This window comes from Pseudonocardia sp. DR1-2 (genome assembly GCF_023717215.1).
GTDB classification, from domain to species: Bacteria; Actinomycetota; Actinomycetes; order Mycobacteriales; family Pseudonocardiaceae; genus Pseudonocardia; species Pseudonocardia alni.
Window position 1 is genome coordinate 113830 of sequence record NZ_JAMQOF010000008.1, and the last position, 56079, is coordinate 169908.

The 56079-nt window shown below is 72.4% G+C and carries 58 protein-coding genes and 1 tRNA gene (2 of these 59 cut by a window edge); 36 read left to right on the plus strand and 23 right to left on the minus strand.

Features of this window, described 5'->3' with window-relative positions:
- The 14 genes from ND486_RS23000 to ND486_RS23065 all read left to right on the plus strand — a co-directional run.
- Positions 1 to 736, plus strand: partial view of a phosphotransferase family protein gene (locus ND486_RS23000; protein WP_251786562.1) — the 3' portion only. 284 nt of this gene lie to the left of the window's left edge; only the last 736 of its 1020 coding nucleotides appear in the window; its start codon lies beyond the left edge, outside the window; it ends in the stop codon at positions 734 to 736.
- On the plus strand, positions 733 to 1515 hold the full coding sequence (locus tag ND486_RS23005; RefSeq protein WP_251786563.1) for an SDR family oxidoreductase: 783 nt from the start codon (positions 733 to 735) through the stop codon (positions 1513 to 1515). Before ND486_RS23000 ends, ND486_RS23005 begins: the two co-directional genes overlap by 4 nt.
- Positions 1512 to 2750, plus strand: coding sequence for an acyl-CoA dehydrogenase family protein (locus tag ND486_RS23010; protein ID WP_073577329.1), 1239 nt, complete (start codon positions 1512 to 1514; stop codon positions 2748 to 2750). The genes ND486_RS23005 and ND486_RS23010 overlap by 4 nt, the downstream gene beginning before the upstream one ends.
- Positions 2747 to 3559, plus strand: coding sequence for an SDR family NAD(P)-dependent oxidoreductase (locus ND486_RS23015; protein ID WP_251786564.1), 813 nt, complete (start codon positions 2747 to 2749; stop codon positions 3557 to 3559). The genes ND486_RS23010 and ND486_RS23015 overlap by 4 nt, the downstream gene beginning before the upstream one ends.
- Positions 3556 to 3969: an OB-fold domain-containing protein gene (locus tag ND486_RS23020; RefSeq protein WP_208819036.1), complete on the plus strand. Its 414-nt coding sequence runs from the start codon at positions 3556 to 3558 to the stop codon at positions 3967 to 3969. The genes ND486_RS23015 and ND486_RS23020 overlap by 4 nt, the downstream gene beginning before the upstream one ends.
- Entirely contained in the window at positions 3966 to 5111 is a 1146-nt protein-coding gene (locus tag ND486_RS23025; protein WP_073577287.1) for a thiolase family protein, read from the plus strand. The genes ND486_RS23020 and ND486_RS23025 overlap by 4 nt, the downstream gene beginning before the upstream one ends.
- A 12-nt stretch (positions 5112 to 5123) precedes the next feature.
- Entirely contained in the window at positions 5124 to 6434 is a 1311-nt protein-coding gene (locus tag ND486_RS23030) for an acyl-CoA dehydrogenase family protein (RefSeq protein ID WP_251786565.1), read from the plus strand.
- The gene (locus ND486_RS23035; protein WP_251786566.1) at positions 6431 to 7573 is read left to right on the plus strand and encodes an acyl-CoA dehydrogenase family protein; all 1143 of its coding nucleotides are present in this window, start codon (positions 6431 to 6433) and stop codon (positions 7571 to 7573) included. The genes ND486_RS23030 and ND486_RS23035 overlap by 4 nt, the downstream gene beginning before the upstream one ends.
- 62 nt (positions 7574 to 7635) lie before the next feature.
- Entirely contained in the window at positions 7636 to 8277 is a 642-nt protein-coding gene (locus ND486_RS23040; protein WP_251786567.1) for a TetR/AcrR family transcriptional regulator, read from the plus strand.
- 111 nt (positions 8278 to 8388) lie between these two features.
- Positions 8389 to 8754 (plus strand): nuclear transport factor 2 family protein, encoded by a 366-nt coding sequence (locus ND486_RS23045; RefSeq protein ID WP_251786568.1) that lies wholly within the window; start codon positions 8389 to 8391, stop codon positions 8752 to 8754.
- Complete coding sequence (locus ND486_RS23050) at positions 8751 to 9128, plus strand: hypothetical protein (RefSeq protein WP_251786569.1); 378 nt, start codon at positions 8751 to 8753, stop codon at positions 9126 to 9128. The genes ND486_RS23045 and ND486_RS23050 overlap by 4 nt, the downstream gene beginning before the upstream one ends.
- 37 nt (positions 9129 to 9165) lie before the next feature.
- Positions 9166 to 9486, plus strand: coding sequence for an EthD domain-containing protein (locus tag ND486_RS23055; RefSeq protein ID WP_073577293.1), 321 nt, complete (start codon positions 9166 to 9168; stop codon positions 9484 to 9486).
- Position 9487: 1 nt separating this feature from the next.
- Entirely contained in the window at positions 9488 to 10978 is a 1491-nt protein-coding gene (locus tag ND486_RS23060; protein ID WP_251786570.1) for a class I adenylate-forming enzyme family protein, read from the plus strand.
- Positions 10979 to 11080: 102 nt separating this feature from the next.
- The gene (locus ND486_RS23065; protein ID WP_251786571.1) at positions 11081 to 11311 is read left to right on the plus strand and encodes a hypothetical protein; all 231 of its coding nucleotides are present in this window, start codon (positions 11081 to 11083) and stop codon (positions 11309 to 11311) included.
- Positions 11312 to 11597: 286 nt separating this feature from the next.
- On the opposite strand, the gene ND486_RS23070 is transcribed toward ND486_RS23065, so the two are convergent.
- A complete protein-coding gene (locus ND486_RS23070; RefSeq protein WP_251786572.1) occupies positions 11598 to 12188 on the minus strand; it encodes a hypothetical protein in 591 nt (196 codons plus the stop codon).
- A gap of 41 nt (positions 12189 to 12229) precedes the next feature.
- The gene (locus ND486_RS23075) at positions 12230 to 13672 is read right to left on the minus strand and encodes an alpha/beta hydrolase (protein WP_251786573.1); all 1443 of its coding nucleotides are present in this window, start codon (positions 13670 to 13672) and stop codon (positions 12230 to 12232) included.
- Between the two features lie 368 nt (positions 13673 to 14040).
- On the opposite strand from ND486_RS23075, the gene ND486_RS23080 reads away from it, so the two are divergent.
- A complete protein-coding gene (locus ND486_RS23080) occupies positions 14041 to 14670 on the plus strand; it encodes a TetR/AcrR family transcriptional regulator (protein WP_251786574.1) in 630 nt (209 codons plus the stop codon).
- Positions 14671 to 14737: 67 nt separating this feature from the next.
- Here the strand turns inward: ND486_RS23080 and ND486_RS23085 are convergent, their stop codons facing one another.
- The 3 genes from ND486_RS23085 to ND486_RS23095 all read right to left on the minus strand — a co-directional run bounded on the left by ND486_RS23085 (position 14738) and on the right by ND486_RS23095 (position 17400).
- Positions 14738 to 15664 (minus strand): NADP-dependent oxidoreductase, encoded by a 927-nt coding sequence (locus tag ND486_RS23085; RefSeq protein ID WP_251786575.1) that lies wholly within the window; start codon positions 15662 to 15664, stop codon positions 14738 to 14740.
- A 261-nt stretch (positions 15665 to 15925) separates the two neighbouring features.
- Positions 15926 to 16702, minus strand: a complete 777-nt coding sequence (locus ND486_RS23090; RefSeq protein ID WP_285899155.1) for a helix-turn-helix domain-containing protein — start codon at positions 16700 to 16702, stop codon at positions 15926 to 15928.
- An 86-nt stretch (positions 16703 to 16788) separates the two neighbouring features.
- Positions 16789 to 17400: a TetR/AcrR family transcriptional regulator gene (locus tag ND486_RS23095; RefSeq protein ID WP_251786577.1), complete on the minus strand. Its 612-nt coding sequence runs from the start codon at positions 17398 to 17400 to the stop codon at positions 16789 to 16791.
- Between the two features lie 144 nt (positions 17401 to 17544).
- Here ND486_RS23095 and ND486_RS23100 point away from each other — a divergent pair, with 144 nt between their 5' ends.
- The 3 genes from ND486_RS23100 to ND486_RS23110 are packed head-to-tail and all read left to right on the plus strand — an operon-like array spanning position 17545 to position 19654.
- Positions 17545 to 18153: an NAD(P)-binding domain-containing protein gene (locus tag ND486_RS23100; RefSeq protein ID WP_251786578.1), complete on the plus strand. Its 609-nt coding sequence runs from the start codon at positions 17545 to 17547 to the stop codon at positions 18151 to 18153.
- Positions 18150 to 19145 carry an alcohol dehydrogenase catalytic domain-containing protein gene (locus ND486_RS23105; protein WP_251786579.1) on the plus strand — a complete coding sequence of 332 codons (996 nt, stop codon included), beginning with the start codon at positions 18150 to 18152 and terminating at the stop codon, positions 19143 to 19145. The genes ND486_RS23100 and ND486_RS23105 overlap by 4 nt, the downstream gene beginning before the upstream one ends.
- Before the next feature lie 47 nt (positions 19146 to 19192).
- Positions 19193 to 19654, plus strand: a complete 462-nt coding sequence (locus tag ND486_RS23110; protein ID WP_251786580.1) for a nitroreductase/quinone reductase family protein — start codon at positions 19193 to 19195, stop codon at positions 19652 to 19654.
- A gap of 437 nt (positions 19655 to 20091) precedes the next feature.
- Here ND486_RS23110 and ND486_RS23115 read toward each other — a convergent pair whose 3' ends face one another.
- The gene (locus ND486_RS23115; protein WP_251786581.1) at positions 20092 to 20763 is read right to left on the minus strand and encodes a GntR family transcriptional regulator; all 672 of its coding nucleotides are present in this window, start codon (positions 20761 to 20763) and stop codon (positions 20092 to 20094) included.
- Between the two features lie 99 nt (positions 20764 to 20862).
- Here ND486_RS23115 and ND486_RS23120 point away from each other — a divergent pair, with 99 nt between their 5' ends.
- From ND486_RS23120 to ND486_RS23135, 4 genes are read left to right on the plus strand one after another with little or no spacing between them, the layout of a single operon-like run.
- Positions 20863 to 22050: a CaiB/BaiF CoA-transferase family protein gene (locus ND486_RS23120; RefSeq protein ID WP_251786582.1), complete on the plus strand. Its 1188-nt coding sequence runs from the start codon at positions 20863 to 20865 to the stop codon at positions 22048 to 22050.
- The gene (locus ND486_RS23125; RefSeq protein WP_251786583.1) at positions 22047 to 22868 is read left to right on the plus strand and encodes a CoA ester lyase; all 822 of its coding nucleotides are present in this window, start codon (positions 22047 to 22049) and stop codon (positions 22866 to 22868) included. Before ND486_RS23120 ends, ND486_RS23125 begins: the two co-directional genes overlap by 4 nt.
- 59 nt (positions 22869 to 22927) lie before the next feature.
- Positions 22928 to 24277 (plus strand): TRAP transporter large permease subunit, encoded by a 1350-nt coding sequence (locus tag ND486_RS23130; RefSeq protein ID WP_251786584.1) that lies wholly within the window; start codon positions 22928 to 22930, stop codon positions 24275 to 24277.
- Positions 24278 to 24311: 34 nt separating this feature from the next.
- The gene (locus ND486_RS23135) at positions 24312 to 24575 is read left to right on the plus strand and encodes a hypothetical protein (protein WP_251786585.1); all 264 of its coding nucleotides are present in this window, start codon (positions 24312 to 24314) and stop codon (positions 24573 to 24575) included.
- 515 nt (positions 24576 to 25090) lie between these two features.
- Here the strand turns inward: ND486_RS23135 and ND486_RS23140 are convergent.
- The 8 genes from ND486_RS23140 to ND486_RS29905 form a co-directional block, all read right to left on the minus strand.
- On the minus strand, positions 25091 to 26377 hold the full coding sequence (locus tag ND486_RS23140; protein WP_251786586.1) for a BTAD domain-containing putative transcriptional regulator: 1287 nt from the start codon (positions 26375 to 26377) through the stop codon (positions 25091 to 25093).
- Between the two features lie 23 nt (positions 26378 to 26400).
- Positions 26401 to 28512: a serine/threonine-protein kinase gene (locus tag ND486_RS23145; protein ID WP_251786587.1), complete on the minus strand. Its 2112-nt coding sequence runs from the start codon at positions 28510 to 28512 to the stop codon at positions 26401 to 26403.
- An 81-nt stretch (positions 28513 to 28593) separates the two neighbouring features.
- The gene (locus ND486_RS23150; protein WP_251786588.1) at positions 28594 to 29196 is read right to left on the minus strand and encodes a hypothetical protein; all 603 of its coding nucleotides are present in this window, start codon (positions 29194 to 29196) and stop codon (positions 28594 to 28596) included.
- Between the two features lie 693 nt (positions 29197 to 29889).
- Positions 29890 to 30450: a DUF3159 domain-containing protein gene (locus ND486_RS23155; RefSeq protein WP_251786589.1), complete on the minus strand. Its 561-nt coding sequence runs from the start codon at positions 30448 to 30450 to the stop codon at positions 29890 to 29892.
- A 23-nt stretch (positions 30451 to 30473) separates the two neighbouring features.
- The gene (locus ND486_RS30075) at positions 30474 to 31016 is read right to left on the minus strand and encodes a pyridoxamine 5'-phosphate oxidase family protein (protein WP_374231696.1); all 543 of its coding nucleotides are present in this window, start codon (positions 31014 to 31016) and stop codon (positions 30474 to 30476) included.
- 549 nt (positions 31017 to 31565) lie between these two features.
- A complete protein-coding gene (locus ND486_RS23160) occupies positions 31566 to 31940 on the minus strand; it encodes a YciI family protein (RefSeq protein ID WP_251786590.1) in 375 nt (124 codons plus the stop codon).
- A 263-nt stretch (positions 31941 to 32203) separates the two neighbouring features.
- Positions 32204 to 33001, minus strand: a complete 798-nt coding sequence (locus ND486_RS23165) for an alpha/beta fold hydrolase (RefSeq protein WP_251786591.1) — start codon at positions 32999 to 33001, stop codon at positions 32204 to 32206.
- 17 nt (positions 33002 to 33018) lie between these two features.
- The gene (locus ND486_RS29905) at positions 33019 to 34512 is read right to left on the minus strand and encodes a carboxylesterase family protein (protein ID WP_308215874.1); all 1494 of its coding nucleotides are present in this window, start codon (positions 34510 to 34512) and stop codon (positions 33019 to 33021) included.
- 297 nt (positions 34513 to 34809) lie between these two features.
- On the opposite strand from ND486_RS29905, the gene ND486_RS23175 reads away from it, so the two are divergent.
- Positions 34810 to 35460, plus strand: a complete 651-nt coding sequence (locus ND486_RS23175) for a TetR/AcrR family transcriptional regulator (protein ID WP_251786592.1) — start codon at positions 34810 to 34812, stop codon at positions 35458 to 35460.
- A 1426-nt stretch (positions 35461 to 36886) separates the two neighbouring features.
- Here ND486_RS23175 and ND486_RS23180 read toward each other — a convergent pair.
- Complete coding sequence (locus ND486_RS23180; RefSeq protein ID WP_251786593.1) at positions 36887 to 37867, minus strand: TetR/AcrR family transcriptional regulator; 981 nt, start codon at positions 37865 to 37867, stop codon at positions 36887 to 36889.
- A 243-nt stretch (positions 37868 to 38110) separates the two neighbouring features.
- Between ND486_RS23180 and ND486_RS23185 the strand changes: the two genes are divergently transcribed.
- Genes ND486_RS23185 through ND486_RS23195 form a run of 3 tightly spaced genes read left to right on the plus strand, consistent with a single transcriptional unit; the run spans position 38111 to position 41261 of the window.
- Positions 38111 to 38740 (plus strand): GPP34 family phosphoprotein, encoded by a 630-nt coding sequence (locus tag ND486_RS23185; RefSeq protein ID WP_251786594.1) that lies wholly within the window; start codon positions 38111 to 38113, stop codon positions 38738 to 38740.
- Positions 38741 to 38771: 31 nt separating this feature from the next.
- Positions 38772 to 40172, plus strand: coding sequence for an NAD(P)/FAD-dependent oxidoreductase (locus tag ND486_RS23190; RefSeq protein ID WP_251786595.1), 1401 nt, complete (start codon positions 38772 to 38774; stop codon positions 40170 to 40172).
- 45 nt (positions 40173 to 40217) lie between these two features.
- Positions 40218 to 41261, plus strand: a complete 1044-nt coding sequence (locus ND486_RS23195) for a hypothetical protein (protein WP_251786596.1) — start codon at positions 40218 to 40220, stop codon at positions 41259 to 41261.
- A gap of 245 nt (positions 41262 to 41506) precedes the next feature.
- Here ND486_RS23195 and ND486_RS23200 read toward each other — a convergent pair.
- The 3 genes from ND486_RS23200 to ND486_RS23210 form a co-directional block, all read right to left on the minus strand.
- A tRNA-Val gene (locus tag ND486_RS23200) sits at positions 41507 to 41578 on the minus strand.
- A gap of 13 nt (positions 41579 to 41591) precedes the next feature.
- Positions 41592 to 42104, minus strand: a complete 513-nt coding sequence (locus tag ND486_RS23205) for a peroxiredoxin (protein WP_308215877.1) — start codon at positions 42102 to 42104, stop codon at positions 41592 to 41594.
- A complete protein-coding gene (locus tag ND486_RS23210) occupies positions 42053 to 42484 on the minus strand; it encodes a DUF3052 domain-containing protein (RefSeq protein WP_020624178.1) in 432 nt (143 codons plus the stop codon). Before ND486_RS23210 ends, ND486_RS23205 begins: the two co-directional genes overlap by 52 nt.
- A 370-nt stretch (positions 42485 to 42854) precedes the next feature.
- Between ND486_RS23210 and aceE the strand changes: the two genes are divergently transcribed.
- Entirely contained in the window at positions 42855 to 45635 is a 2781-nt protein-coding gene (gene aceE, locus ND486_RS23215) for a pyruvate dehydrogenase (acetyl-transferring), homodimeric type (protein ID WP_251786597.1), read from the plus strand.
- Between the two features lie 225 nt (positions 45636 to 45860).
- Positions 45861 to 46064 (plus strand): cold-shock protein, encoded by a 204-nt coding sequence (locus tag ND486_RS23220; RefSeq protein ID WP_073577448.1) that lies wholly within the window; start codon positions 45861 to 45863, stop codon positions 46062 to 46064.
- A gap of 92 nt (positions 46065 to 46156) precedes the next feature.
- Here ND486_RS23220 and ND486_RS23225 read toward each other — a convergent pair whose 3' ends face one another.
- Positions 46157 to 46903 carry a pirin family protein gene (locus tag ND486_RS23225; protein WP_251786598.1) on the minus strand — a complete coding sequence of 249 codons (747 nt, stop codon included), beginning with the start codon at positions 46901 to 46903 and terminating at the stop codon, positions 46157 to 46159.
- Positions 46904 to 46912: 9 nt separating this feature from the next.
- Here ND486_RS23225 and ND486_RS23230 point away from each other — a divergent pair, with 9 nt between their 5' ends.
- From ND486_RS23230 to ND486_RS23250, 5 genes are all read left to right on the plus strand, one after another.
- Positions 46913 to 48295, plus strand: a complete 1383-nt coding sequence (locus ND486_RS23230) for a CdaR family transcriptional regulator (RefSeq protein ID WP_251786599.1) — start codon at positions 46913 to 46915, stop codon at positions 48293 to 48295.
- A gap of 141 nt (positions 48296 to 48436) precedes the next feature.
- Entirely contained in the window at positions 48437 to 49360 is a 924-nt protein-coding gene (locus ND486_RS23235) for an ACP S-malonyltransferase (protein WP_100878358.1), read from the plus strand.
- A 5-nt stretch (positions 49361 to 49365) separates the two neighbouring features.
- On the plus strand, positions 49366 to 50346 hold the full coding sequence (locus tag ND486_RS23240) for a beta-ketoacyl-ACP synthase III (RefSeq protein ID WP_251786600.1): 981 nt from the start codon (positions 49366 to 49368) through the stop codon (positions 50344 to 50346).
- Positions 50347 to 50400: 54 nt separating this feature from the next.
- On the plus strand, positions 50401 to 50643 hold the full coding sequence (locus ND486_RS23245; protein ID WP_020623056.1) for an acyl carrier protein: 243 nt from the start codon (positions 50401 to 50403) through the stop codon (positions 50641 to 50643).
- A 55-nt stretch (positions 50644 to 50698) separates the two neighbouring features.
- Entirely contained in the window at positions 50699 to 51946 is a 1248-nt protein-coding gene (locus ND486_RS23250; protein ID WP_251786601.1) for a beta-ketoacyl synthase, read from the plus strand.
- Between the two features lie 41 nt (positions 51947 to 51987).
- Here ND486_RS23250 and ND486_RS23255 read toward each other — a convergent pair whose 3' ends face one another.
- The 3 genes from ND486_RS23255 to ND486_RS23265 form a co-directional block, all read right to left on the minus strand.
- Complete coding sequence (locus tag ND486_RS23255) at positions 51988 to 52533, minus strand: hypothetical protein (RefSeq protein WP_062396637.1); 546 nt, start codon at positions 52531 to 52533, stop codon at positions 51988 to 51990.
- A gap of 44 nt (positions 52534 to 52577) precedes the next feature.
- Entirely contained in the window at positions 52578 to 53069 is a 492-nt protein-coding gene (locus ND486_RS23260; RefSeq protein WP_043277342.1) for a DUF3145 domain-containing protein, read from the minus strand.
- A 225-nt stretch (positions 53070 to 53294) separates the two neighbouring features.
- Complete coding sequence (locus ND486_RS23265; protein ID WP_251786602.1) at positions 53295 to 54371, minus strand: MBL fold metallo-hydrolase; 1077 nt, start codon at positions 54369 to 54371, stop codon at positions 53295 to 53297.
- Between the two features lie 230 nt (positions 54372 to 54601).
- On the opposite strand from ND486_RS23265, the gene ND486_RS23270 reads away from it, so the two are divergent.
- The 3 genes from ND486_RS23270 to ND486_RS23280 are packed head-to-tail and all read left to right on the plus strand — an operon-like array spanning position 54602 to position 55865.
- On the plus strand, positions 54602 to 54814 hold the full coding sequence (locus ND486_RS23270; protein ID WP_020623051.1) for a helix-turn-helix domain-containing protein: 213 nt from the start codon (positions 54602 to 54604) through the stop codon (positions 54812 to 54814).
- A gap of 17 nt (positions 54815 to 54831) precedes the next feature.
- A complete protein-coding gene (locus ND486_RS23275) occupies positions 54832 to 55581 on the plus strand; it encodes a methyltransferase domain-containing protein (RefSeq protein ID WP_251786603.1) in 750 nt (249 codons plus the stop codon).
- A gap of 47 nt (positions 55582 to 55628) precedes the next feature.
- The gene (locus ND486_RS23280; protein WP_062396644.1) at positions 55629 to 55865 is read left to right on the plus strand and encodes a hypothetical protein; all 237 of its coding nucleotides are present in this window, start codon (positions 55629 to 55631) and stop codon (positions 55863 to 55865) included.
- Here ND486_RS23280 and ND486_RS23285 read toward each other — a convergent pair.
- Positions 55831 to 56079: the 3' portion of an NUDIX domain-containing protein gene (locus ND486_RS23285; protein ID WP_251786604.1), read on the minus strand. The gene runs 261 nt beyond the window's last position; only the last 249 of its 510 coding nucleotides appear in the window; its start codon lies off the right edge, out of view; it ends in the stop codon at positions 55831 to 55833. The genes ND486_RS23280 and ND486_RS23285 overlap by 35 nt on opposite strands.

The following is a 56079-nucleotide window of genomic DNA, read 5'->3' on the forward strand; positions in this document are numbered from 1 at the left end:
ACCGGCCTGGTTCGCGATGGAGTTCGCGCAGGGTACGGCGTCCGAGCCCGTCCTCGAGCCGTCCGACACCGATCACGTGCTCGGCCGGCTGCGGATGCTCGCGGCCGCGCGTGTCCTCGGGGCGCTGCACGCCGTCCCGGTCGACGGGCTCGTCGCGGGGGTCGTCCGGGCCGGCGGCGTCCGGCCCGAGGTCGCCGGGCCGGCCGACGAGCTCGCCCGCTGGACGCGGACGATGCACGCGGTCCCGGCCGGGATCCGCCCGGGAGCGGCGGAGCTCCTCGACCGGCTCGCCGCGACCGTGCCCGAGCCCGCTCCCCCGGTGCTCGTGCACGGCGACTTCCGGCTCGGCAACCTGCTGTGCACCGGCACCACGCCCACCGCGCTGGTGGACTGGGAGATCTGGGGGCTGGGCGACCCGCGCGTCGACCTCGGCTGGTTCGGGGTGTTCACCGACGGCGCGCTGTTCCCGGGCGTCGGCGGTGTCGTCTCGGGCCTCCCGGACGAGGACGAGCTCGACGACGCCTACCGGGCCGCCCGCGGCGACGACGGCGGCACCGCCGCCGGCACGACCTGGTTCCGCGCGCTCGGGCGGCTGAAGATGGCCGCGATCATGGGGCACAACCTGCGCCGGCACCGCGAGGGCCGCCACCACGACCCGGTCCAGGAGCAGCTGCCGCCCACGATCCGCGCGCTCATCGGCTCGGCCGCCGCCCTGCTCGACCGGAGCCCGTCGTGACCGCCGAAGGCCGGGCCCCCGCCCCGGCGGAGCTGTTCGACCTGACCGGCCGGACCGCCGTCGTCACCGGTGCGTCCTCCGGGCTGGGCGCACGGTTCGCGCGCGTGCTCTCCGCGGCGGGCGCGACCGTCGTCGTCGCCGCGCGGCGGGCCGGGCGCCTGGCCGAGGTCGCCGACGGCGACGACCGCCTGCACCCGGTGGTCGCCGACGTCGCCGACGGGGCCGACCGGGAGAACCTGATCGAGGCGGCGCGGGCGCTCGGCTCGGGGACGGTCGACGTCCTGGTCAACAACGCCGGCGTCGAGGGCTCCGGCCCGCCGGCCGAGGAGACCGCCGCCGGTTTCGCCGGGGTGCTGGACACCAACCTCGTCGCCCCCTTCCACCTGTCCCAGCTCGCCGCCCGGCACCCGGGGCCGGACGGCCTGTCCATCGTGAACATCGGCTCGGTGCTCGGGCTCGTGTCGGCCGCGCCGCTCGGCGGTGCGAGCTACGCCGCCTCCAAGGCCGGGCTCCTCGGGCTCACCCGCGAGCTGGCCGGCCACTGGGGCGGCGACCGGGTCCGGGTCAACGCGCTGGCCCCGGGCTGGTTCGCGACCGAGATGAACACCGACCTGTTCGCCGACGAGCGGTCCGTCCGCTGGATCGGGAGGAACACGATGCTGCGACGTCCCGGACGTCTGCACGAGCTCGACACCGCCCTGCTGTTCCTGGCGACGCCGGCGAGCTCCTACCTGACCGGTCAGGTCCTGACCGTCGACGGGGGGTGGACCGCCCGATGACGCCGACCGCCCCGCCGAGCCGCGCCGAGCTCGAGGAGTTCCGCCGTACCGCCCGCGCCTGGGTCGCCGGGCACCTGCCCCCGCGCCGCGAGCGCCACGACCGCTCGGTGGCCGTGTTCCACGATCTGCCGCACGAGCAGGAACGGGCCCTGATCGCACGCGTCCAGGACTGGACGCGGACCCGGTACGACGCCGGGTACGGCGCTCTGACCTGGGCCGTCGAGGACGGCGGCGCCGGGCTCAGCGACCTGCACGAGGAGGTGTTCGCCGAGGTCGAGCGCGAGTTCGAGACCCCGGGCCAGCACGAGCTCACCTCGGTCAGCACCGCACTCGTCGCCCCGACCGTGCGCCTGTTCGGCACGCCGGCCCAGCGCGAGCTGCTGGTCACCCCGCTGCTGCGCGGCGACGAGCTGGCCTGCCAGCTGTTCTCCGAGCCCTCGGCGGGCTCCGACCTCGCCGGGCTCGGCACCCGGGCCGTCCGCGAGGGCGACGGCTGGGTCGTCAACGGGCAGAAGGTCTGGAGCTCGGGGGCGCAGTTCGCCGGCTGGGGCGAGCTGATCTGCCGCACCGACCCCGACGCCGTCAAGCACCGCGGCCTCACCGCGTTCCTGCTCCCGATGGACACCCCCGGCGTCGAGGTCCGGCCGCTGCGCCAGATGTCGGGCGGGACGTCGTTCTGCGAGGTGTTCCTCGATGACGTCCGCATCCCCGACACGCTGCGCCTCGGCGAGGTCGGCGGCGGGTGGGGCGTCACCCTGGCCACCCTGGGTTTCGAACGCGGCCACTCGGGCGCGAACGCCGACCTCGGCGGCGGGTTCGCCGACCTGCTCGGCGACGCGCGGGCGCTGGGCCGGACCGACGATCCCGACGTCCGCCGGATCCTCGGCGAGGTCTGGGTCGCCGAGCGGATCGCCGAGCTCTCCGCCCAGCGCGACCGCGAGGCCAGGCTGGCCGGCACCGACGTCGGAGCCGTCGGCTCGCTGCGCAAGCTCGTCTGGGCCCAGCGGCTGGCGCTCGTGTCCGACGCCGCCGCGCAGGTCCTCGGTCCGAGGCTGGTCGCCGACGCCGGGGACGGCACCCACCGCTGGGTCGAGCACGTGCTCGGCGCACCGGGCTACCGGATCGCCGGGGGCTCCGACGAGGTGCAACGCACGATCATCGCCGAGCGGCTGCTCGGCCTCCCGCCGGAACCCCGCGCCGACCGCGGTGTGGCATGGAAGGACGTCCCCCGATGAGCACCACCGCGACGGGCAGCACCGTCACCGAGGCCGTCGCACGGGCCCGCGCCGCAGGCGCCCCGCTGACCGGGCGGAGGGCGCTGGTCACCGGCGGCTCACGCGGCCTGGGCCGGGAGATCGCGATCGCGTTCGCCGCCGCGGGTGCGGACGTCGCGATCGTCTCCCGGAAGAAGGACGCCTGCACCGGGCTGGCCGCCGAGCTGGCCGAGGCCACCGGGCGGCGGGTGACCGGGCACGGCGCGCACGTCGGCGAGTGGGACCGGCTGGACGGTCTGCTCGACGAGGTCGAGGACGGCCTCGGGCCGGTCGACGTCCTGGTCAACAACGCCGGGATCGCGCCGGTGTACCCGAGCCTGCACGGCGTCACCGAGGAGCTGTTCGACAAGATCGTCTCGGTCAACCTCAAGGGCCCGTTCCGGATGATGGCCGTCGCCGGCAGGCGGATGGCCGCACGGGGCGGCGGCGCGATGCTGAACATCTCCTCCATGGCCTCGGGCCGCCCCACCGCCGGCGACCTCCCCTACGCCGCGGCCAAGTCGGCGCTCAACACGCTCACCGCGGGGTTCGCCCAGGAGTACGGCCCGACGGTCCGGGTCAACACCATCGTGGCCGGGCCGTTCCGCACCGACATCAGCGCCTCCTGGGACATGGCGGCCGTCGACGAGATGGCCCGGAGCTGGCCGTCGCGGCGGGTCGGCGAACCGTCCGAGATCGTGGGCGCCGCCCTCTACCTGTGCGGGCCCACGGCGAGCTACACGACGGGCAGCCTGCTGGCCGTCGACGGCGGACGGCTGGCCGCGCCGTGACGTTCGTGGACGACGGGCTGCTGACCGACACCCCCGACGGCCCGGCACTGCTGGGCAGCCGGTGCACCGACTGCGGGGCCCACACCTTCCCCCGCCAGACCGGCTGCCCGCGCTGCTCCGGCGACCGGATGGCCGACGTGCCGCTGCACCGCACGGGGACCCTGTGGACCTGGACCGTGCAGGGGTTCCGGCCCAAGCCGCCCTACACCGGGACCGCGGGCCACGAGCCCTACGGCGTCGGCTACGTCGAGCTCGACGGGCAGCTGCTGGTCGAGGCCCGTCTCACCGAGTCCGACCCGGCCCGGCTGCGGATCGGCATGCCGATGGAGCTCGCGATCGTCCCGTTCCGGCAGGCCGACGACGGACCGACGCACACCTTCGCCTTCGCCCCCGCGGGAGACCTCTCATGACCGGAGTCGCGATCATCGGGGCCGGGATGCACCGGTTCGGCCGCACCGAGGGCGTTCCGGGGCGGGCGCAGGCCGTGCACGCCGCGCGCGCGGCGCTCGCCGACGCCGGCCTCCGGTTCTCCGACATGGGTTTCGGCTTCGGGGGCTCGCACTCGGCCGGCGACGCCGACACGCTCGTGTCCGAGCTCGGGCTCACCGGCCTGCCGTTCATCAACGTCCACAACGGCTGCGCGACCGGTGGCTCCGCGCTGATCGCCGCCCAGGCCGCGATCGCCTCCGGGGCGCACGACCTCGGCATCGTCATCGGCTTCGACAAGCATCCCCGGGGCGCGTTCGACACCGACCCGGCCGACCACGGCATCGGCTCCTGGTACGGCGAGACCGGGCTCATGGTGACCACCCAGTTCTTCGGGATGAAGATCCAGCGCTACCTGCACGAGCACGACATGGAGCCGGACCTGCTCGCCCTGGTCGCGGAGAAGGCGTTCCGCAACGGGGCCGCCAACCCGATGGCCTGGCGCCGGAAGGAGCTCGACGCGGCCGAGATCGCCGCCTCGACGATGATCTCCGACCCGCTCACCCAGTACATGTACTGCTCGCCGGGCGAGGGTGCGGTCGCGCTGGTGCTGTGCCGGGCCGACCGGGCCCGCGAGCACACCGACCGCCCGGTGTTCCTGCGCGGCGCGGCGTTCCGCAGCCGGCGCTACGGCTCGTTCGAGGTCTTCTCCCCGTGGCTGGCGACCGACCGCGCCGACTCCCCCACCGTCGAGGCCGCCCGTGCCGTGTTCGAGCAGGCCGGCATCGCCCCGTCCGAGGTGGACCTCGCGCAGGTGCAGGACACCGAGTCCGGGGCCGAGCTGATGCACATGGCCGAGACCGGGCTGTGCGCCGACGGCGAGCAGGACGAGCTCATCCGGTCCGGGGCGACCGCGGTCGACGGCCGGCTACCGGTCAACACCGACGGCGGCTGCCTGGCCAACGGGGAGCCGATCGGGGCGTCGGGCCTGCGGCAGGTGCACGAGAACGTGCTGCAGCTGCGCGGCGAGGCCGGCCCCCGACAGGTCCCGGGCGGGCCGCGGGTCGGGTTCACACACGTCTACGGGGCACCGGGCATCTCCGCCTGCACGGTGCTCACACGCTGAGGAGGACCAGGTATGTCGTGGGGTTTCGAGTCCGACGAGGCATGGCAGGCCGAGCTCGACTGGGTCGAGACGTTCGTGCGGGAGCAGGTCGAGCCCGTCGACCAGGTGGTCGAGCACGCGTGGAACCCGCGTGACCCGGTCCGCAACGCGCTGATCAGACCGCTGCAGCAGCAGGTCCGGGAGCGCAAGCTGTGGGCCTGCCACCTCGGTCCGGAGCTCGGCGGCGAGGGCTACGGGCAGCTGCGTCTCGCCCTGCTGAACGAGAAGCTGGGCCGGACCCACTCCGGGCCCGTCGTGTTCGGCTGCCAGGCCCCGGACTCGGGCAACGCCGAGATCCTCGCGCACTACGGCACCGACCACCTGAAGCGGACCTACCTCGACCCGCTGGTCGAGGGCGACATCGTGTCCTGCTTCTCGATGACCGAGCCGCACGGCGGGTCCGACCCGACCGGGTTCCGGACCACCGCCCGGCTCGACGGCGACGAGTGGGTGATCAACGGCGAGAAGTGGTTCTCCAGCCACGCCCTGTTCGCCGAGTTCCTCATCGTGATGGCGGTGACCGAGCCGGACGCTCCGCCGCACCGGTCGATGTCGATGTTCGTGGTCCCGGCCGACGCGCCGGGCCTGGAACGGGTGCGCGACGTGTCGGTGTGGGGCCACGACGAGCCGGTCGGCACCCACCAGTACCTGCGCTACACCGACGTGCGGGTACCGGCCGAGAACCTGCTGGGCGGGCGGGGCGAGGGGTTCGCCGTCGCCCAGACCCGGCTCGGCGGCGGCCGCATCCACCACGCGATGCGCACCGTCGGTCTGGTGCAGTCGGCCTTCGAGATGATGAAGCGCCGTGCGGTGTCGCGCAGCAGCAAGGGCACGCGCCTGGCGGACAAGCAGCTGGTCCAGGAGATGATCGCCGACTCGTGGATCCAGCTCGAGCAGTTCCGGCTGCTCGTGCTGCGCACCGCGTGGCGGATCGACCGCTACGACGACTACAAGCGGGTCCGGGCCGACATCTCGGCGGTCAAGGCCGCGATGCCGAAGGTCCTCGCCGACATCGCCGGGCGGGCCATCCAGATCCACGGGTCGCTGGGGATCTCCCAGGAGCTCCCGTTCGGCAAGTGGGTCATGGAGTCGTTCCACATGGGACTGGCCGACGGCGCCACCGAGGTCCACAAGATCAACCTCGCGCAGGCGCTGCTGCGGGGGACCGAGCCCGACGACGGCCTCTTCCCGCCCTACATCCGGCCGACGCTGCGGGCCCGGGCCCGCGAGCGCTTCGCCGACGTGCTCGCCGAGGTCGCCGACGACGCCGAGCCCGTCCGATGACCGCGGCGCCGACCCCGGCCCCGGCCCGGGCTCCGGTCCCGACCCTGACCCCCGACGGCGACGCCGAGGCGCTGCGGGAGGTCGTCCGCGACTTCCTCGCCCGCCACGGCGACGCCGACGGGGTCCTGCACGGCCGCCCGGCCGGCCCCGAGGAGCGGCGGACGGTCTGGCGGCGGTTCGCCGGGGAGCTCGGCGCCGCGGGCCTCGACGTCCCGGAGCGCCTCGGCGGTGCCGGCGCGGGGTTCCGCGAGGTCGCCGTCGTCGCCGAGGAGATGGGCCGCTCGCTGGCCCGCCTCCCCTGGTTGTCGACGTCGGTGACGGCGCTGGGTGTGCTGGCCGGGACCGGCGAGGACGAGCTGATCGGGCGGCTGGTGTCGGGCGGGACGACGGCGGCCGTCGCGGTGCACGACGCGTCGGCCGACGCCCCGGCGCGGGCCGTCCGGACCCCGGACGGCTGGCGGGTGACCGGTCGCAAGGACCTGGTCGTCGACGGGGCCGAGGCCGACGTCCTGCTGGTCGCCGCGTCCTCGCCGGACGGGCCGGTCGTGCTCGCGGTCGACGCCGGGTCCCCCGGGACGACGGCCGCCGGGGTCCGCGCGCTCGATCCGACCCGGCCGCTCGCCGAGGTCGGTCTGGACGAGAGCCCGGCCCGGCTCGTCGCGGGCCCCGACACCGCCGCCGCGGTCCTGTCCAGGGCCCGTCACCGCACCCTCGCCGCGCTGGCCTGCGAGCAGACCGGCGGGACCGGTGCGGCCCTGGACATGGCCGTGCGGCACGCGTGCGACCGTGTGCAGTTCGGCCGGCCGATCGGGACCTTCCAGGCGGTGAAGCACCGGTGCTCGGACATGCTGGTCCAGCTCGAGGCGGCCCGGTCGGCGTCGCTCTGGGCGGCGGCCTGCGCGGCGGACGACGCGGCCGCCCTCCCGATCGCCGCCCGCACCGCCGCGCTGGTCTGCGGCCGGGCGTACACGTGGGTGGCGGCCGAGAACGTCCAGGTGCACGGTGGCATCGGGTTCAGCTGGGAGCATCCGGCCCACCTGCACGTCCGGCGTGCCGCGACCAGCCGGGTGCTGCCGGACGGCGAGCCCGCCGGCGCCGCGGCCCTGCTCGACGAGGTGCTCGGTGCCACGCGGACGTGACCCGAAGCCGGTTCGGGCGAACGGCTACGCTGGCGCGACCGCCACGCGAAAGGGGCCCGACGATGAGCATCGCCGCGCTCACCGAGCCCGACGACGGTCCCCGCTCGAAGCGGCCGGCCATCCTCGCCGCCGCCGTCGAGTGCTTCGGGGAGGTCGGCTTCGAGGCCACCCGGTGGTCCGAGGTCGCCACCCGGGTGGGCATCGGCCAGCCGGCGCTCTACCACTACTTCGAGTCCAAGACGCACTGCCTGCTGACGATCATGCGACTGGGGCTGCGCAACTCCGACGAGGCGTTCCGGGCCGCGGTCGCCGAGTCGTCGACGGCGCACGACGGGTTGCGTGCGGCGGTGCGGGCGGCCTTCGAGGTGTCACCGCAGGAGGTGCAGCAGAACCGGATCCTGCAGGCGAACATCGCGCTGCTGGCCGGTCGCCGCTCCTCGGAGCGGGAGGAGGCCGAGCGCCAGGCGTGCCGCAAGCTCGTGGCGCGCATCGAGCGCAACTGGGCCGACCTCGTGCAGCACGGCATCGACCGGGGCGAGTTCGCCCGGCACGACCCGCTGATGATGGCGCGCAGCCTGCTCGGCCTGGTCGTGAGCGTCTGGCGGTGGTACCGCCCGGACGGCTCGCTGGAGCTGCCGGCGATCGCCGGGTTCATCGGCGGCTGCTGCGTCCGCATGGTCGACGAGGGACCCTCCGGGTCCTGAGTCCGTCCGCGGGCCGAGCCCTCTTGTCCCGACCCGGGCCGGGTCGTATGTTCGTACTGAATTGAATTCAAGTCATTCTCTTCACACGCCCCCGTCGGAGAGGACGGTCGCATGGTCATCGTCGACTACTACTCCCGGCTGGACGGGGCCGAGCCGCTGCGCGGGCTCGACCTGGTCGAGCCGGACATCGAGTTCCTGATCGCGCTCCCGGGCGGGGAGGTGACGGGGTCCGGGCGTGCCGACCTCGCCGCCTACATCTCCGGGCGTCCCCCCGTCGGACGGCGTCACGGGGTGCTCCGGAGCTCGGTCGACGGCGACCTCGAGATGGTGTACGGCGTCGTGACCGAACAGGACGGTCGTCGGACCGGGGCGTTCTCCGGGGTCGCGCTCGTCTCGCCGGGCGGGTTGATCGCCCGTTACCAGGTCTTCTTCCACCCGAGCTTCTCCCTGTACCCGCAGCCGGAGGCGGCGGCGTGAGCGCGGCGACGCCGACCGTGCTGTCCCGCTGGTTCGGCACCATCGACTCCGACACCCCGGAGCGGATCCTCGACCTGATCGCACCGGGGTTCCGGTTCTCGATCGTGTTCGGCACCGGCGGCGGGGCCGCCACCGACTTCCACGGTGGGCGTGCCGAGCTGGAGGGCTATCTCGCCCAGCGCGAGAAGGGCGTGCTGACCCACCACGTCCTGTCCGAGGCCGTCGTCGGCCGGGACGAGCTGGTCCTCGGCCAGGCCCGGCGCGCCGGCGACTTCGAGTCGACCTTCGTCGCCTCGGCCCGGCTCGACGCCGACGACCGGGTCGTGGCCCTGATGATCGGTCGCTCGCCGCAGCTGGACATCGAGTCGATCTGAGCCGGCGGTACCGCCGGCCATTGCGCAAGGAGGCGTCATGTTCAATCTCGTCCTGCTCGCCGCCCGTCCACCGGAGTGGACCCACGACGAGTTCATCACCTGGTGGCGCGGCGAGCACGCGGAGATGACCTACCCGCTGCCCGGCCTGCGCGCGTGGCGCCACACGGCCGTCAGCAGCGCACTGGAGGAACGCTCCGAGGGGTGGGACGGGTTGTCGGTCCTGAGCTTCGACGACGAGGAGTCGGCCCGGGCGGCCCTGGCCAGCGACGAGTGGAAGGCCGCCGTGGCACACGTCGGGTCCATGCGGGGCAGGCGGATCGCCCTGCTCGGCGACGAGCGCGAGATGGTGCAGGGCTGAGATGCGCGCGCTGGTCACCGAACTGGACCGCCGGGCCGGGGCCGACCCCGGCCAGGTCGTCGCGATCGACGGCGCCGGCCCGCACGACCTCGCGACCACCCTCGCCGCGGCCGGAGAGCTCGCCGAGGTGCTCGCGGGCTGCACCGACCCACGCCCGACCGTCCTGCTCCAGGCCGAGAACACCTGGCGGACCGTGGTCTGCGCCCTCGCCGTCGGACGGGTGGACGGCACGCTCGCCCTGCTGAGCGGCCACGCGACCGCGCCGGAGTTCGCCGCGGCGCAGGAGGACCTGGACCCGGACGTCGCGATCACCTCACCACGGAGTGCCTCGACCTGGGACACCGGCTCGGTGGGTCCGGCACGGGCCACGGTGCTGGACGGATGGACCCTGACCGGGCGGGCGGAGACCCGGCCCGGCCGGTGGGGCGACGGCGTGGTGATCGGCCTGACCTCGGGGTCGACCGGCCGCGCGAAGGGGGTGGTCCAGACCGAGGCGGCGTTGCGCTACGCCGGGCGTGCCACCGTCGAGGCGGTCGGCCTGCGGGCGGGCGATCCGGTCGGCGCCCTGGTCCCCCTGTCCTCCGCCGCAGCCGTCTGCTTCGGGCTCTACCTGCCGCTCATGCTCGGCGGACCGATCCTGCTCGCCGAGCGCTGGAGCCCGCCGGAGGCCGTGGAGCTCCTGGCCACGCACGGGGCCCGGTGGACGATGTGCGTGCCCACGATGGCGTTGCAGATGGGGATGCAGGCTCCCGAGGCCGGGATGTTGTCGGCGATGACGGCGATGACCGTCGGCGGCGGACCGATGGACCGCGGTGCGCTCGCCCGTGCGGAGCAGCGGCTGGGCACCCGGTTCCTGCGGGTGTTCGGCATGTCCGAGTGTCTGGGCCACACGACGTCCTCGCCGTCGGACCCCGAGGAGGTGCGGCTCGGGACCGACGGTGTGCCGTTCCCGGGGACCCACCTGCGCGTCGTCGACGCCGACGGGGCCGGGGTCCCGGCGGGCACGGTCGGGCGGGCCCAGGTCCGAGGCCCGTCGCTGTTCGCCGGCTACGCCGGGGCGGGCGCGCTCGCACCGCCCGACCTGACCGCGGACGGCTACCTCACGACCGGCGACCTGATGTCCGTCGACGCCGACGGCCGGGTGTCGGTGCGCGGCCGGGAGAAGGACATCATCATCCGCGGCGGGCGCAACATCGACATCCACGAGGTGGAGAGCGCCCTCGCCCGGCACCCGTCGGTCGAGCAGGTGTGCGTGGTACCCGTCCCGGACGACGTCCTCGGGGAACGTGTGGCCGCCCTGCTCGTGACGTCACGGCCCGACATCGACCTCGACGCCGTCCGGGCACATCTGGACGCCGAGGGTCTGGCGAAGGGCAAGTGGCCCGAACACGTGCTCGTCGTGGACGCCCTGCCCCAGAACCGGGTGGGAAAGCTGTCGCGTCCGGAGGCGACCCGTCTGGCCCGTCGGCTCGCGACCCCGGCCGCGAGCTGACGGGCGCCTGCCCCCGCCTCACGTTCGGGACCCCTCCCGAGCGACGTCCGGACCATTGCCGGCATGGATCGAGCAGAATCACGCACGAGCGTCAGGTCGACGGTGGGCAGGGTGTCGGCGGCCGTCGCACTCGCCGTCGGGATCGGCGCCGGGGTCCTGGCGGCGGGGGTCACGGTCGTGACCCCCGCCGCCGGGGAGTCGGCGTCCGTCCTGGCCGGCAACGACTACTGCTGGGGATGGGGACCGGAGGGGCCGCACGCCGACCAGCACCACGGCATGCGCTACTGCGACAACGCACCGCTGGACCCCTCCCAGGTCCAGGACCGGCGATGACCGGCCACCGCTGACCCGGGTACCGCGTAGAGGTCCGCACCTCTCGTCGGGGCCCGGACCGTCGGCGGAGGACGGCGGCGGTCCCCTCGCGGGTAGGTCGTGACCGCGGACTCGGGGAAGCGGGTCGCGAACGTCGACGAGTCGACGGGGAGTGGTGGCTCGCACACGTGCCCCCTCGCGCACGTGTGCGAGCCACTGTGGCAGGGACGGGCGCGCCGATCACCGGGACGGACATCGGTGCGGCTCCGGTCCGGGGCCGATGGGGTTGCGGGACGGAGGGGGCGAGCTAGAGCGAGGTCCAGAGGGTCTCGGCGTCGACGACGCGGTGGTGCCGCCAGGTGACTGCTCGCTCCACGGCGGCGACGACACCGGCGACCGTGAGGGTCCCGAGCAGCCAGCCGGGTAGGAGCACCGGTGAGGTGAACGTCCCGACCCGGTCCGCCACCTCCGGGATCGAGGTGACCATCTCGAGCCATACGGGTGCGGCGAGGACGAGATTGACCAGCAGGATCAACACGGCGGTGACGGCGATCGCCCGGCTCGTCCGCGGGTGGTCCCGGGTCAGGGCTGCGCGACGGTACTCCAGGGTCCCCGGGGCCGGGGCCAGTCTGCGTTCCCGCCCGTCGGGGGTGACGAGATGGACCCGGGTGACGCCGTACAACCCGGCGTCGACCTCGATCCTCCCTCCGGGGACGGTGAAGGTGGCGGGCATCTCGGCCGTGCTGGTGCACTGCCCGTCCCGGTGGAGCCGGGCGCGGTGGTCCTCGGTGGTACGGGTCTCGACGGCCCAGACGGCTGGGCCGTCGGGGCCCGGCAGCGTGATCGTGTGGACGGTGCGGCTCAGTACCTGGTGGAGTCGAACGGGTCGGAGGGCCATCGTCACCTTCTCCTGTCTGCGGGCACGGGGTCCCGAGCGGGTCAGAGGCTGCATCGGGCGTCGGCCGGCGGGGTCTCGAGGTCGAGGAGGTAGGCATTGACCGCATCGTCGACGCACGTGCTGCCACCGAGGAGGTAGGCGCCGTGCTGCTTGCCGTCGACGGTGAGCAGGCTCGCGTCGAGGGTTCGCGCCATGGAGACGCTGCCCTCGTACGGTGTCGCCGGATCACCGGTGACCCCCACGACGAGCGTCTCGGGTAGGCCCTCGACCTCGGCGGGCAGCCACGGGTCGTCGCGGGTCGGTGGCGACGGCCAGCTCTCGCACTCACTGTGGTGGGTCCCCGCCGTCAGCAGGTCGATGCCGAACATCGGCGCGACGTTCGCGACCTCGCGCGCGTGCGCGGTCTGTTCCTCCGGTGTCAGGCGGGGCCAGTCCATGCAGCGCACGGCGATGTTCGTATCGATGTCCGTGGTGTAGACGCCGTCGGCGGTGCGGCTGTAGAAGCCGTCGCGCAGGGCGAGGATCTCCTCGGCCCGCCCCGCGTCGAGCGCGGTCAGAGCGGAGATCAGCGAGGGCCAGTGGGCCTCCGCCGCCAGGCCCGCGGTGATGCCGAGGTAGACGTCCCAGACGCTCACGTTCCTGCCCTCGGCGGTGGGCGCCGGCGTCCGGACCAGCGGCGCGACGATCTCGTGCAGACGCTCGTTCGCCGCCGCGGGGTCGGGGCCGAGGACACAGTCGGGTGACCGGGCGCAGAGCGCGGCGACCTCGTCGAACCGGGCCTGGGAGGCGGTGAACTGGGCGAGGCGGAGCTCGCTCGGTGTCCAGTCGGGGCCGACGGCGCTGTCGAGCACGACGGCACGGACCTTGTCGGGGTGCGCGGTGAGGTACATGGCGCCGATCTCGGAGCCGTAGCTGTAGCCGAGGTAGGTCAGCCGCTCGTCGCCGAGGACCTCCCGCATGATGTCCATGTCACGCACGACGTTCGCCGATCCGGCGTTGACGAGGTTCTCGACGCCTCCGGAGCCCTCGATGCAGCGCTGCGCGTGGTCCACCGCCTGCTCGGCGCTGGTGATGTCGTAGACGGCGCCGAACCGGGGAACGTCTCCGGCGTCGTACTCCTCGTCGGTGTAGCAGTCGAGGGCCGGGGTCGACGCTCCGATCCCGCGCGGGTCGAAGCCGACGATGTCGAAGCGCTCGGCGACGGGACCGTTCTGCCACTGGGGCAGGAAGGACGCCACGAAGCTGGTGCCGGATCCGCCGGGGCCGCCGGGGTTGACCAGCAGCGATCCCTCGGCCTCCCCCCTGGCGGGGAGACGGGTGAGGGCGAGCTGCGCCCTCTCCCCCGCCGGAGCGTCGTAGTCGAGTGGGACCTCGACCGACGCGCACTCCAGTGCGGGGTTCGCGAACAGCTCGGCGTCCGCGGCGTTGGTCGCGGTGTCCGTACAGCTGCCCCAGTCCGGTTCCTGCGTCAGGTAGGCGGCCATGTCCGCCTGCCCACCGGGATCCGGAGGGGTCGCCGACGTGCAGGCCGCCGACAGGACGAGGGGGATGACGGTGATGGCTGCGGCGAGACGCGGCACGGTCCGTCGCGATCGGTGCGGGCGTCGGCGGTACGAGGACATGTCTCTCCTGGTCGGGTCCGGGTGCGGCGGCGATGACGTTCGCCCGGGTCGACGACCCGCAGGTGTGGAAGGACCTGCCGACCGTGACCGGGATGCGCCGGACGCGAACCGCTGTGGGCTCGACGGCGGCGCGGGCCGGGTGGGTGCTACGCCCTGACCGACGCATTTTCTAGCATGAACGTGCTAGAAACGTAGCATGCTCGTGCCACCTCGGGCGATAGAGTGGGGCCGTGCCCCGACGTGTGGACCCGGATGCCCGGCGAGCGCAGGTCGCCGACGCCGTGATCGACGAGATCGCCGCGCACGGACTCCGCTCGGTGACCCTCGCCCGGATCTCCGCACGCTCCGGCCTGGCCATCGGGAGCATCCGGCACTACTTCGGCGACAACCTGCGGGAGGTCATGTCGTTCACGTTGGGCGTCCTGCTCCAGCGCGCGGAGCACCGCAACCCGGGGCTCTCCGGGGATCCGGCGAGCCGGGTCGCCGAGCTGGTCGTCCTCGTCGCACCCACCAGCGAGCAGGAACGCAAGGAGAACATCGCACTCGTCGAGTACCGGGTGATGGCGCGCACGGACCCGGGGTTCGCAGCCGAGGTCGCCGCGACCTCGCTCGCGGCCGCGGAGGCGATCCGGTCGCTCCTGCGCGCGGCACTGGCCGACCGTGTGATCGACGAGGAGGCACTGCACCGCGAGGCGCTGCTGCTGCTCACCCTGGTCGAGGGCTTCTCGCTCGGTTCGGCGCTGAGCCCGGCCCCGCTGCAGGAGGCCGATGTCCGCGCCGTCGTCACGGACACCCTGCACCGCATCCGTGATGCCTACCCACCTCGCCGGGAGGCGCCGGTGGAGCGCGCGGGGACCTGAGCCGCCGACGATCGCCACCCGGACGCGTGGCGCGGCGCCGCCCGGCGGCGCACCACCCCGTGGGGCCTCAGACGGTGAGGACGAGCTTGCCGCGACGATGACCGTCGTCGAGGGCCCGGTGGGCGTCCGCCGCCCGCTCGAGGGGGAATGTCTCCTCCACGTGCACCCGGAGCGCGCCCCTCTCGGCGAGGTCCACCAGGCCCCGCAGAGCCACCGGGTCGGGGTCCACCGCGATGCCGCTGAACCGCACGCCGGCGGCCTCCGCGTGAGCGATCACCGCGGCGTCGTCCTCGGCGGTCGCGGTGATCAGGTGCCCCCCACGCCGGAGCACGCGCAGGGAACGCTCCGCGATGCCGGCGCCCACCGTGTCGAGAACGATGTCGACGTCGCGGAGCGACTCCGCGAAATCGCCGGACCGGTAGTCGATCACTTCGTCCGCGCCGAGGGCTTCGACGAACTCGCGCTTGTCCGCGCCGACCGTGGTGATGACGTGCGCGCCCGCGGCCTTCGCCATCTGGATCGCGACGTGGCCGACCCCACCAGCACCGGCGTGGATCAGGACCCGGTCGCCCGCGGCCACCCGCGCGAGGTCGACCAGCCCCTGCCACGCCGTCAACCCGACGATCGGCAATGCCGCGGCCTCGACGTGGGAGAGCGAGGCCGGCTTGCGGGCGAGGTGCAGCGCCGGGACGGCGACGTACTCGGCATAGGCCTCGGCTGCACGAGGGAACAGGGACATCCCGAACACCTCGTCGCCCGGCCGGAACCTCCAGGTCAGCGCCTGCTCGACGACACCGCTGACGTCCCACCCGAGAACGAACGGCGGCCGGCCGAGCATCGGTGACTCACCCGCGCGCAGGCGGGCTTCCAGGGGGTTGAGGCCGACCGCCCGGACCCGCACGAGCACCTCGGTGGGCAGGGGGCGAGGCACGGGTGCCTCGACGACGGACAGGACAGCGGGGCCGCCGAACTCCTGTTGGGTGACGATGCGCATGAGTTCTCCTCCGGTGCTCCGGGCGGAGTCGGGAACCGCACTGCTGCCGATGCCCGCCCCTCCCACGACACCAGCGTCGACGAGCGGGAGGGTGGCGTACCACCGTCCTCCCGACAGCGAATACGGCTTACCCGCCATACGTGCGGGCGCCCGCGTCGGCGGTGGCACCACCCCTCCTCCCGAACCCACCGGGGCCTCAGGGCGGCACGGCCCGACACCGACGACCGTCCCGCGGGGTCGACCGGACCGGCAGCACGCGCCTCAGCCGTGGCCCGAGTGCCTCCTGGCGCGGTACCGCCCGGGCGTCTCGCCGACGAGCCGGGTGAAGGCCTCGATGAAGCTGCTCGGGTTCGCCCAGCCCAGTCCGACGGCGGTATCGGTGACCGAGGCCCCGCCGCTGAGCTCGACCACTGCCCGCTGGACACGGAGGAGCGTCCGCCACTGCTGGAAGCCCATGGACAGCTCGGCGCGGAACAAGCGGCTCAGCGTCCGCTCGCTCGAACCCGTCGTCCGGCCCAGCTCCGCGAGCGAGGCGCCGCTGGCGGGATCGTCGTGCAGGAGCGAGATGACGTCCCGGAGTCGCGGATCGCGCGGCTCCGGCAGTCGCAGAGGCTCCTCCGGCGCCCGGGCGAGTTCCGCCACCACGACCTGCAGCAGGAGGCGGCCCCGTGCGCCGTCCGCGGGCTCCTGGTCGTCGACGAGGGCCAGGAAGGCCTCGCGCATCAGGGCGCTCGCGACGAAGACCGACGGGTGCGCCGGAAGCTGCGCGGCATGCGGCGCAGGCACCGTCACGAACCGGACGTGCGTCTCGCCGTACGAGCGGCTCCAGTGCGCGTGGAACGGCGGAACCCAGCTGATGCGATCGGTCGGCGCCATCCAGACACCCGCCGCGGTCGAGGTGACCAGCACCCCGGACACGGCGTACCGGAGTTGCCCGAACTCGTGGGAGTGCGCCGGCACCCGCTCGCCGTGGGCCAGCGGCCCGCAGGTCTCCGACCCGTCGACGGAGGGCTCCGGCCGTTCCGGCGTCCTGCCCATGGGGGTCGACCCTGGTGTTCTCAGCGCGCTCGCGACCGTGACGTCCGCCGGGGACGCGTCGCGATCCGGGAGGAGCCGGCGTGGGCTCACCGGCCCTTGAGCCGGTTCCGGTTGGCGGCGAGGACCTCGTCCGACAGGTCCGGGGCGACGTCGGCGACCGCCCGGGAGAGCAGGAGCGCGCCGACCATCTGGCTGAACAGTGCCACCGCCTGCTCCCTGGCCTCGGCCGGGGTGATCCCGGTACCGGTCTCGCGGCCGTACTCGATCACCATGTCCGCGATGGCGTCGAAGTAGCCGTCCAGACCGCGGCGGTACTCGGCCTGCGCGTCGGCGCCGTGCCGTCCGGCGTCGGAGACGAGCGCAGCCGAGGGGCATCCGGCCTCGGGGTGGTCCCGGTGCTCGGCGTCGACGTACTGGTCGATCATGCCGTCCAGGGCGGCACGCGCCGAGCCGGGGTGTGCCGCGCGGAGGCCGTCGAGCACCGCCAGCGAGTCGATGAAGCCCTGGTGCAGGACCTCGACGGCGAGGTCGCTCTTGGACGCGAAGTGGTTGTAGAAGCCGCCGTGGGTCATGCCCGCCGACTTCATCAGTCCGTCGATGCCCGTGCCGTCGATGCCGCGCAGCCGGAACCCCTCGCCCGCCGCGGCCAGGATCCGCTCGCGGTTGCGCTGCTTCTGCTCCCGTGTGACGCGGGGCACGTCGACCACCTCCCAGGCCAGGACCCGGCCGAGTCTAGACGACTTTCGATGATGTCCACCATCAAAAACGGCCGTCCGGCTTGACGGCACCCACCTCGGGCCGTGTAGTTATTGATGTCGTCCATCATCAAAGGAGGGATTCTCGTGCGGTTCGGAACCATCGGCGCCGGGACGGTCGCGCAGGCGGTCGCCGGTCATCTGGTGAGGGCGGGGCACACCATCACCCTGAGCAACAGCCGCGGCCCCGACTCGCTGCGCGATGTCGTGGCACGGCTGGGGTCGTCGGTGCGGGCGGCGCCGGTCGAGGACGCCGCGCGGGCGGACATGGTGTTCCTGACCGTGCCGTGGCCGCGGGTCGGCGAGGCACTGGCCGGGCTCCCGCCCTGGGACGGACGCATCCTCGTGGACACGACCAACCGGATGCCGGAGTCGGCGGACGTCGGTCCCGGCGCGGCGACGCCGAGCGAGCTCGTGGCGGCGCTGGCCCCCGGCGCACGCGTGGTCAAGGCCTTCAACACGCTCCACGCCCGCTACATCGCCGCCGACCCCCGGCACCCGGAAGGGCGGCAGCTGCTGTTCCACGCCGGCGACGACACCGCGGCCAAGGCCACGTTCCACGAGCTCGCCGACCGTATCGGGTTCGCCCCGGTCGACGTCGGACCGCTGCGCGACGGCGGACGGCTGATGCAGGTCGGCGGCCCCCTCTCGGCCCTGCACGCCCTGCGCCAGGACCCGGACGGAGAGGCGCGGTGAAGGCACTCGCCTACGAGCGGGCGCACCCGCTCGACGCTTTCGCCGTCGACCTGGTCGACGTCGCCGAACCGCGGTTGCGGGCCGGTGACCTGCTGGTCGAGGTGCGGGCGATCGGCATCAACCCCGGCGAGGCCACGATCCGGCGGACCCGCAGTGCGCCGCCGGGCGGTCGCGTCGTCCTCGGATGGGAGTTCGCCGGCCTCGTCGTCGCGACCGGGCCCGCGACCACCGGATTCTCGGTCGGGGACCGGGTGATGGGCACCGGCGACATCACCCGCGACGGGAGCTGGGCCGAACGCGTCGCGGTCGACCACCGGGTCGTCGCCCCGATCGCCGACGGGCTCACGTTCGCCGACGCCGCATCCCTGCCGATCGGCGTGCTCACCGCGTGGGAGGCGCTCGTCCGCGACGGCGACGCACTGCCCGCCGGAGTCGGGACCGTCCTGGTCGTCGGCGCCGCGGGCGGTGTGGGCTCGATGGCCACGCAGCTGCTGGCGAGGTGGACGCGGGCGTTCGTGATCGGCACGGCGTCGCGGCCCGAGTCACGGGAGTGGGCCACCGCCATGGGGGCGGACCTCGTCGTCGACCACCACGGCGACCTCGCCGCCCAGCTGCGCGACGCCGGGGTCGGCCCCGTCGACCTCGTGCTGTCCACCTCGGACACCGGCAGCCGGCTCACCTCGCTCGTCGAGCTGCTGCGCCCGTTCGGGCACCTCTCCTTCGTCGACGCGCCGGGGCGCTGGGACCTGGAGGCGCTCGCCGGCAGGTCGCTGTCGCTGCACGGCGAGATGGTGTTCAGCACGATCCTCACCGGCGGCGACGACGCCCGTCAGGGCCGGATCCTCGCCCGCGCGGCAGGCGACGTCGTGGCGGGCCGCCTGCGTCCGATCGGGACGACGACGCTGCGGGGACTGACCCCCGAGGCCATGCGGGCCGCACACACGCTCGTCGAGAGCGGCCGGAGCGTCGGCAAGACCGTGATCACCCTCTGACCCGGCCCGCAGGGCCCGGGACCCCACCACGGAAGGAACGACCCGGCATGACACCGAACCTGCTGGACGGCGAGTACGTCCCCAGCTCCGACCCCACCACCCGCGACCAGGTCGAGCTCTACGAACGCACCGACGGCCGGGAGGGCGCGACCATGCTGGGCGGCCCCGTCGTCGTCCTGACCACCCGCGGGGGACGGTCGGGCACGCTGCGCAAGACCGCCCTGATGCGGATCGAGCGCGGCGGCGTCTACGCCCTCGGCGCGTCGGCCGGTGGGCAGGCCCGGCACCCGGGCTGGTTCCACAACCTGACCGCCCATCCGACGGTGCAGCTGCAGGACGGGGCCCGCCGGGCGCTGATGACCGCGCGCGTCGCCGAGGGCACCGAACGCGCGGACTGGCTCGCCTACGCCGACGGGCTGTACCCGTTCTTCGCGGACCTGCGCGAGCGCGCCGCCCTGACCGGTGGCCGGGAGGTGCCGGTGGTGCTGCTCGAACCCGTCAGGGGCTGACCCGTCGAGGAGGCCCGGCACGGAGCCGGCGGTCACGGGGCCGACCGCGAGTTGCTCGATGGTGGCTCCCTCACCAGGATCTCCTCGGCGTCGTCCGGCAGGGATGGCCTCAGCCGGCCGGTGTCCGACCCTCCGCGGACGGCTCTCCGACCGGCCCGGCGAGATGGCCCGACTGCTCGCGACACCGGCGGAGCTGCAGCTCGACCTGCTCGCCATCGACCACGGACGCACCGCTGCCGCACTCGACGTGAACGAGGTACCGGTCGAGACACCCGATGCCGGGCACCGTCGCGAGGTGCTGGCACGCCTGGGGCGGGCCGGCTACGACGTCGAGGACGAGCACTCCCGCCAGTGGCCGGTTCCTCGACCGCGCCGGACGACACACCGCCGGGCGGAGACGTGGCGCGCGGGTCGGCCCGGAGCCGGGCGACCGCCGGTCATCCCGGGCCGCCTCCGGCGCGGTAGGCCCCGGCGAACCGCACGTGGTCGATCATCATCCGTTCCGCGGCGGCACCGTCGCGTGCGGCGAGCGCATCGAGGATGCGCTCGTGCACGTCGAGATGGTGGCGCGCGTGCTCCGGGTCGAGCCAGAACGAGGTGTCCGCCGGCACCGGGAAGCTGTTGCGCACGGCCCGGGCGTGCTCGCCGAGGAACGCGGGCCCCCCGATGTCGGCAATCGCCAGGTGCAGGACCCGGCTGTTCTCACCGAGCCGGTCGTGGCGGCCCGCACGCTCGTCCTCGACCATCTCGCGGTGCAGCGCGCGCAGCGATGCCAGCTGCTCGTCGGTGATCCGCTCGGCGGCCAGCCGGGCACCGAGGCCCTCGACGACGGCGCGGACCTGGTAGTACTCCAGCAGCGCGTCCGGGGACAGGTCGATCACCGTCGCCCCGTGGTTCTGCTCGTACCGGATGAGACGGTCGTTCTCCAACCGTCGCAGCGCCTCGCGCACCGGAGTGATCGACACCCCGAGGCGGTCCGCGACCTCGGTGGCACGCAGCGGAGTCCCGCCGGGGATACGGGCATTGCGCAGGTCGTCGAGCAACGACCGGTAGACGTAGTCTGCCTTGCTGGTCGGCGGACCAGTACGGTCCGCAGCGGGTCCGCTCATACCACCGCCCCCCTCCTGCGGGCGACGCTACCGGGCCCCGCTCCCCTCCCCTCCGCACCACCCTTCCCTTCATCGCTTATATCTTATAACTTGTGAGTCATGAGCCCATTGTCGTCGCTTCGCGTGGTCGATGCCGCCACCCTGTTCGCCGGGCCCTCGGCCGCCGCGCTGCTCGGGGACTTCGGCGCGGAGGTGGTCAAGATCGAGCACCCCCGTCGGCCCGACCCCAGCCGCGGGCACGGACCGGCGAAGGACGGGGTCGGACTGTGGTGGAAGTCGATCTCGCGCAACAAGCGCACGGTCGCCGTGGACCTGTCGGTCGCCGAGGGTCAGCAGATCCTGCGCGATCTGCTCGTCGACGCCGACGTGCTGGTCGAGAACTTCCGGCCCGGCACCCTGGAGCGGTGGGGCCTGGGGCCCGAGGACCTCCTCGAACTCAATCCGGGGCTGATCGTGGCCCGGATGACCGGGTTCGGACAGTTCGGGCCGATGTCCGCACGCCCGGGGTTCGGCACGCTGGCTGAGGCCATGAGCGGGTTCGCCGCGGCCACCGGCGAGCCCGACGGGCCGCCGGTACTGCCGCCGCTCGCACTCGCCGACGGCGTCGCCGGCATCAGCATGGCGTACGCCATCATGGTCGCAGTCCAGGCCCGCACCGGGACGGGGCGCGGACAAGTGATCGACATGGCCATCATCGAACCGCTGCTGAGCCTGCTCGGCCCCCAGGTCACCGCCTACCAGGCACTCGGTGTGCTCCCGCAGCGCACCGGGAACCGGTCGGCGAGCAACGCACCGCGCAACACCTACCGCACCCGCGACGGCCGGTGGGTCGCGGTGTCCACCAGCGCCCAGTCCGTCGCCGAACGGGTCATGCACCTGGTCGGGCGTCCCGACGTCGTCGAGCAGCCGTGGTTCGCCACCGGCCAGGGCCGGGTCGCCCACGTCGACGAGCTCGACGCGGCGGTCGCCGGGTGGATCGCCGACCGCGACAGCGACGAGGTGCTCACCGAGTTCGAACGGGCGCAGGCGGCCATCGCGCTGGTGTACGACGCCTCCGACATCGTCAAGGACCCGCAGTACCAGGCACTGGGCACCTTCGTGGACCTGCCCGATCCGGAGCTCGGCGAGGTGACGGTGCAGAACGTGACCTTCCGACTCTCCGACACCCCCGGCGAGGTGCGCTGGCCCGGCCCGGCCGTCGGCAGTCACACCGACGAGGTCCTCACCGGCCTCGGGTACGACACCGAACGCATCTCGGCGCTGCGCACCACCGGAGCCGTGGCGTGAGCGCACCCCTGACCTGGCTCTACGTCCCCGGTGACCGCCCGGAACGGTTCGCGAAGGCCGCGGCGAGCGGTGCCGACGTCGTCGTGGTCGACCTCGAGGACGCCGTCGCCCCACCGGACAAGGCCCGCGCGCGGGCCATGGTCGTGGAGTACCTGACCGGTGTCCCCGACGGCCCCCCGGTACACGTCCGGATCAACGACGACGGCACCGGCCGCGACGACGTCGCGGCCCTGGCCGGTCTGTCCGGGCTGGGCGGGCTGCGGGTACCGAAGGTGGAGTCGACCGACGCGTTGGACGCGCTCGACGCCGTCCTGCCCGCCCACGTCCGCTTCTGGCCGCTCGTGGAGACCGCCCGCGGGTGCGCAACGATCGAGTCGATCGCCGCGCACCCGCGCGTCGCCGGCATCGCGCTCGGCGAGCAGGACCTCGCCGCGGCACTGCACCTGGGCTCGGACACCGCGCTCGACCACCTGAGGGTGCGGGCCGTGCTCGCCGCCGCGGCCGCCGGCCTGCCCGCGCCGCCCATGTCGGTCCATCCGCACGTCCGTGACGACGACGGCCTGTTCCGCTCCACCCGCCACGGCCGGGACCTCGGCCTGTTCGGCCGGTCGGTCATCCACCCGCGGCAGGTCCCGGTCGTCCGGGCCGCCTTCGCCCCGACCGCCCACGAGACCGAGTGGGCACTCGCCGTCGTCGAGGCCGCGGGCCGCGCCGGCGCCCGCGGGGCTGTCGCGCTGGACGACGGCACCTTCGTCGACCGGCCGGTGGTGGACCGGGCCCGCTCCATCCTCGACCTCGCCGCCCGTACCGCGGCCTGAGCACCGTCACCGCCGGGCAGCTCTGCCGCTGCCCACGCCCTCGCTACGAAGGAGTACCCATGGGCGTCGCCGTCTGGGCCCTGATCACCTACATCGCCGTCATCGTCGTCTGGAACGCCGCGCTGGGCCGCAACATCGGCGAGGCGATGCTGCTCGGCTTCCTCGTCGTGTGCCTGTTCGGCGGCGGCGACGCACTCGCCGTCGCCGGGACCGGCCTTCTCGACGCGGCGTCGGAGGAGGTCGTGTTCGCCGCGCTCGCCTTCGTGTTCATGGGCTACCTGCTCACCGAGCTCGGGCTGATCGACCGCCAGGTCTCGCTGCTCAACGCCGTGTTCGGCCGCGTCCGCGGTGGCGCAGGTTACGTCTCCACCGCCGCGGCCGCCCTGCTCGGCGGCCCGGCGGGCTCCGGCTCCGGAATCGCCGCATCGGTCGGCTCGGTCACGATCCCGTGGATGATCCGGTCCCGCTGGCGCCCCGACCTGGCCGCGGGCCTCGTCGCCGGCAACGCCGGGCTCGGCATCTCCATCCCGCCCAGCTCCTCGATGTTCCTGCTGCTCGGTTCGGCTGCCGTCGCACCCGTCCTCACCGCAGACCAGCTCCTCGTCGGGGCGTTCGTCGGCGGATTGTGGACGGTGCTGTACCGCTTCCTCGTGGTGTTCGTCTGGGTGCGACGCCACCGCATCGAGGCGATGGACGCCGAGCACGTCCTCCCGTTCGCCGCCGCGTGGCGGCAGGGCTGGACCTCGCTGCTCGTCTACCTCGGCATCGCGATCCCGGTGTTCCTCACCCTCGACAGCGGCCAGGCGCTCCTGGCCGGGCTGATCGGCTCCGACGCGGCGGGCGAGATCAGCATCATCGTCTGGATCCCGATCCTCATGATCCTCGGCTCGATGCTGGTCGCGTGGCGACGGCTCCCCCGCTCCGCGAGCGGTTGGAACGACCTGCTGGCCGCCATGGCACCGCGCTACGCCGTCATCGGCGCCACCCTGTTCTTCGCCTTCGCCGCAGCCGCCTCGCTCGGCGAACTCGGCCTGGTCGAACAGCTGTCCGCACTCATGAACGGCATCGACGCGCCGCCTTTCGTCGTCGCGGCCCTGGTCGGGCTACTGATCATCATCGTGTCCGCACCGCTCACCGGTACGGCCACCATCGCCGCCGTCGGCGGGGTGAGCTTCAGCGCGCTGCTCGCGGTCGGGGTGAACCCGGTCGCGGCTGCGGTCGCCATCCTCATCTTCGCCTCCACCGAAGGTGCCTCCCCACCCGGAGCCGCCCCGATCTACATCGCCAGCGGTATCGCCGGCGTCGACCCCGCCCGGCTGTTCGTGCGGCTGATCGTCTGGTTCGTGCTGCCGATCCTGCTCATCGGTGTACTCATCGCCACCGGCCTCCTACCGCTGTTCGTCGTCTGACCACCACGAACCACCTGACGATCGGAGCCCTCCCGTGACCGACAACGCCCCCAGCCCCCGTGAACACCTCCACCGCGGACTGCTACCCGTGTTCAAGACCGTCCTGGTCACCTTCCTACTGCTCGGCGTCGCCGTCGTGGGTGTACAGGCCGTCGGCATACTCACCGCCGACGGACCGCTGGTAGAGGGCGTGGTCGGCGTGCTCGGCCTGCCGATGACCGTCATCGCCACCGTCACCGGACTCCTCGGCTTCGCGATGTCCTATCTCTCGCCGAGCGCCGGGGCCGCCGAGGACTGACATCGATTCCAGGAGCACGAGATCTGGGACAACGCCGTCAGCCCGGTCGCCCGGATGTCGTCCTGTCCCCCGGCGGGGCACGCGATCGTCAGATCTCACCGGGCCCGGTCAGTGGGTCCGAACGGAGTCGCGAGCGGCCGATCGGCGCGTCGGGGAAGCCGACGCGGAATCTCAGGTCCGGAAGACTTGCCGGGCACGACAAGGCTGGACACGAGCAACCGCCGGGCCTGGACCGTCGACTGGTCGCCGTGACGGGCGACCGCGATCACGTCACGTCGGAACCGGCCGGGTCAGGCTCGGGAACGACAACGGTCCTGCCAGCGAGGACCACGTCCCCACACGTGTCATGCCGTGACACCCGACGGTGGCGTTGGCGACGATGAAGTCGTTCCCCTTGGTCCTCCTGCGCGTGGAGGGCCGCGCGCTCCCCGGACCGACAGACGCCCCGCGCCGATTCGGAGCGAACGAGCGCTCCGACGTGCTGCCTCTTGGAGCGGCGCACCACGGTCACGATCTCAGGCGGACCTACTCGGACTAGCGCCATCCACCGGCGCCAGGCCGATCGCCCGCGCACGCGCGAGCAACACCCCGTCCCGCTCCTCGACCGGAAGGTCCACTACGCCGAACCGCCGGTACAACGCCACCCGGACGGCAGCGTCCACGACTCGCCCCGCCCCGAGCGCGCCGAGCCCGTCGCGCTCCGCGTCGGACAGCTGCGCCGCGGATCGCACGACCCCGTCCGAGGTGACACCCGAGTACACCCGCACGTCCGACCCACCACCACGGTCCCGGTAGATCGCGGTCGTCGCGCCGAAGCGGAGGACCTGCCCGTCGAGCAGGGCGACGGCGCCCTCGACCCGTCGACCGTCGACGAAGGACCCGTTGCGCGACAGGCCGTTGTCGACGAGCGACCACCCGGTGCCGTCGTGCTCCAACCACGCGTGGACACGCGACACCTCCTGGTCCCAGCCGAGGCACAGGTCGTTGCCGGACCGACGCCCGACGCTCACCGCTCCCCGCGCCGGATCCAGTGAGACGACGACGGGACCGCCTCCGCCGTCCTGCAGAAGCAGGTGCGCCCCGCGCGGCGCGGGGAGGGCGTCGTCGGCGAGCACCCGGCGGTGCAGCTCGCGCAGCTCAGGGCCGGGTTCGACCCCCAGCTCGTCAGCGAGCATCGTGCGGGCAGTCCGGTAGGCAGCAAGCGCGTCGGCACGGCGACCGTCGCGGTACAGCGCCTCCACGAGCCGGGCCTGGAACCGCTCGCGAAGCGGATGCGCAGCCACCAGCCCCGTCAGCGCGGCGACGGCCTCGGCGTGCGCGCCGCGGTCGAGATCGACGCCTGCGCGGGTCTCCAATGCCGCGAGCCGCGCCTCCTCCAGCGCGACGGCCTCCGGTCCGGCGAACGGCAGGTCGGCGAACTCGGCGAGAGCAGGTCCACGCCACAGGGCGAGGGCGCCTGTGATCGCGTCTGCGGCGTCGTCGTGACGGCCGGCGGCATGCAGGACACGGGCCTCGGCAGCGCAGTCGAGGAACTCGTGCAGGTCGACGGCGACCGTGTCCCGCTCGAGCCGGTACCCCCGCCCGTGGGTGCTGATCACCGCGCGTCCTAGCGCGCGGCGCAGCGCGGAGACGTACACCTGCACGGTGTTCACCGCGCGACCCGGTACGCGCCCCTGCCAGCAGCCGTCGACCAGTGACGACACCGGCACCACCCGGCCGGCCTGCAACACGAGCATGGTGAGCACCGCGCGCTGCTGTTGCCCGCCCAGCGGCACGGATGTGCCGTCGCGGTCGGCCTCCACCGGTCCGAGGACGGCGACGCGGATCATCGGGGCCACCGTTGCGCCATAACGGACGCACTGACGCACCACAGGCTGTTCGCGCCGATCACCGCCGGCGCCCACGGGGTGAGCTCACCGAGGGCCAGGGCGAGGGCACCGAGCCCGAGACTGAGGCCGGCGACGACGAGGCCCGAGTAACCCAGCCACCGTGCGCTCGTCGTCGTACGCGACCACGCGATGGAGAAGGCACCCACCGCAATCGCCAGAAGAACCGTCCCCGCCTGATCGGCGAACGTCGACAGCGAGTCCAGAGTGACAATTCGAGTGGTCTCGCCAGGGGGTGTGAGCCCGGCTGCGATCACGAGCAGTACGGAGACCAGCACCAAGGTCGACCCGGCAATTCCTCCCACTCTGCCGATGCGGGACCACGTTCCCGCGGCGGCGCACAGACGGCCCAGGACCCACCACAACCCGAGCAGCGCAATCGCCGACGCTGCGTTCACCACCGCGGGCGGCAACACTGCCGGACCAGCCGAGATGTAGTAGTCGGCGATCTGTTCCGGAGAGGAGTCCGCAGGATCGTAGACCGGCGCGGAGGGCAAGGGCATGAGCATTCCGAGGAGCGGATGGAACCCCATCACCGCGCCACCGAGTGCCAGACGCCGACCCGGCGATGTCAGCACGACCACAGCCCGCAGGGACACCACTGCGACCCACAATCCGACGGCGCCGCACCCGACCGCCCAGAGGAAGAACTCTCGCTCCCATCCCGCCACCACGAGAACCGAACCCCCGGGCACTGCCACGACACAGGCGGCCGTTCGGACGGACCAGAGACCGCCTACGCGACACGATGCGACGCTCCCGAGAGCGGCGCAGACGACGACTAGCACCGCGCCGGCCGCCGACACCGTCCAGGCGCTGGCCCACAGGGCATCGACGAGTGCCCCGTTGCCCGACTCGGCGATCCGAAAGGTCGGCGCAACCCTCAGAATCTCGCCGACCGCGAGCACTGCGGCGGCGGCCGCGCCGGTGTACCGGATCCCGACGGTCACTCCTCGGCCCGGGCGGCCGAGGAGGTCCGGGAGAGCCCAGAGCCAGCCCGCGAGAAGTGCCACCGCCGTCAACGTGATCGCGGCGTCGGACAGAGGCGCCGCACGATCGGCGGTGTAGTAGACGAGGAGCTCGGACGCACCGGACGAGCCGTCCGGGAGAACATGGGGCGGCACCATGAACGCGCTGCCCCACGCGAGAAGAAAAGCACAACCGACCCCACTCGCGATTCCTCCCCAGGATCGCGTCGTCGGCACCGCAGGAGCACGTTTCCTCGCCTGATCAGCAGCACCCCTGAGCATGCTTGCGAACTCGCCGGCTGTCGCCGGTCGGTCATGGGGATTCTTGGCCAGCGCCGCGGAGACAGCCTCATCGACTGTGATCGGTAGCTCCGGAACCAGCGCCGTCAGCGACGGAACCGGGTCAGCGACATGAGCCCAGATCGTCGCGACATCGGAGTCCCGGCGGTGCGGAGGACGTCCCGCCAGCAACTCGAACAGCAGGCATCCCAGCGCGTAGACGTCGGCACGACCGTCGACCGGATCGCCCTTGACCTGCTCCGGAGATACGTAGTCCAGCGTCCCCACCCAGCTACCCGTACCGGTCAAGCCGGTCTGTGAGCTGGTACGGGTCGTGAGCCCGAAGTCGGCGAGCAGAACGTGGTCACCATCGAGCAGCACGTTGCTGGGCTTGACGTCACGATGAACGAGGCCGACCCGGTGAGCAGCGTCGAGGGCGGACGCGATCTGATCAACTACTCGAGTTGCTCTGTCGAGGGTGAACGGTCCCGAAGTCCTCAGGACGCCGGCGAGGTCCGTCCCGTCGACGAGCGGCATGACCAGATACGGCTGCCCGCGGTCCTCCCCGCTGCAGAGGACCGGAAGCACATGGGGGTGGTCCAGTGCAGCGGCGGCCTCCGCCTCCCGGGCGAATCGGCGGCGGACGACCGGGTCCTCCGCGATGCCCTCCGCCACGACCTTGAGGGCGACGGTCCGGCCGGTGACCGGCTCGACGGCGCGGAACACCACGCCCATCCCGCCTCGGCCCAGCTCATCGAGGAGTCGGTACCCCCCGACGATCGCCCCGGGCAGGACATCGGACACGACAGGCCTCCCTCGATCGCATCGACGCTCTCGTCGGGAGGGCCTGACCTGTTACCTATGACGTGCCGTCTACTCGGAGGATCACCGGCATCCGTTGGACGAGTAGTTGCAGGCCGGGGCGAGGATGCGATCGATCGCGGCCTGATTCGCTCGCCGGATCTCCTCCTGGAGCTGCAGGTGCTGCTGCTGTGCAGGTGTCGTCGGTGCGCCACTGAGCTGCACGGGTGTCGTCGTCACCGCCGGGGCCAGCCAGATGGTCTCCCCTGCCGACGTGTGGGTCTCGACCTGCACGACAGCTGGATCCGCGGTGAGTACGCGCCGCGCAGAGTTGCCGGGGACGTACCAGTAGGTCCACGCCCCGTCCTCCTGGGCGGTCGCCAGAACGGTCCCGAGGGTGTCGTCCTTGTTCAACGCGCGAAACTCCACGCGCCCGGGCACGACCTGCCCGTTCTCGGTGCCCTGCGCAATGCAGGCGTCGACGAACCACTCCGACCCACGCTGCACGTAGTGGCAACCGTCGGAGGCGATCATCCCGGTCGTGACGACACCGATGAACGATGTCGCCGTCTCCCGGTGTGCAGTCGCCGGCGGCGACGAGACCTCGGCTGCTGAAGCCTGGCCGGTGATGAACCCGGCCCCGGCAACGGCAACGACAAGAGCGAGGGCTGCGAGCGAGCGGCGCATGAGGTGTCCTTCCAACAGTGTTCGATGTCGGAACCGACTGTCGCTCCATGCGTTGAGTGATCGTTGAGAAGCAGCTCGCACCGGATCCCGGTAGCCGGACACCGGCTGGTCGTAGGCGGAGTTCGAGCGCGTTCACAGGACTGCCGCTTCAGCGCCAACGGAACCCGTGAACCGTCCAGCTCCGCCCATTCGGGCGGGCATCTCATCCCCGGGAGAACCAACGCGTCGGTCCATCGCCCGGTTGCCACGGTGCTCTGTTTGCCGGCGGCGAGCTCCGACCCGACGCAATGACGCTCGACCAATGCAGAGGCAGCCGACTGCTGATGGTGGGCGCGGCAGGGTTCGAACCTGCGACCGCTCGGGTGTAAAGAGCGCGGAAGACGGCCACCAGGGCAACGACCTGCGACAACGTTCTCTGCGACAGTCCCGTCGGAGGACCACAGCCACCTCCGATGACCAGAGTTCGTGTCACGAGCGGTGTCACGCGGGCTGGGTCGTCGAGGGGCGTGGACGATCACCCGAGAATCGCGGCGATTCTCTATAGGTAGGTCGTGACAGCGAACTCGGGGACAGACGCTCCCGCCGGCCGCGACGGCTGTAATCAAACAGCTCGTCGATGTCGGGGACAACCTGCTCGTGGAAGCCCGTGTGCCAGCGTGAGACCGCCGATTCCGGCGCTGATCGCCATCACGATTACGACCGCCACGCCGACCTGCGGCGGCGCTCCGCCGTGCGGATCGCCCACGCCACCACGCCGAGCGCAGCGAGAGTTAACGGCAGCCCCATCGCGATCTTCACCGTGGCGAGCCTGCCGATCTCGTGGGCGTCCAGGAGCTCGCCCTGCACCGTGAAGCGCGCGCCGAACATTGCGGCACAGGCCAGGGTCGCTGTCGTCATTGCACGGCGGGACGGCCGATCGCCACGCCACGCCATCGGCTCTCGACGGGCAACACTCCACAGCACGCCGACCAGCGGGAACCCGATGGCCACGGACCCCAGGAGGGCAACGCCCGCGCCGAGGCTCCACCAGATGTCGGGCAGGAAGATCCCCGCGTCCGACCCGGTCGACCAGGCGATCGCGGCGGTCACGCCGATTCCGACCAGACCCGAGGCCACGCGCACGACCGACCGACCGGTAAGGGTGGCGAGAACGGTGAGCAGCAGTGCTGTCGCCGCTGCGACCAGGACGCCGACGACCAGGCCGGACCAGGTCGTAACTGCGACGAACACCGCGGAGGGCACCGCCGAGGCCACGAGCTCCTCGACTCGGCCGCGCCTCACGGAGCAGCCTCAAGGTCAATGCGTACGACGACGGCCCGCCCACCTGCACGACGCGGGCGCCCGAGCGCGAGAACCAGCCGGAACCACCGGAAGGACAGCCCGTACTGGGCACCGAGCAGCGACAGTCCCACCTCGCGCTCCGCCCCGTCCACCACGTAGGCGCGGCCATGGCGCCACTCTCCCCGGGCCGTGCCATCAAAGTCCGACAACGCGACCTGTACCCGGGGATCCCGCCGGAGCCGTCTCACCTTTCGGGAGCGCTCTGGCGTGAGCAGGTAGTGCCGACCGTCGCCGCGCGCGGCGAGCCAGACCGGCGTCACACGACCACGACCGTCGACACCGAACGTCCGCAGCGCGAAGTAGCGCCCCTCACTCGTCTCTCGTCGTCTCATGCCGACCCCCAACACCGAAAGAGCACGACTCCGACCCCGACCCCGGGGAGGCCGTATGACCGGACACGTCCGTCGCTGCCTCGACACGGGCCGCTTCCGTGGCAACCCGACACTCGCCAGGGTGTGGAGTGCACAGCTGTGGTCCATGCAGCACGGGATGGCCACGCTGGCGCTCGCCGCCACCGCCACGCCCGATCAGATTCGGTTCGTCCTGCAAGACATGGCCGAGCGGCTCTGCCGGGGCTACGGGACGATCCCGCGCAAGCCCACCACTCGGTCACCTCGGCCACCACCGCGCGGGACCGGGGGAATCGTGAGACGACGGACGCTTCTCGCCGTCCTTGCCCTCGAACCGGCCGCCAAGTGCGCGGACCCCCTGGGGACGCAGAGCCCCGCAGACTGACGTTCCCGATGTCTCCGCACCCGTCTCGAAAGGCTGGAGACCCCGTTCGGGAGGCGACTCGGCCGTGTACGCCCGCGACACGGCCAGCGGAGCCGAGGGGCACGCACCGGGTCGGCGAGCGCCTCGGTCCTCCGCGTTCAAGACCCTTGCCGACGAGGCCTGCTACGCGACCGCTCTGCCTCACTGTCGAACAGTGCCATCCGCTGCCGAAGTCGCCGAGGTGCGCAGTCCTGCACCCGCGCCCGCCGAACCGTCGTTGGTTCGGCGGGCGCGTCCTCGTATCGGAGCGGGATTTACTCCGGTGCCGACTGCAGAGCGCGAACCTCGACCCGGGACTGCAGAGCAGCCGAAGCCTGCTCGGCCCAGACCAATGCCGCCTCCTGGTCGGCCGCCTCGATGATCCAGAAGCCGCCCACGTACTGGTCGGCCTTCACGAACGGCTCCAGGATGCGGATCGTTCCGGTGCTCGTCACCTCGACCGTGACCGCGGTCGACGGCGGCTCCAGACCGCCCGCGGTGACGAATGCGCCGGCCTCGTTCAGGTCGGTGTTGAACTTCTCCACTGCGGCCATGATCGCTTCCAGCTCGGCCGGGTCCATGTCCTGCATCGACTCCATCGTCGGCTCGTCGGCGGTGTCGTGCGGGAGGGTCAGGAAGTACTGCGTCATGGGAATCTGCTCCATCTCGAGTGGTGGACGAACATCTGACGGGTTTGGTGGCCGGATCCGCGGTGAGCGCCGCTTCGGCGCGCCCGAGCTCGGCGGGCGGGGCCGGTCGGCCCGGCAGCACGACGTTCGGGGGCGTCGTACGGTCGGAGTACGGACACCTGCCGGCTGCGCGGAGCCTCGACGCTGCGCTGCATCGGCGGAGACATCGGTGACGACGCGGCGCATCCCGGCCGTCTCCCGGCGGGTGTCACAGCGCAGTGCGCTCACGACGCCATGGCCCAGAGGGTGGTCAGCGCGTCGTTGATCGCATCCGGTTGTTGTGTCTGCGGGTAGAAGCCCGGCACGGTGAGCAGCTCGGCGCCGATGCGCTCGGCGAGGACGCGGGCCGCCGCCGTCAACGGTTCGCCGGCCAGGCGTCGATACTCTGCGGGTGCCCCAGCCCAGTCGCCGACAATCACCGAGGCCGGCCACGATGCGGCAGCGAGCGGGTCCAGTTCGATCTCGGCGTCCCAGCAGGGCCGCTCCCCCATGGACGTCCAGGCCACACGCAGCCGCTGCGGAGTCGCGGGCGGTGTGGGCATCCCGAGCGGCTCGGTGGACAGGCGCAGGTAGTCCGCGGCGGTGAGGTCGGCAGGGAGTGACGCGGTGGAGGAGCGGGCCCGGGTGAGCATGTCCCGCACCACCGGTTCGTCCTCGGCGACACGCAGCGCCCCGGGTTGGATCAGACACAGCGACCGGACGAGATCGGGCCGGGCGGAGGCGGCGAGCATCGCGGCGACCCCGCCGTAGGAGTGTCCGACGAGGTGGGCGCCGTCGCCGAGGAGCGCGATGACGTCCTCGGCGTCGACCGCGTAGTCGGTCCGGTACGGGCCCTCGAGGTCGGGGCTGTCGCCGTGACCGCGGCGGTCCATCAGGATCAGCCGGCGGTGTGCGGCCAGTGGGCGTTGGTGGCCGAACCCGTAGCGGTCGTCGGTGCCCCAGGACAGCACACCGTGCACGAACACCGCGGGTGGCTCGGCGGCCCCCGGCACGGCCAGAACGGTCGCGTTCACTGCGGCCATGTGGAACCTGCACCTCCTCACTGCGATGTCGTGGTGCGGTGGTGTCGCTGCCAGATCTCGGCCGAGACCGCGGTCGGGTCCGCGCCGACGGTCGGCGGGAGGTCCCAGATCCGGGTCAGCCACTCGTCGGGCCGGTACCGCGGCCAGCCCGGATCCCCGCTGGCGGCGAACTGCGTCCAGGCCGACCGCATCGCCGTGGACAGCGTGACGAACTCGCCGGGTTGGGCACCGAGGTCCCAGCCGAGCGGGCCGGTCGGGAGACCGAACACGAACGACTGGTCGAGACCGTGGTAGGCGCCCAACACCGGATCCCCGACCCAGCCGAACTCATAGAAGAACGTGCGACCGCCGGCCTCGGAGTGGGCACGGGCAACCTTGTGCGCGGGCAGCCGGAAGAACGCATCGGAGAGCACCAACGTGGACAGGTCACTGTCGCCGATACCGGGTCGGGCGTGGCGATAGGCGTCCATCGCAGCCGGATCCAGGCCGACACCACGGGCCACACCGGCCGGATCGGCCGCGGCCGGGTCCAGGTTCGCCGTGAACATGCGCGCCTCGGCCGCGGTGCATCCGCAGATCAGGTCGATGCAGCGGCCGACGCCCCGCCGCATCGCCGCCCACGGCAACTCGCCGAGCAGCTCACCGTCCAGGACCACGCCGTAGGGACTGTTCGGATGACTCCAGGCATCCGGATCGGCGGACATCAGCGCCACCGGGTTCCACTGCACGTCGTGGATCGCTTCAGCGGGGACGGCGGCGAGGGCCTCGGCAGTCGGGGCGACACCGAGCTCCTCGGTGATCATCGTGGAGACGGCGCGCGCTTCCTCCGGCGGGACGAACACGTGGCCGGGACTCTGGACGATCCCGCGGTGGAACACCCCGTCCGCGCGGCCCCCGGCGAGGACCGCGGCGATCGAGGTCGCACCTGCGGACTGACCGAACACCGTCACCCGACCCGGGTCACCGCCGAACGCGACGATGTTGTCCTGCACCCACTGCAGCGCGGCGAGCTGGTCGAGTACCCCGCGGTTCCAGGGGGCGTCGCGCACCCAGCCGAATCCTTCGTAGCCGACCCGGTAGTTCACCGACACCAGCACCACCCCGTCCCGGGCCAGCCGTGTGCCGTCGAAGCCCGGGGTGTTCGCCGAGCCGCCGACGAAACCTCCGCCGTGCACCCACACCAGCACCGGCAATCCGTCACCGCCGGCACCGTCTCGTGCTCGCGGTGTCCAGACGTTGAGCGTCAGACACTCCGCGCCGGACGCACCACGCAGATCGGCGAGCTCACCGGTGGTGGCCCCGGAGACAGCGGACGGGATCGCCTGCTGCGGAACCCACGCCCCGAACTCGCGTGCCTCCCGCACACCAGCCCACCCCGGAGCCGGTCGCGGCGCCCGGAACCGCAACGCCCCGTGCAGCGGAGCGGCGTAAGGGATCCCCAGAAACGCCACCACATCGACATCCGGCACACCCCTCACCGCGCCGGACCTCGTCCTCACCACCCCGTCCACGGCAATCCTCCTGTCGCGACGGACACCTCATGCCTGGTCCCGGCATCACCGCGTCCCAGACCACCTGGTCGAAGGGGGCGGGCACGACGGAGCGGAGGGTCCTGAGGGGGCCGGTCGTCATGAATACCGCCGGTCACCACATGTCCCTCCCCCGGCGCTCCTGCACGTGCCTCCGCGATCCGTACCCGTGCCCGCTCGGACACGGGCTCCGCTTCCTGCCGGTAGAACCAGGATTATAGGTCAAGTGTATTATGTCAACCGTATTGGCGAGCCCCCGGGCACGAGGGAGGAACCGGCATGCCCAAGCAGGTGGACCACCGCAGGCGCCGCGAGACGATCGCCCGCGCACTGTGGCGGGTGGTGGAGCAACGCGGCGTCGCACAGCTGACGATGCGCGTGGTGGCACAGGAGGCGGGCATGTCGCTCGGGCAGCTGCAGCACTACTTCGCCTCCCGGACCGCCATGCTCTCCTTCGCCATGGACTTCGCATCCGAGCAGACCTCCGCACGCATAGGCCGAGGACTGGGGAAGCTCGGGGACCAGCCGCACCCCCGCGACGTGCTGCGGGTGACACTCGCGGAGATGCTGCCCCTGCATGCCGACGCCCGTGCGACAAGCCGCATGAGCGCCGCCTACGTCCTGGAGGCACTGCACGACGACGCCGTACACGAGCAGGCACGCCACGGCCTCACCCAAGGGCGGACCCTCGTCGAGCAGCTGGTCCGCCAGGCCATCGCCGACGGGCACATCGACACCGACCGCGACCCGGCAACCGAGACAAACCTGCTCCTCGCCCTCACTGGCTTCACCCCCCTGATCGAACTCGGCGTGATCGAACCCCAGGACGCCCTCGCCGCAATCGACGCGCACCTGGACCGGCTGTTCAGGAGCGACGAACGGCGGCGCGCCCAGCTCCGAGAATCCGACGACCAGGAGGCGCCGCACTGACAGTCAGGAATGTCTCCCCCGATCCCGGGGCGAGGATCTCACGTTGCCTGTGGTCGCGTCTGAGCTTTCAGGCGTCGAACATCGCGGTCCCGGATCAGCGGGGCGATCACCGCTCGGCGACTTCTCGTGGGTCGAGGTCGCTCGCAACGGTCGTTCGATCCCGACAGGGCGCCGATCGTGGTGGCGGTACCGGACCGCCGTGGCGATCGCGTCGGACAGCGCATCGACGTCGAGTCCGACGAGGTGGTCCCCCTGGATGACCGGCCCGCCGCTCCCGGCGCGAGCCCCTGCCGATCCGATTCGCGACCGGTCGAACACGCGGACGAGCGCCGACCGACAGCAGCCGGCTCGAGAGCGTCGGCCGCGTGAGCGCCACGGCAGCGCCTCAGCGCGGCATCCGTACGGGCCGCCGCCCGCGGTCCGAGATCTCGTCGCTCGACGGCTGCAGGACTGCTCGTCCTCCAGCAACACGTCGGGTCCGAGTGAATCCGGTAGCGGTCCGGCCTGTCCGCCGCCTGCTGCCCTCCGGCGAGCGAGGCACAGCCATCGTCGACGAACTGCTCACTGCCGTTATCACCGCGCCCGCGACGGCGACCTCCCGATCACACAGATCGGGGCCCTCCTCGACGGCGACAGCGACGACCGGACCGTCGCGCTGGCAGCAATGACCGGCAACCCCTCGCTCGACGGCGCAGCAGTCCTCCGCTCGATACGCCGGCCGGGCTCAGCCAACGCGTAGCACTACATCCTGTGCGCCACTTCGGCCGCTTGGTCGACTCAGCTTGGTACCGACCAGCGAACCCGCCTCCTCGCCGCCATCGACGACGACAACCACACGGACAGATCGAAGGAGACCCACAACGGCAAGAGATCGCCGCACGACTGCGGGCAACACCTCTCCCATGTGTATCCCACCGGGACCCGTGAACCATCGAGCTCCGACCACTCAGGGGGACATATCATCTCTGGGAGAACCACCGCGTTGGTCTTATCGCCGGCTGTCACGGTACTCCGTTCGCCGGTGACAATCTTCAACCCGACGCAAACGGCGCTCACCTAACGCGGCGACAGCCGACTGCTGATGGTGGGCGCGGCAGGAATCGAACCTGCGACCTATCGGGTGTAAAGCGCGCGGAAGACGTCGCCCAGGGGCCACGACCTGCGACAACGTTCTCTGCGACGGTCCCGTCGGAGGACCACAGCCACCTCCGATGACCAGAGTTCGTGTCACGAGCGGTGTCACGCGGGCTGGGTCGTCGAGGGGGCATGGACGATCACCGGAGAATCGCGACGATTCCTCTCACTAGGTCGTGACAGCGAGCTCAGGGGGACAGACGCTCCCATCGGCCGCGACGTAGCTCGGATCGTCGCGACGAAGTCAGTACACGTTGAGACACTTTGATGTACCGGCCGTCGCCTGGTCAGATCAGTTGTCGCGATCAGTGAGCCATGAGCCGGCGGATGGTGGTTCGTCCACCAGGACTGCGAATCCGTCCAGGTGCCGGGCCAAGCTGTAGTCGAACAGCTCATCGATGTCGGGAACGACCTGCTCGTGAACCTGTGCGAGCAGGGGGAACCGCCCACTGGCGAACAGCTCGTCGATCCGTGCACGCTGCGCATGCAGCCACCGGGCCAGCGAGACACCTGTCTCCTGTTCGGCCTCCACCTCGTCCGCCGTGGACAGTGCGGCGTTGATCACCAACGAATGCAGCGCCAATGCCTCCTGCATCCGCGTACGCAGCGATAGGCCGAGACCGTCGAGCGCACGCAAGGTCCACTCGGTGTGCACCATCATGTTCGGTGCCAGCGAGGGCCGGGTGAACGACACCGCTCGGGGCAGCCAGAGGTGTCGCCGGCACAGCCCCCACTGCCGCCGCGCGATCAGCTCCAGTTTGGCTCGCCAGCCGTCGGGGCCCGGCTCGGGTAATTCCAGCTCCCCGAAGACCAGGTCGGCCATCTCAGTCATCAGGTCGTCCTTGTTCGCGATGTGGCGATAGAGGGACATCGCCCCCACGCCGAGCTCGGCGGCGACCCGCCGCATGGACACTGCGCCCGCACCCTCGACGTCGGCGATCGCGACAGCGGTCCGCAGCACGTGCTCGCGACTGAGCGCCTGCTTCGCTCCGCCGGCCGGACGCGGCGGGTACGGCCGGGAAGCGGACGTGTGCGCCCGGCCCGGCCGGCGCGGTCCGTTCGTGGAGGCGCTGACGACGGTGCCAGAGCCCACCTTCGCCTCGACCAGGCCCTCATCGCGCAGGACAGCGAGAACCTTCGTCGCGGTCGCGATCGCGACGTTCCATCGGTCGGCGATCTGCCGGATGGACGGAATCCGGTCCCCCGGCCTCAGATCACCAGATCGGATTCGGGCCGCGAACTCCCCGGCGATCCGTCGGTAGAGCGGCTCCATCTGAGCGTCCTCCGGCATGCGGGCCTCCTGAGCGTAGTCGTCGACAACGGCGGGAGTGCACTAGTTCATTTCCGCCGCACTAGTTCACTTCACAAAGGCTCCTGAGCAGGATTGATTGACCGCGATACGTCGTCCCGGAGACAGTGTCAGCGTAGTTCGCTACAGCGTACGCAGCCAGCGACGCGGGGCTTCGCCACCCGGCGATCCGCCCCGCACCGCCCGCCGGGCCGGAAGGACATCCCCATGCTCACCGTCGCCGAGGAAGTCGTCCTGATCGCCCTCGATGGGGACACCGGCGGGGGCGGGACCCGCCTCGGCCTGGACTGGGCCGTGGCCGGTGCGGTCGTCGTCGAGCTGGCCCTCGGTGAGCGAATCGCCGTGGGGGGCGACGACGTCGTCACGGTCGTGGACCCGACTCCGACAGGAGCCGGGCACCTCGACACCGTCCTCGCCGAGGCGGCCGCAGGCCAGGTGAAGGTTTCGACGCTGCTGCGAAGGACACGCGCCGGGGCGCCGGGGCGCACCATCGCCGCGCTCGTCGAACGCGGTGTGCTTCGGCGCCGACGCACCCGGCTGCTCGGTCTCGTCCCGGCGCACCGCTACCCCACACAGGACGCCTCGGCCAGGTCCGAGATCCGCACCAGGCTCGCCGACGCCGTCCTCGACGGGCACGAGCCGGACGAGCGCACCGCCGCCCTGATCGGTGTGCTGCACGCCGCGAGGCTGTGGCGCCGCGCGCTGCCCGCCGGCCGCCGCAGGCAGGTCCGCACACGGATGGGCGATATCGCGAAGGGGCAGGCCGTCGGTCCCGCCGTGCGCAAGGCCATCGCCCGGACGAAGGGCGCCATCGCCGCAATGGCCGCCTCGAGCTGAACCGACCGGACTGACAGACAGGAGCGACACGATGGTGACCGAGATCGACACCGACTACCTTGTGATCGGCGCAGGCGCGACCGCGATGGCGTTCGTCGACACGCTGCTGACCGAGTCGCGGGCGACCGTGACCATGGTCGACCGCTACCACCAGCCGGGCGGACACTGGACCGTCGCATACCCCTTCGTGCGACTGCACCAGCCCTCCGCCATGTACGGCGTGAACTCGCGCCCGCTCGGCGAGGACCGGGTTGACCGGACGGGCTGGAACGCCGAGATGTACGAACTGGCGGGCGCCGCCGAGATCTGCAGCTACTTCGACCAGGTGATGCGGCGGACGTTCCTGCCGTCCGGGCGGGTCTCCTACTTCCCGATGGCCGAGTACCAGGGTGGAGGACGATTCCACCTGACGACCTCGGGCACGCAGTACCGGGTGACCGTGCGGCGCAGGATCGTGGACACCACCTACCAAGGCGTGACGGTGCCCGCGATGCAGCCGCCGGAGTTCCCGGTCGCCGACGGGATCCCCGTCGTGCCGCCGAACGAGCTACCCGACGTTCGCGAGCCCTACGACCGCTACGTCGTCGTCGGAGCGGGCAAGACCGGGATCGATGCCTGCCTCTGGCTGCTGGAGCAGGGCGTCGACCCCGTGGACCTGACCTGGATCATGCCCCGCGCACCGTGGCTCATCGACCGTGCGACGGTGCAGCCGATGCCGCTGCGCCGCGCCGCGGACATCGCGGCGGACCACGCCGCGAAGCACTCCGCGATCATGGGCGCCGAGTCGGTACGCGACCTCTTCGACCGGCTCGACGCGGCCGGCGCGCTGCTGAGGATCTCCCCGGACGAGCGGCCGACGGCGTTCCGCTGCGCCACCGTCTCGCGGGCCGAGCTGGAACAGCTGCGCAGAATCACCGACGTCGTCCACCTCGGCCGGGTCAAGCGGGTCGACGCGACGGCCATCGAGCTCGACGGCGGCACGCTCCCGACCGGCCCCCGCGTCCTGCACGTGGACTGCACCGCCGACGCCGTGAGGCAGCTGCCCGTCGTGCCGATCTTCCAGGACGGGTTGATCACCCTGCAGCCGGTCCGCGCGTGCCAGCCGGTGTTCAGCGCCGCACTCGTCGCACACGTGGAGGCGACCGGTCCCGACGACACCGTGCGCAACGAGCTCTGCCCGGTCACACCCAATCCGAGCAGCGACGTGGACTGGCTCCGGTTCGCCCTCTCGGCGAACACGGAACAGCTGCGCTGGGCAGCGAACCCGGACATCGACGCCTGGCTTCGGGCCTCCCGCCTGCACCCGGAGCTTGCCCCGCCGATGCCGGACGACCCGGCCGAACGCGCGATCGTCGAGCAGCAGTCCACGGCCATGGCCCGGGCCCAGAACGCGAAGCTCGAAGAGCTCCTGCGCACGCACGAAGGTCGCTGACCCGACCGGGTCCGCACCACCTGAAACGCAGAGGGGGACCACTGAATGAACTGCATCAGGGACCGGCAGTGGAATCGAGCGCCGTGGACGCTCGCACTCCTGACCACGGTGTGCGCGGAGCTCACCTTCACCGCAATCGCGGTGCCGTTCACCTGGCTGCTCGTGCCGCTGTTGATGGTGATGTACGGCGCGGGAGTCCTCGTGCTCCGCGAGGCGACCGTGCGGGTCGGTGGCACCTGGCCGAGCCTCGCACTGTTGGCCGTGGCTTACCAGCTCGCAGAGGACGGCTTGGGCCTACAGGCCCTGACCAGCCCCCGTATGTACGGCGCCGCCGACTGGGGATTCCGGGCGCTCGGCGTGAACTGGACCTATTGGGAATCGCAGATCGGCGTGCACGTCGTGCTCAGCGTCCTGGTGCCGATCACCATCACCAATCTCCTCTTCCCGGAACAACGGGCCCGGCCCTATCTCAGCAACCACGGCCTGGCCGGCGCGGGCGCCCTCGCGGTCCTGGGCGTGTTCGGGCTCCATTACCTGATCTCCGCGACCGAGGACCCCGGCTACCAGACCCCGTGGGGTTTCACGATGCTGTTCGTCGCTCTCATCGCCGGGCTCGGCGTGGTCGCACTGGTGGTCTTCCCGCGCCGCGGCGTCACCGGACACGTTCGAGGAGCGCGGAGCGCGCCCTGCCCGGCCGTGGTCGGGGTCGTGTCCGGGTATCTGACCATGGCATTCCTCACTACGCTACTTCCGCTCGGCCTCGGTTCCACGATGTTGCTCGGCGACCTGATGTCCCCCGTCCAGCGGCTGGTCGTCGGGCTGATGACCGCGCTCCCGTTCGGCTGGCTGGTCCTGCGCTGGCAGACAGCGCCCCAGTGGGGTGACCGGCACCAGGTCTGGCTCATCGGCGGGATCCTTGTGTCGCACACAGCATTCATGCTGCCCTCGTCGCTGACCGCCGCACTTGTCGGTTCGGCCGCGATCGTGGCACAGGTGTACTTGCTGGCCCATCTCGGCAAGCACCTTCAACGGCGAGAAGCCGCGGTCCTCAATCCTGGCGACGAGCACACGTTGAGCCAGCCGGAATAGCCACTGACGTCAGTGACGTCGCCCGCCTGGCCGTGCTCCGGGCATGCGGTCCTCGGCGCGGCCCATATCACCGGATCCGTCACGACGACGGCTCGTCGCTGCCTGCCGGTGGGTGAGGCCGGCGTTCTCGATGCCCGGCTGGCTCGGTCCGGTCGACCAGCGCGGTGATCGACCGAACCGAATCCCAAGCCATCGATCGCACGTGACCCGTCGCCATCGATATGGCCGGGGTCGACCGATGAGAGTGGGCGCGGCAGGACTCGAACCTGCGACCTATCGGGTGTAAACCGAGTGCTCTCCCGCTGAGCTACGCGCCCGGGACGGACATCTTCACACGGCCCGCAGGGCCCGACGCCACCCGTCCTGGTCCCGCGGCTCCCCCGGCCCGTTCACTTCGGCGAACGAGACGGTGCCGTCCGGGCGGACCAGGAACGTCCCCCGCCGCGCCATCCCCTTGGCGGTGTCGAACACCCCGTAGGCCGACGCCACGGCCCCGTGCGGCCAGAAGTCCGACAACAGCGGGAACCCGAACCCCGCGGACGAGGCCCAGGCCCCGAGCGAGAACGTCGGGTCGCAGGAGATCGTCAGCACCTGGGTGGCGTCGTTCTGGAACTCCGGGAGCGACGCCTGGACCGCCGCCAGCTCCCCGCCGCAGATCCCGGAGAACGCGAACGGGTAGAAGACCATCAGCGCCGAGCGCCCCGACCCGAGGACCGACGCCAGCGAGACCGGCTGTCGGTTCTGGTCGGGGAGCTCGAAGTCCGGGGCGGCCGCACCCTCGACGACTGGGCTCAGCGCTTGCCCTTCCCCTGCTTCGGTGGCACGAGCTTGGACCCCACCCAGTCGTCCCCGAGCGTCGCGTTGGACGTCTGCGACAGTCCGGCGGTCGGAGCCGCCTCGGCGATCTCGGAGGGCTGGATGTGGCCGTCACGGCCGGTCTTGGGTGTCAGGACCCACACGAAGCCCTCGTCCGAGAGGGGCGTTCGGGCGTCGACCAGGGTGTCGATCAGGTCGCCGTCCCCGTCGCGGAACCACAGGAGGACGACGTCGATGACCTCCTGGGCGTCCTCGTCGAGGAGCTCCTCACCGGTCGTGTCCTCGACGGCCTCTCTGACCTGGTCGTCGATGTCGGTGTCGTACCCGAGTTCCTGGACGATCATGCCCGGCTCGATGCCGAGCTTTGCCGCGATGTCGGACGCACCGGCATCTGCCGCGGTCACCACTCGTTCCCCTTTCACGCTGCTCACGCAGTCCATCGTCTTCGGTTCCGCGTGCGGGCGCCACCCTTCGCGCGAAATCGGATGGGGCATCCGATCACGGGGGCACGACCGGATGCAACCGGCTCGCGGTGCGCGGCGCGGTGACGCGCAGGTCACCCCGCCCTCCGTTCAGTTACGTACGAGTAGTACCTATCCTCGCGGCCAGAGCCCGACTTCGTGAACGACGAGTTTCGGGACCGCGCCGGAACAGGCACGATGGACCGAGCCACGGCCACGACCGCCGAGTCCGGCCGGCGACGTCGCCCCACAGCCGGCGGCGGAAAGACAGGGCCGGGCGATCCCGGCCACCGACGGAATCAGGCAGGGAGAACCCTTGACCGCGCAGAGCAGCACGCCCGGCGACGACAAGCGCCGCGTCAACGTCATCCGGGACGGGCTGGCCGCCCACCTGCCGGACATCGACCCCGAGGAGACGGCCGAGTGGCTGGACTCCCTGGACGCGGTCCTGGACAACGCCGGGCAGCAGCGCGCCCGCTACCTCATGCTGACGATGCTGCAGCGCGCCCGTGAGAAGCACGTGGGCGTCCCGTCGCTGACCGCGACGGACTACGTCAACACCATCCCGACCGACCGCGAGCCGTGGTTCCCCGGCGACGAGGACGTCGAGCGCACCTACCGGCGCTGGCTGCGCTGGAACGCCGCGATGACCGTGCACCGCGCGCAGCGCCCGGGTATCGGCGTCGGCGGGCACATCTCGTCCTACGCCTCCTCGGCGACGCTCTACGAGGTCGGCTTCAACCACTTCTTCCGTGGCAAGGAACACCCCGGCGGCGGCGACCAGATCTACATCCAGGGTCACGCCTCCCCCGGCATCTACGCCCGCGCCTTCCTCGAGGGGCGGCTGAGCGAGGACCGCCTCGACGGGTTCCGCCAGGAGCTGTCCCACGCCGGCCCGGGCGGCGGGCTGCCGTCCTACCCGCACCCGCGGCTGATGCCGGACTTCTGGGAGTTCCCCACGGTCTCGATGGGCATCGGCCCGATGAACGCGATCATGCAGGCGCGGTTCAACCGCTACCTGGGCGACCGCGGGTTCAAGGACACCTCCCAGCAGCAGGTGTGGGCCTTCCTCGGCGACGGCGAGATGGACGAGCCCGAGTCGCGCGGCCTGATCCACGTCGCGGCCAACGAGGGCCTGGACAACCTGAACTTCGTCGTCAACTGCAACCTGCAGCGCCTCGACGGCCCGGTCCGCGGCAACGGCAAGATCATCCAGGAGCTGGAGGCGTTCTTCCGGGGCGCCGGCTGGAACGTCATCAAGGTCATCTGGGGCCGCGAGTGGGACTCGCTGCTGCACGGCGACCGTGACGGCGCGCTGATCAACCTGATGAACACCACGCCGGACGGCGACTTCCAGACCTACAAGGCGAACGACGGCGCCTACGTCCGCGACCACTTCTTCGGCCGCGACCCGCGGACCAAGGCGCTCGTGGACCCGATGAGCGACGCCGAGATCTGGAAGCTCAAGCGCGGCGGGCACGACTACCGCAAGGTGCACGCGGCCTACGCCGCCGCGACCGCGCACCACGGCCAGCCGACCGTCATCCTGGCCAAGACCATCAAGGGCTACGGCCTGGGCACGCACTTCGCGGGCCGCAACGCCACCCACCAGATGAAGAAGCTCACGCTCGACGACCTCAAGCAGTTCCGCGACGAGCAGCGCATCCCGATCTCGGACAAGCAGCTCGAGGCCGACCCGTACCTGCCGCCGTACTACCACCCCGGCGAGAAGGACGAGGCGATCCAGTACCTGCGGGAGCGCCGTCGCCAGCTGGGCGGGCCGCTGCCGTCGCGCCGGACCGCCAGCAAGCCGCTGGTGCTCCCCGGCGACAAGGTCTACGACTTCGTCAAGAAGGGCTCCGGCAAGCAGGAGGTCGCCACGACGATGGCGTTCGTCCGGCTGCTGCGCGAGCTCATCAAGGACAAGGAGATCGGCGCGCGCTTCGTGCCGATCATCCCGGACGAGGCCCGTACCTTCGGTATGGACTCGATGTTCCCGAGCCAGAAGATCTACAACCCGAACGGCCAGAACTACACCTCGGTCGACGCCGACCTGATGCTCGCCTACAAGGAGTCCGAGCAGGGCCAGATCCTGCACGAGGGCATCAACGAGGCCGGGTCGGTCGGGTCGTTCACCGCGGCGGGCACGTCCTACGCCACGCACGACGAGCCGATGATCCCGGTCTACATCTTCTACTCGATGTTCGGGTTCCAGCGGACCGGCGACTCGATCTGGGCCGCCTCGGACCAGATGGCCCGCGGCTTCCTGGTCGGCGCCACCGCCGGTCGCACCACGCTGACCGGCGAGGGCCTCCAGCACAACGACGGTCACTCGCTGCTGCTCGCGGCGACCAACCCGGCCGTCGTCGCCTACGACCCGGCGTTCTCCTTCGAGGTCGCGCACATCGTCCAGGACGGGCTGCGCCGGATGGTCGGCGAGAAGCCCGAGAACGTCATCTACTACCTGACGGTCTACAACGAGCCCTACCGCCAGCCGGCCGAGCCGGAGGACGTGGACCGCGAGGGCATCCTGCGCGGGATGCACCGCTTCGCCCCCGCGCCCGAGGGCAACGGCCCCGTGGTGCGGCTGCTCGCCTCCGGTGTCTCACTGCCGTGGGCGCTGACCGCGCAGAAGATGCTGGCCGACGAGTGGGACGTCCGCGCCGAGGTCTGGTCGGTGACGTCCTGGGGCGAGCTGCGCCGCGACGGCGTCGAGGCCGAGCACGCCAACCTGCTCAAGCCCGGTGACGAGCCGGTCGTGCCGTACGTGACCCAGAAGCTGGGCGACGGCGAGCACGGCGACGCCCCGGTCGTGGCGGTCTCGGACTGGATGCGTGCGGTCCCCGACCAGATCCGCCAGTGGTCCCCGGCGCCGTTCCTGTCGCTGGGCACCGACGGGTTCGGCCTGTCCGACACCCGTCCGGCCGTGCGCCGCCACTTCGCGGTCGACGCCGAGTCGATCGTCGTCGGTGCGCTATCGGTGCTGGCCAAGCAGGGCCTGGTGAAGACCGAGACCGCGGCCGAGGCCGCGGCCGGCTACAAGATCGACGACCCGCAGGCCGCCGGCCCGCAGATCGGCGACGGCGGGGCCGCCTGACCCCACCGGCACACGACGGCCCGCCGCCCCGCACGGGGTGGCGGGCCGTCGCCGATTTTCGCCCCTCCCAGGGCGGCGCAGATCACGATAGGCTCCGCGCGACGGCGGTGGCGGTGATCACTCGTCCTCGCGACTCGCCGTCCTGACCAGGGCGTCGACCGTGTGCGTCGCTGGCCCGCGGTTCCGGGCGAGGTGCTCCGGGCCGATGATCTCCAGGGAGCAGGAATGGCAGAAGGCACCGTCAAGTGGTTCAACAGCGAGAAGGGCTACGGCTTCCTCGCCCCCGACGGTGGTGGTGCGGACGTGTTCGTGCACTACTCGGCAATCCAGACGAACGGCTACAAGAGCCTCGACGAGGGGCAGCGCGTGTCGTTCGACATCGAGCAGGGGCAGAAGGGGCCGCAGGCCAGCGGGGTCACGCCGCTCTGAGCCGTCCGGTCACCCGTCCGTCGTGGTGACCGGCAGCAGCCCGTCACGGCCGAGGCCCCGCGCGCCCCGGCCGGTTCCGCGGTGCCCGGGTGTCACCACCCCAGCGCCGCGTGCATCTCCCACACCAGGATCTCGGCCCCGTCCGGTCCGGCGGTGATCCGCCGGCCGCCGTCGTCGACGACCCTGGCCGCGTCGCCCGTACCGAGCTCGTCACCGGGCACGTCCTCCAGCGTCGCGCGCCCACGTGCCACGAACGCGTGCACGAACGGGGCGGTCGGCAGCTCCGTCGCCGCGCCCGGCGCGAGCCGTGCCACCGACAGGGCCGCCGCGCGCTGACGCAGCGGCAGCAGGGTCGACTCGCGGTGCCGTTCCAGGCCCGAGGCCAGGACGACCGTGTCCCCGCGCTCCCCCGCGTGCGCCGCACGCACGAGGTGGCGCGGGTCGCCGCCCGGTTCCTCGGGCACCACCCACATCTGCACGAACCGCACGCCCCCGTCCGGCGTCGCGTGCTCGGAGTGCCGCACCCCCGATCCCGCGCCCAGGTACTGCACCCCGCCCGGCCCGACCCGTGCGGTACGCCCGGTGGTGCTGTCGCGGTGTTCCAGCTCGCCGTCGAGGACCCAGGTGAGGATCTCGGTGTCGCGGTGCGGGTGCTCGTCGTAGCCGCGCCCCGGGACGAGCCGGTCCTCGTTGTGCAGCAGCAGCAGCCCGAAGTGGGTGTTGGCCGGGTCGTAGTGCGCCCCGGCGGAGAAGCTGTGCCGCGAGTCGAGCCAGCCGGTCTCCGTGCGCGCCCGCGAGCCGGCGCGGTACAGCGTGACGTGTCCTGTGGGTGCGTCCATCGTCGTGTCATGCTGCCCGACGTGCACCGCCACCCGGTCGCGGACGCGACGTTGCGCCGCCTCGAGCTCGCCTCGTCCCGGCTGGCCGCGGCCTGCCTGGCGGAGATGGAGCGGCGCTGCCCGTGGTTCGCGGGGCTGCCCGCCGACCAGCGCGCGGGCGTGGCCCTGGTGACCCAGACCGGCGTCGCGAACTTCGTGTCCTGGCTGCGCGAGCCCGACCGCACCACCCCGCTCACCGCCGAGGCGTTCCGGATCGCGCCGCGCGACCTGGCCCGGCGGATCAGCCTGCGCCAGACCGTCGAGCTGGTGCGTATCGCCGCGGACGTGTTCGAGGAGCACCTGCCCCCGCTCGCCGACGACGGCACCGAGCGCCACGAGCTCACCGAGGCCGTGCTGCGCTTCGGCCGGGAGATCGCCTTCGCAGCCGCCACCGTGTACGCCGGCGCCGCGGAGTCCCGCGGCGCCTGGGACGCCCGGCTGGAGGCGCTCGTCGTCGACGCCGTGCTGCGCGGCGACACCGACGGTGCGCTCGTGTCCCGGGCCGCCGCGCTCGGCTGGGACCCCGCCGCCCCGGTGCACTGCCTGGTCGGCTCCGCCCCCGGCTCCGGCCCCGAGTCCCCGCAGCTGATCGTCGAGCTGCGCCGGGTCGCGGCGCGGCTCGGCCACGACGTGCTCGTCGGCGTCCAGGGGCGACGGCTGGTGGTCCTGCTGCACCTGACCGGGCGGCCCGCGCGCCGGGTCGCCGACCGGCTCGCCGAGACCACCTCGGCGCGTGCGGCGCCGACCGGGCCCGGGCCGGCCCCGGGGACGAGCGCGGTCACCGCGCGGGTGCTCGCCGAGGTCGCGGCGCACTTCGGGGCCGGACCGGTCGTCTCCGGCCCGCCCAGCACCGATCTGGCCACCGCGGGTGCCGCCGTCGCCGAGGCACTGGCCGGGCTGGCCGCCGCCCCGGGTCACCCCGACGCACCGCGCCCGGTCGACGCCGCCGACCTGCTGCCCGAACGCGCCCTGCACGGCGACCCGGCCGCGCGGCGCCGGCTCGCCGAGGACGTCCTCGCCCCGCTCCACGACACCGGTGGCGAACTGCTGCGCACCCTGGCCGCGTACCTGGAGGGCGGGGCGAGCCTGGAGGGCTGCGCCCGCGCGCTCTACGTGCACCCCAACACGGTGCGCTACCGCCTGCGCCGCATCGGCGAGCTCGTCGGGCGCTCCCCCACCGACCCGCGGGAGGCGTTCGTGCTGCGCGCCGCGCTCGTCGCCGACCGCACCGCCCGCGCGTCCGACGGCCCGGCCGTCGCCGCGCACACCCCGCTGACTCCTCTGGACCCGACCGGGGAGCATGATCAGGAGGTCGACGGCGTCCGTGTCCCGGTGGGCGGGGCGTTGTCGTGAACCCTACAAAATCCGGCCCCTACGGATCGGTAACGAGGCCCCGGTCACACCTGCGGTTCGTAGGTTTCCTACAACTTCGGTGGTCCGACTTCGTCGTAACCGGTATCCCGGCGCCGCCCCCGAGAGGTGTGTGATGTCCCCGTGATCGCCCTGCTCGCACCCGGCCAGGGGGCCCAGACCCCCGGCATGCTCGCTCCGTGGCTGGAGGACCCGGCCGCGGCGGAGGCCGTGGCCGGCTGGTCCGACGCCGTCGGGCTCGACCTGGCGCGTCTCGGCACCACCGCCGACGCCGAGGAGATCACCGACACCGCGGTCACCCAGCCGTTGATCGTCACCCTGGGTCTGCTGGCCGCGCGCCGCCTGCGCGAGCGGGTCGAGCTGCCGTCCGGGACCGTCGTCGCCGGGCACTCGATCGGCGAGATCACCGCCTGCGCGATCGCGGGCGTGCTGACCGAGGACGCCGCCGTCGCCCTCGCCGGGGTCCGCGGCCGTGAGATGGCCGCCGCCTGCGCCGTCGCGCCGACCTCGATGGCCGCCGTGCTCGGCGGCGAGGAGGAGGTCGTGCTGGCCCGCCTCGCCGAGCTGGGTCTCGACCCGGCCAACCGCAACGGGGCGGGCCAGATCGTCGCCGCCGGGGCGAAGGAGGCGATCACCGAGCTCGTCGCGTCGCCGCCGGAGAAGGCGCGGGTCAAGGAGCTCCCGGTCGCCGGGGCGTTCCACACCGCGCACATGGAGCCCGCGCGTGCCGCGCTGGAGAGCCACGCGTCGTCGGTGCCGGTGTCGGACCCGACGCTCACGCTGCTGTCCAACGCCGACGGCGGGACCGTCGACACCGGCGCCGAGGCGCTGCGCCGGCTCGTCGCGCAGGTCACCCGGCCGGTCCGCTGGGACGCCTGCATGCAGACCCTTGCCGACCGCGGGACCGGCGCGACCCTCGAGCTGCCCCCGGGCGCGACGCTGACCGGGCTGGTCAAGCGCGCCGTCAAGGGCACCCCGACGCTGGCGCTCAAGACCCCCGAGCAGCTCGACGCCGCCGTCGACCTGATCTCCGAGCACGGGAAGTGAGCCCCATGCGAGCGACCCCGACCGTCGCCGGGGCCCGTTTCCTGGGCCTCGGCAGCTTCCAGCCCGAGCACGTGGTCACCAACGCCGACCTGGAGAAGCGGGTCGAGACCGACGACGCGTGGATCCGCAGCCGCGTCGGGATCGCCGAGCGCCGGATCGCCGACGCCGACACCTCGCTGACGGCCATGGCGACGGCGGCCGGGGCGGCGGCGCTGACCGACGCCGGCTTCGACCCGGCCGGGCTCGACGCCGTGATCGTCGCGACCTGCACGATGCCCAACCCGATCCCGAACGCCGCCGCCCAGGTGGCGACCGGCCTGGGCGCGAACGGCGTCGCGGCGTTCGACCTGAACGCGGCCTGCGCCGGCTTCAGCTACGCCACGGCCGTCGCCTCGGACATGATCCGCGCCGGTTCGGCCCGGCACGTGCTGGTCATCGGCGCCGAGAAGCTCTCGGACTGGGTCGACTGGGACGACCGCTCGACCTGCATCATCTTCGCCGACGGCGCGGGCGCCGCCCTGCTCGGACCGGCGGACGGCGAGGACGAGGTGGGCGTCGGCCCGGTCAGCTGGGGCAGCGCGGGCGACCACGCGTCGACCATCCGGATCCTCGGCGAGACCACGAACAAGCTGCACCAGGAGGGTCAGGCCGTCTTCCGGTGGGCGACGACGGCGATCTCCCCCGTCGCGCTGGACGCCGTCGAGCGGGCCGGGCTCACCCCCGCCGACATCGACGTGCTCGTCCCGCACCAGGCGAACCTGCGCATCGTCGAGGCGATCGCGAAGAAGCTGCGCCGCCACGGCGCCCGGGAGGACATGGTCGTCGCCGACGACATCGTGCACTCCGGCAACACCTCGTCCGCGTCCATCCCGATGGCGCTGGACCACATGCGCACGGCCGGCCGGGTACGGTCCGGCAACGTGCTGCTCCTCGTAGGCTTCGGCGCAGGACTGTCCTACGCCGGACAGGTCGTCGTCTGTCCCTGACGGGGCACCGGAGACCTGGCACCCGCACCCATCCACCGCGCAAGGAGAACCATCGTGGCTGACAACGCCGAGATCCTCACCGGGCTGGCCGAGATCGTCGAGGAGGTCGCCGGCATCGACACCGCCGAGGTGACCCCCGAGAAGTCCTTCGTGGACGACCTGGACATCGACTCGCTGTCGATGGTGGAGATCGCCGTGCAGGCCGAGGACAAGTTCGGCGCCAAGATCCCGGACGACCAGCTCGCCGAGCTGAAGACCGTCGGCGACGCCGTCGACTTCATCGCCAAGCACCAGTGATCCGTACCGGCGGGCACGCACCGGTAGCGCTGTCCGCCGGGGAGAAGGAGACGTCATGACCGACGGAGTGGTCGTCACCGGTTTCGGGGCCACCACCCCGCTCGGCGGGGACGCCGCCTCCACCTGGGAGGCGCTGCTCGCCGGGAAGTCCGGGGTGGGAACCACCCGGGCCGACTGGACCGAGCGGTTCGACCTGCCGGTGTCCATCTCGGCCCAGCTCGCCGTGGAGCCCACCGAGGTCCTGCCCCGCGTGCAGGCCCGCCGGATGGACCGGTGCGAGCAGGTCGCGATGGTCGCCGCCAAGGAGGCCTGGGCGCACGCCGGGCTCGGCGCGATCCCCGGCGAGGACGGGGCCGCGGTCGAGGCCGAGCGGCTCGCCGTCGTCATCGGCGCGGGCATCGGCGGCGCGCCGACGCTGCTCGCGCAGGACGACCTGCTCGAGGAGCACGGGCTGCGCAAGGTCTCGCCGCTGACCGTGCCGATGCTCATGCCCAACGGGCCGGCCGCGCTGGTGAGCCTGGAGTACAAGGCCAAGGGCGGGGTGCACTCCCCCGCCTCGGCGTGCGCCACCGGCGCCGAGGCACTGGCCTGGGCCTACAAGCTGCTGCGCGACGGGGAGGTCGACGTCGTCCTCGCAGGCGGCGCCGAGTCCTGCATCGTGCCGATCACCGTGGCCGGGTTCGTGCAGTCGCGGACCCTGTCCACCCGCAACGACGACCCGGAGCGCGCCTCCCGGCCGTTCGACACCGGGCGGGACGGCTTCGTCCTCGGTGAGGGCTCGGGCGTGCTCGTGCTCGAGCGCGAGGAGTTCGCGAAGGCCCGCGGCGCCACCGTGCACGGCCGCCTCGCCGGGATCGGTCTGACGTCCGACGCGTACCACATCACCGGGCCCGACCCCGAGGGCGAGGGCCAGATCCGGGCGATGAAGAAGGCGGTGGCCGGGGCCGGTCTGACCGCCTCCGACATCGTCCACGTCAACTGCCACGCCACCTCCACGGTGGTCGGCGACGTGGGTGAGGCGACCGCCGTGAAGCGGGCGTTCGGCGACCACCCGGTGCTGACCGCACCGAAGTCGGCGCTCGGGCACCTCGTGGGCGGGGCCGGGGCCGTCGAGGGGATCATCGCGCTGCTCAGCGTGCGCGACGACATCGTCCCCGCGACGCTCAACCTGACCGACAAGGACCCGAAGGTCGAGCTGGACGTCGTCGCCGGCGAGCCGCGGAAGATGACCGTGGACGCCGCCGTCAACAACTCGTTCGGCTTCGGCGGGCACAACGCCTCGCTGGTGTTCACCAAGGCCTGACGGTTCCGTGCGGGTCCCCGGCCGGGGACCCGCACGCCCGCTCAGCAGGGGGCGCGCAGGATCCCGTCGGGATTCCCGACGTCCATCCGCGGCGGCGAGCCCGCCATCGGGAAGGCGACCTGCCAGCAGATCCGGCCGACATGCAGGCCGGGCGGGCCGTCGTTCGGGTCCTGGACGCTGATGAAGCGCACCAGGGCGAGCACACCGCCGCCGGTCGCGGAGTCGATCCGGTCGATGCGGATGGTGCCGTCGGTGGTGGAGCCGATCCCCTCCAGCCACGACTCGCGGGGCTGCCGGTCGGCGGTCTCGGGGTTCACCACACGGGTCCAGGTGGCGTGGTCGCGGCCGTTGACGGCGTTGAAGTAGAGCTGCACCTGCTGCATCACCAGCTGGGCGGCCGGATGCTCGGCCGCGCCCGCGCTGATCGTCACCTCGCTGCTGCCCGCGCCGCTGTCGGGCACGGTCTGCGGCGCGGAGGCGGGGGCGACGCCGGAACGGGTCGTCCCGGACACCGTCCACGCGACACCGCCGACGGCCACGAGCGCCACCAGCAGGACGCCGACCGTGATCGCGGCCCGGCCGTTCATTCCTCGCCCCCCATGGGACGACAGTCTGCCCGGCCCGGCTCGGCTCAGCCGACCCGGTGGGTCAGCAGCGTCACCGCCGCGCCGTCGCCGGCGAAGCGGAAGGACTCCAGCTCGTCGTCCCAGGCCGTGCCCAGCAGCTGGTCGAGACGCCGGGACAGCCCGGCGCCGCCGTGCTCGGCCATGACCGTGCGCAGCTGGTCCTCGGGCAGCACGACGTCGCCGTTGGCGCTGGTGCGCCCGTGCCACATGCCGAGGCCGGGGACGTGCATGAACCGCTCCCCGTCCACGCCGGGGCTCGGTTCCTCGGTCACCTCGAACCGCAGCATCGACCAGGCCCTCAGCGCCCCCGCGAGAGCCCCGCCGCTACCGGCGGGACCGCTCCAGGTGCACTCGGCCCGCATCTGACCGGACGCCACCGGCTGTGCGGACCACTCGAGGGAGACCCGCGTTCCGAGAACGCCCGAGAGCGCCCACTCGACGTGCGGACAGACCGCAGTCGGCGACGAGTGGACGAACACCACTCCGCGTGTGCTCACTGCCAACCTCCGCTGTCGTCGACGAGGATCGTCTTCCCCTACGTCCTCGGCGCAGCGCGGCCGGTGCTCGGACCCGCGGTACTGATGTGCTGGATGTGGGTGTGGTGACCTCCGTGGCGTGAGTGGACTTCGGTGGCCTCACTCTGCCCGATTCCGCTCCGGGGAGCCACCCCGACACGACGACCGGGTGAACGGCGCCCGGCGTGTCGCGGCCCGGCGCGCGGGTCAGGCGGTGTAGGTGGCGACGGCGACCCCGGTGGCGGCGTCGGGAACCTCGGTCCGGCGCAGCTCGCCGAGGTCGGCGAGCACGTCGAGGTGCGCCCCGGTCTCCAGGACCGCGAGGGTCCGGTTGAACAGGTCCATGTCCTCCAGCCGGTGTTCCCGCCGGGTCCAGCGCAGGACTCGGGCGACGGCGTCGGCCGTCGGGTGGCCCGCGGCGACGGCGTCGCGGCACTGGGCGAGCCGGACGTCGTGGTGGGCCAGCAGCTCGTCGGTGCGGGCGTGCGCGCTGCCGCCGACCGGGCCGTGCGCGGGCAGCAGGGTCGCGTCCGGCCGGGACCGGACCAGGCGCAGCGAGTCGAGGAACTGCCCGAGCGGGCTCGCCACCGGCGACGGCTGCAGGCCGATCGACGGGGTGATCCGGGGCAGCACGTGGTCGCCGGCGAACAGCAGCTCGTGGGCCTCGTCGGCGAACACGAGGTGCCCGCGGGTGTGCCCCGGGGTCTCCACGGCGGTCAGCGTGCGGGTACCCGCCGGGTCGGCGACGGCGATGGCGGCACGGTCGGCGATCCACTCGTCGGGGGCCTCCCACTCCTCGGGGAGCGGACGCGGCCACGGCCCGGCCCGGCCGAGCTCGTCGACGAGGCCGGCGGCGCCGGCACGCAGCAGCCGGGTCCGGTCGGGCTCACCCTGCGGGCGGTCGGGATCGGTGATGACCTCCAGGTTGGGCCGCTCCCCCGCGCCGAGCAGCACACGGGTGCCGTACTCGCGGCGCAGCACCGCCGCCAGGGTGTAGTGGTCCCGGTGGGCGTGGGTGACCAGGAAGCGACGGACGTCGCCGAAACCGGAGCCCAGCGCGGCCAGCGCCTTGCCGAGCAGGTCGCGGGCCTCGTCGATCGCCCAGCCGGAGTCGATCAGGGTCCAGCCCGTGTCGTCGGCGAGTGCGTAGACGTTCACGGCGCGCAGCCCGTCCTGCGGCAGCGGCAACGGGATCCGGTAGACGCCGGGGGCGCTGCGGAACACGCCCGGCGCGGTCCAGTCGCCGTCCGGGTCGTCATCGGTCACGGTGGGAGCGGCGGTCACCTCCCGACGATAGATGACCGCGCACGCGCGTCCGGGCCGGTGGCTCCCCCCACGGGGTCGCATCATCACCCCGCGTGTCCGGACGGACACCGAGAGCCGACAGTTTCCGGACAGTCCACCCGAGGGTGGGACATGTTCGCACCGGGAGGGTGGTCCGATCCGCGCTACCGTCCCTGCGTTCGGTGATCAGAGGTCGACCTGGGGGCGGGTCGGCGAAGGAGGGGCGCAGCATGGCGGCAGGGATCCCGGAGCAACGGTCCGGGCAGGACGCGCCGTTCCTCACCGTGGCGGAGGTGGCGGACCGGATGCGGGTCTCCCGGATGACGGTGTACCGGCTGGTGCACTCCGGGGAGCTGCCCGCGGTGCGCTTCGGGCGCTCGTTCCGCGTGCCACCCGAGTCGGTGGAGGCGTTGATCGAGTCGGCGCGCTACACCGGCGGGTGAGACACGGAGCCGGAATGATGCCGATCGACGCCGCGAGCGCGCGGCGGGTCGCGGACACCTACGACACCGCCGAGGCCCGCACCGAACGGGAGCGGACCCTGGAGCTGCTGGATCCGCGGGCCGGTGAGCAGATCCTGGTCGTCGGGACCGGGCCGGGACAGCTGCTCGACGAGGTCGCCCGGGCCGTCGGTCCGGGCGCCACGGGTATCGACCCGGACCCGGTGATGGTGACACTGGCGCGACGCCGGTGCGGCACCCGGGCCGTCGTCACGCAGCGCGCGTTGGCCGGTCCGGGCTCGCTGCCCGGCGGGCCGTACGACGCGGTGGCCTGCCTGCAGGTGCTCGAGTTCCTGGAGGACCTGCCGGCGGCCGTCGCCGAGCTGTACCGGGTCCTGCGCCCGGGCGGGCGACTGCTGGTCCTGGACACGGACTGGACCTCGCTGCACTGGCCCGGGCCCGGGCAGGACCGGCACCGCCGCATCCGCGACGCGTGGTGCACCACGGTGCCGCGGTCGCGGCTGCCCTACGAGCTGGGCCCGCTGCTGCAGCGCGCCGGGTTCGGCGGGGAGTGGACGCGCCGGATGCCGATGCGCGGACCGGCCTCCACCGGCTACGGCGCCGCACTGCGGGAGATGGTCGCCGACGCCGCGCCGGGCCGGTGCGGGCTCACCCGGGCCGACGTCGACGCGTGGGCGTCGGGCGTCGCGTCCTGCGGCGACGAACCGTTCTCGGTGGACCGCTGGTTCCTGGGCGCCGTCCGGCCCTGAACCGGCGGGCGTGGCGCGCGGGGCGCCGGTCGGGCAGCATCGCGGCCGTGGGCTCCCCGTCGTCGCAGACACCGATCACCGCGCGGGTCAGGATCGGGCAGCAGCCCGACTTCGTCCGCCTGTTCCAGACGCTGCCCCGGGCCGGCGAGTGGGTCAACTTCGCCCCGCCCGGCCGGCGGCGCGACGACTACGAGGTCGACTGGGTGCTGCACTGGGCGATCGACCCCGACGACACCGACAGCCCGGACGTCACCGTCGAGATCCAGCTCGTCGACCCGGAGTAGTCCGCTGGTCGAAGCCGTGGCTGCGGACCGCGGCGACGCCGCCGTCGCGCAGGGCCTCGAGCACCGCGCGTTCGTGCGGGACCGTGTCGGCGGGCAGGTCGGCGAGGGCGAACCAGTCCAGGCCCGCGGTCTTCCCGTCCTCGGCGCGACGTGGCTCGCCGGCCCAGCGTCGGCAGGTGAAGAAGAAGTCGACGCGTTCGTCGACCGGGTTCCC

Bases quoted from the DNA above. Each gene is read 5' to 3' on its own strand.
- ND486_RS23010 (WP_073577329.1), top strand. From the start codon at position 1,512: ATGACGCCGACCGCCCCGCCGAGCCGCGCCGAGCTCGAGGAGTTCCGC.
- ND486_RS23015 (WP_251786564.1), top strand. From the start codon at position 2,747: ATGAGCACCACCGCGACGGGCAGCACCGTCACCGAGGCCGTCGCACGG.
- ND486_RS23025 (WP_073577287.1), top strand. From the start codon at position 3,966: ATGACCGGAGTCGCGATCATCGGGGCCGGGATGCACCGGTTCGGCCGC.
- ND486_RS23030 (WP_251786565.1), top strand. From the start codon at position 5,124: ATGTCGTGGGGTTTCGAGTCCGACGAGGCATGGCAGGCCGAGCTCGAC.
- ND486_RS23035 (WP_251786566.1), top strand. From the start codon at position 6,431: ATGACCGCGGCGCCGACCCCGGCCCCGGCCCGGGCTCCGGTCCCGACC.
- ND486_RS23040 (WP_251786567.1), top strand. From the start codon at position 7,636: ATGAGCATCGCCGCGCTCACCGAGCCCGACGACGGTCCCCGCTCGAAG.
- ND486_RS23045 (WP_251786568.1), top strand. From the start codon at position 8,389: ATGGTCATCGTCGACTACTACTCCCGGCTGGACGGGGCCGAGCCGCTG.
- ND486_RS23055 (WP_073577293.1), top strand. From the start codon at position 9,166: ATGTTCAATCTCGTCCTGCTCGCCGCCCGTCCACCGGAGTGGACCCAC.
- ND486_RS23060 (WP_251786570.1), top strand. From the start codon at position 9,488: ATGCGCGCGCTGGTCACCGAACTGGACCGCCGGGCCGGGGCCGACCCC.
- ND486_RS23070 (WP_251786572.1), bottom strand. From the start codon at position 12,188: ATGGCCCTCCGACCCGTTCGACTCCACCAGGTACTGAGCCGCACCGTC.
- ND486_RS23075 (WP_251786573.1), bottom strand. From the start codon at position 13,672: ATGGCCGCCTACCTGACGCAGGAACCGGACTGGGGCAGCTGTACGGAC.
- ND486_RS23085 (WP_251786575.1), bottom strand. From the start codon at position 15,664: ATGCGCATCGTCACCCAACAGGAGTTCGGCGGCCCCGCTGTCCTGTCC.
- ND486_RS23090 (WP_285899155.1), bottom strand. From the start codon at position 16,702: ATGGGCAGGACGCCGGAACGGCCGGAGCCCTCCGTCGACGGGTCGGAG.
- ND486_RS23110 (WP_251786580.1), top strand. From the start codon at position 19,193: ATGACACCGAACCTGCTGGACGGCGAGTACGTCCCCAGCTCCGACCCC.
- ND486_RS23115 (WP_251786581.1), bottom strand. From the start codon at position 20,763: ATGAGCGGACCCGCTGCGGACCGTACTGGTCCGCCGACCAGCAAGGCA.
- ND486_RS23120 (WP_251786582.1), top strand. From the start codon at position 20,863: ATGAGCCCATTGTCGTCGCTTCGCGTGGTCGATGCCGCCACCCTGTTC.
- ND486_RS23130 (WP_251786584.1), top strand. From the start codon at position 22,928: ATGGGCGTCGCCGTCTGGGCCCTGATCACCTACATCGCCGTCATCGTC.
- ND486_RS23150 (WP_251786588.1), bottom strand. From the start codon at position 29,196: ATGCGCCGCTCGCTCGCAGCCCTCGCTCTTGTCGTTGCCGTTGCCGGG.
- ND486_RS30075 (WP_374231696.1), bottom strand. From the start codon at position 31,016: ATGGACCACAGCTGTGCACTCCACACCCTGGCGAGTGTCGGGTTGCCA.
- ND486_RS23160 (WP_251786590.1), bottom strand. From the start codon at position 31,940: ATGACGCAGTACTTCCTGACCCTCCCGCACGACACCGCCGACGAGCCG.
- ND486_RS23165 (WP_251786591.1), bottom strand. From the start codon at position 33,001: ATGGCCGCAGTGAACGCGACCGTTCTGGCCGTGCCGGGGGCCGCCGAG.
- ND486_RS23175 (WP_251786592.1), top strand. From the start codon at position 34,810: ATGCCCAAGCAGGTGGACCACCGCAGGCGCCGCGAGACGATCGCCCGC.
- ND486_RS23180 (WP_251786593.1), bottom strand. From the start codon at position 37,867: ATGGAGCCGCTCTACCGACGGATCGCCGGGGAGTTCGCGGCCCGAATC.
- ND486_RS23185 (WP_251786594.1), top strand. From the start codon at position 38,111: ATGCTCACCGTCGCCGAGGAAGTCGTCCTGATCGCCCTCGATGGGGAC.
- ND486_RS23190 (WP_251786595.1), top strand. From the start codon at position 38,772: ATGGTGACCGAGATCGACACCGACTACCTTGTGATCGGCGCAGGCGCG.
- ND486_RS23195 (WP_251786596.1), top strand. From the start codon at position 40,218: ATGAACTGCATCAGGGACCGGCAGTGGAATCGAGCGCCGTGGACGCTC.
- ND486_RS23220 (WP_073577448.1), top strand. From the start codon at position 45,861: ATGGCAGAAGGCACCGTCAAGTGGTTCAACAGCGAGAAGGGCTACGGC.
- ND486_RS23225 (WP_251786598.1), bottom strand. From the start codon at position 46,903: ATGGACGCACCCACAGGACACGTCACGCTGTACCGCGCCGGCTCGCGG.
- ND486_RS23230 (WP_251786599.1), top strand. From the start codon at position 46,913: ATGCTGCCCGACGTGCACCGCCACCCGGTCGCGGACGCGACGTTGCGC.
- ND486_RS23240 (WP_251786600.1), top strand. From the start codon at position 49,366: ATGCGAGCGACCCCGACCGTCGCCGGGGCCCGTTTCCTGGGCCTCGGC.
- ND486_RS23250 (WP_251786601.1), top strand. From the start codon at position 50,699: ATGACCGACGGAGTGGTCGTCACCGGTTTCGGGGCCACCACCCCGCTC.
- ND486_RS23255 (WP_062396637.1), bottom strand. From the start codon at position 52,533: ATGAACGGCCGGGCCGCGATCACGGTCGGCGTCCTGCTGGTGGCGCTC.
- ND486_RS23270 (WP_020623051.1), top strand. From the start codon at position 54,602: ATGGCGGCAGGGATCCCGGAGCAACGGTCCGGGCAGGACGCGCCGTTC.
- ND486_RS23275 (WP_251786603.1), top strand. From the start codon at position 54,832: ATGCCGATCGACGCCGCGAGCGCGCGGCGGGTCGCGGACACCTACGAC.